Source organism: Allobosea sp. (assembly GCF_017308015.1).
Classification (GTDB): Bacteria; Pseudomonadota; Alphaproteobacteria; order Rhizobiales; family Beijerinckiaceae; genus Allobosea.
Genome location: NZ_JAFKFW010000026.1, coordinates 1 through 56,414, shown reverse-complemented (window position 1 = coordinate 56,414; position 56,414 = coordinate 1). Strand labels below are relative to the sequence as shown.

Here is a 56,414-nt window from a genome sequence, read left to right as displayed (position 1 = left end):
AGTGCTGGAAGACCATGCCGACATCGCGGCGGATCTCGTCGATCTTCTTGAGATCGTTGGTCAGCTCCGTGCCGTCGACGATGATCTGGCCCTTCTGGTGCTCCTCCAGCCGATTGATGCAGCGGATCATCGTCGACTTGCCCGAGCCGGACGGGCCGCAGATCACCAGTTTCTCGCTGCGGCTGACCTTCAGGTTGATGTCGCGCAACACGTGGAATTCGCCATACCACTTGTTCACGCCGATCATCTCGACTGCCGTCGGTGTGTTCAGCGAGGTCGGCTTCAGGGCCGCGGGACGCGTATCCGTCATCTTGGTTTCTGCCATAGCCATGGTTGTCGTCCCTCTCAACGTTTTTGGCCGGCGGCGAGGCGCTTCTCGACCGCGATCGAGTAACGCGACATTCCCCAGCAGCACAGGAAATAAAAGATGGCGGCGAAAGCGTAACCTGTCGAGCGCGTCACCGGCGTCGCCCAGGTCGGATCGATCAGCGTCGCCTCGATCGTGCGCAGGAAATCGAAGATGCCGACGATCGCGACCAGAGTCGTATCCTTGAACAGTCCGATGAAGGTGTTCACGATGCCCGGAATTACGATGCGCAGCGCCTGCGGCAGGATGATCAGGCGCATCATCTGCCAGTAACCGAGGCCGAGCGACATCGCGCCCTCGTACTGTCCCTTCGGCATCGCCTGCAGGCCGCCGCGCACCACCTCCGCCATATAGGCGGCGGCGAAGAGCGCGACGCCGACCAGCGGCCGCAGCAGCCGGTCCGGCGAATATTCCTGCGGCACGAAGAGCGGTAACATGGTGTTGGCCATGAACAGCACCGTGATCAGCGGCACGCCGCGCACGAACTCGATGAAGATCACGGAAAGCAACTGGATCGCCGGCAGCCGTGAGCGGCGGCCGAGGGCCAACAGGACACCGAGCGGCAGCGAGAAGACGATACCGACCGCCGAGATCAGGAAGGTGACGGTCATGCCGCCCCAGAGGCCGGTATCGACGCGCGGCAGACCGATCTTGTCGGCCAGGACCGCCAAGAGCCCGAAGACGACGAGTGACAGGAGGATCAGGCGCTTCGGCCGGTAGAAGCGCTGCCAGGCCGGCATCGCCTCCTCGACCGCGAGCTGCCCCTCGCCGATCCAGAACTTCATCAGCCCCGGCGCGAAGGAGAGCACCAGATAGATCACCGCCAGCGCGAAGGTCGCAAGGATCAGGAAGCGCAGAAAGCTCTCGGCACGCGGGCCGCCGAGCAGCAGGATAAAGGCGCTCGCCGGCATGATGACAAAGAAGAAGAAGACGCCGACCTTCTTCAGCGGCGCCCTGTTCCAGAGCAGCCAGACAACGCCAAGTGCGAACATCGCGAAGACGATGTTGACGCGCCAGCGTTCCGCCACCGGATAGGAGCCGTAGATGAAGTACTGGGTACGATCCGCCACATAGGCCCAGCAGGCGCCGACCGGGCGACCGACCTTGTCGGCCAGGCAGGCCTCCCGGTTCGTGCCGGTCCAGACTGCATCGAGGACATAGAAGCGGACCAGTCCCGGAACCGTGTCGATCACCAGCCAGACGCAGAGAAGCGTCAGGATCGCGTTGAGCGGGCTGGAAAACAGGTTCGTCCTGATCCAGGCAAGCGGGCCGGCGACGGAGAGAGGGGCCGGCTCCTGCTGCAGCGTCTCCTTGCGGACGAAGGCATAGGGCGCGTTTTCGGTTGTTGCGTCGGTCATCGCGCAGCCCTCACCGTTCCACCAGCGCCATGCGCTTGTTGTAAATATTCATGAACAGCGACGTCACCAGCGAGATCGTCAGATAGACCGCCATCGTGATCGCCACGACCTCGACCGCCTGGCCGGTCTGGTTCAGCACCGTGCCGGTGAAGACCTGGACGAGATCGGGATAGCCGATCACCACTGCCAGCGAGGAGTTCTTGGTCAGGTTGAGGTAGTTCGAGGTCAGCGGCGGGATGATGACACGCATCGCCTGCGGGATGACGACGAGCTTCAGCGTCGGCCCGTTGCGCAGGCCGAGCGCATGGGCCGCCTCGGTCTGGCCTTTCGACACCGCCAGAATGCCGGCGCGCACGACCTCGGCGATGAAGCCCGCCGTATAGGTCGTCAGGCCGATCAGCAGCGCGACGAATTCGGGGAAGATCTGGATGCCACCGCGCAGGTTGAAGCCGGCGAGCTCGGGGTAAACGAAGGAGATCGGCCGGCCGGTGACGAAATAGACCAGCAGCGGCAGGACCACGATCAGGCCGAGCGCGATCCAGCCGATAGGATATTGCCGGCCGGTGACCGCCTGCTGCTTGTGCGCCCAGGAGCGGAAGATGAACGTGGCGACGAGACCGATCAGGAAGGCCCAGACGATCAGGTTGCCGCCCGGCCCGAGCTGCGGATCAGGAAGATAGAGGCCGCGGTTGTTTAGCAGCGTCCCGCCCGGCAGTGCGATCGACTGGCGCGGATTGGGCAACGGCTTCAGCACCGCGTTGTACCAGATGAAGAGCTGGAGCAGCAGCGGGATGTTGCGGATACCCTCGACATAGATCATCGCGAGCTTGGCAATGACCCAGTTGTTGGAGAGCCGGGCGACGCCGATGAAGAAGCCGAGAAAGGTCGCGAAGACGATGCCGAGCGCAGCGACCAGCAGCGTGTTGAGCAGGCCGACGAGGAACGCATCGCCATAGGTCGAGCCACCCGAGGCCGAGAACGGAATCAGCTTCTGGTTGATGTCGAAGCCGGCGGCGTTGTGCCAGAAGCCGAAGCCGGAGGCGATCTTCTGCGCGCGCAGGTTCTCGATCGCGTTCGATGCCGCCGACCAGACCAGGAAGGCGACGATCGCCACCAGAGCGATCTGATAGACATAGCCCCGGATCCTCGGGTCGTAGAGCAACGACGCCTTGCCGGGTGATACCTGTTCGGTGGGAATGCTCGACACCTGTCACGCCCTTTTTGTTTCGCTTGTCGTGGCCGGCGATCCTGCGGCGGTGCGGTTGCGCCGCGGTCGTCTTGTTGCCCGTGCCACTATTCTGGTCCTGCGCTGGCGCCCGGCCTTCAGGCCACGCGCCTATCCTTCAACCCTCCCTGTCCGCGCCATGCGCTGCGACAGGCATCCGGCGCCGGCACTGGCCGACGCGATGACGTTCTTCATGTCGTTCCCCTGTCCGGAGCGGGTTCGTCCCACTCTCGGCTAGCCAGCAAGTTCCGGGCCGAACGACCCGGACCATGCCTCACGGCTTCATCTCGCGCAGAGCCTTCCGGCTCCGTTTCATTTTTCCGGCCCGGTTTGACCCGGCCCTCTTCAGCCGATCCGCGCAGCGTCATGCGGACCGGTCCGAGGCCACGGCGCATTCTGGTCACGTTCGATCTTCGGAGGCGAGCCCCGACCGGGGCTTCTCTCGAAAAGATTCACCATAATTGCCGGCATGGTGCGGAATACGATAGGCCCGATTGCGATCGAGACCCAGCGCCGCACCGAAATCTCCCCCGATACCGGACGGCCGGCGGATATCCGGCCGCTCAGGGTGGCTCAGCGCCGCCGGGCCCTTCGAGATCGTCCCGGACAGAACGACAGGCTCCTGCGGCGTCGAAGACTTCATCCACCGGGTCGCGAAACCGGTGCGGCGATGGCCGCTGGCGTCGCGTCGGTGGCTGGCATCGACGGCCTTCTCGCCGGCCCTGAAGATCACGGCCTCATGGTTCAGGACGAAGTCGGCGATATCGAACTCCTTCGCAGCGCCCTGCCCCGTGCAGGCCGCTGTCTGCGACAGAAGGTCGACTTCATCCGCCTGCAGTGCGGTGAAACAGTCCTTCGACATGAACGGGATGAGCGTAACCTTCTCGGGGCGGTCGAAGACCGCGGCCGCAGCTGCCCGACAGAGATCCGGATCGAATCCGGCCCAGCGGACCGTTCTCAGAGACAGCTCGTCCACTGCCCGGCACGCAGGGCGCCATGACAGTGAAGGCCGTCGCGAAACAGGGCAGCACCTGGCTTTTTCCATCACGGAAAGGCCCTGGACAGCAACGGAAACCGCACTGCGCGATAATCTAACGGTCAGATCCGGCGCGCCATCGACGAACGACGCCTCGGTGCGACATGCAAAGCGGAAACGGGGCGCCGGTCAGACCGGCGCCCCGCAAGCCTCTCAGCGAACCGGCGGGGCGTATTGCAGGCCGCCCTTGGTCCAGAGACCGTTCTGGCCGCGAGCGATCTTGAGCAGCGAGCCCTGACCCACGTTGCGCTCGAAGGATTCGCCGTAATTGCCGACATGCTTGATGATACGGACCACCCAGTCCGGCGTCAGGCCGACCTGTTCGCCGAACTTGCCCTCGGTGCCGAGCAGGCGCTTGATCTCCGGGTTGTCGGACTTCAACTGCTGGTCGACATTCGCCTGGGTGACGCCGAGTTCTTCGGCGTTCAGCATGGCGAAATGGGTCCATTTCACCAGGTTGAACCACTGCGGGTCATTGTTGCGGACGGACGGGCCGAGCGGCTCCTTGGAGATGATCTCCGGGAGGACGAGATGGTCGTCGGGGTTCGTCAGCTTCAGGCGCTCGGCATAGAGGCCCGAGGCGTCAGTGGTGAAGGCGTCGCAGCGGCCGGCATCATAAGCTTTGACCGTCTCGTCGGAGCTGGCGAAGGCGACGACCTCGTATTTGAGGTTGTTGGCGCGGAAGTAGTCGGCGAGATTGAGCTCGGTCGTCGTGCCCTGCTGGGTGCAGACCGAGGCGCCGTTGAGCTGCAGCGCAGAATTCACGCCGAGCTTCTTGCGGACCAGGAAGCCCTGACCGTCATAATAGTTCACGCCGGTGAAGAGCAGGCCGAGCGAGGCGTCGCGCGTCATCGTCCAGGTCGAGTTGCGGACGAGGACGTCGACTTCACCCGACTGGAGCGCGGTGAAGCGATCCTTCGCCGAAAGCGGGATGAACTTCACCTTGTTGGGATCGTTGAAGATTGTCGCCGAGATAGCCCGGCAGAGGTCAACGTCGAGCCCCTTCCAGTTGCCCTGCGCATCCGGCACGCCGAAGCCGGCAAGGCCGGTATTCGAGCCGCAATTGAGGATGCCGCGCTGCTTGACCTGCGCCAGCGTCGCCTGGGCCGAGGCCCCGGTCGCGGACAACGCCATACCGATCCCCGCTACGAGGGCGGCTGCTACAAACTTCTTCATCGATACTCTCCCGTTGGAACCCCTGATCCGGCTGACGCCGGAAGATACTTCTGGTCCCGCCGCCGGCGGCATTTTTTGCCGCTCGGTTCGTCCCGCTTCCGCGCGGCGTCCCCATATCCTCACGTCGATTGCCAGAGCGACTCATGAGCGTCAAGCAACCGCCATACGCATGAACAGCCCCTTGTTCCCTGCATACATCACATGCAAGTTTGTGGGGAGTGGTCAAGCCCGGCCACATTTTCTCCCCTTTTTAGCCGTGCCTTCTCATGAAAAAGCTGACTTCGCCTGAATTTGCGCGCCTCGGCGAGCGCACGCGCCTCGTGCTGGCGGGCCGCGACCCCGCCGACAGCTACGGGTTTGTCAATCCGCCTATCGTACGAGGCTCGACGGTGGTCTATCCGAACACCGAAGACTTCCTCGTGCGCAAGGCGCGCTACACTTACGGCACCGACGGCAACCCGACGATCGACGCGCTGATCGCCGCCGCCAACACGATCGAGGGCGGCGCCGGTGTCGTCGTGACGTCATCGGGATTGATGGCCTGCACGCTCGCCTTTCTTGCGATGCTCTCGGCCGGCGATCACGTTCTGGTGACGGACAGCGTCTATCGGCCGACGCGGACCTTCTGCGACACGTTCCTGAAGCGGATGGGGGTCGAGACGACCTATTACGACCCGCTGATCGGCGGCGATATCGCCACGTTGTTCAAGCCGAACACCAAGGCGGTCTGGACCGAGGCGCCGGGTTCGCAGACCTTCGAGATGCAGGACATTCCCGCGATCGTCGCCGCCGCGCACGAGCGCGACATCCTGGTCGCCATGGACAACACCTGGGCCACGCCGCTGTTCTTCGACAGCCACAAGTTCGGCGTCGACCTCTCGGTACAGGCGGGCACCAAATATTACGCCGCGCATTCGGACGTGCTGATCGGCACCGTCTCGGCCCGGACGCCGGAGCTATTCAAGGCGCTGCGCGACACCTGGAAGCAGCTCGGGCTCATCGTAGCCCCGGAGGACGCCTTCCTGACGCTGCGCGGCATGCGCACGATGGCGATCCGCCTGAAGGAGCAGATGCCGGCCGGCATCGCCATCGCCGAATGGCTGCAAGGGCGGCCCGAGGTCGCCAGCGTCCTGCACCCTGCCCTGCCGGGCGCGCCGGGGCACGAGATCTGGAAACGGGACTTCACCGGCGCTTCCTCGCTCTTCACCTTCGAATTGAAACCGGTCTCGATGAAGGCCGTCGGCGCGATGCTCGACGGCCTGACCCTGTTCGGCATCGGCGCCTCCTGGGGCGGCTACGAGAGCCTCGTCCTGCCCTTCGACTGCAAGGACTACCGGACCGCGACGACGCCGGGCTTCAAGGGGCCGACGATCCGCATCCATATCGGCCTCGAGGATATCGAAGATCTCAAGGCCGATCTCGATGCCGGTTTCGCGCGCTTGCGCGCCGTAGGGTAAATCGGCGTACCCTTTTTCATTCCGGGGCTTCGTGCAGGAACGTCCCGGAATGACAGCGGCACATTTCGATGCCGCCGCGACGGCCGCTAGAGCTTGCCGATCTCGAAGTCGCGGCCGAGCAGCTTCGCAAGCTGCTTGAGCCGGCCCTCGACACGCTCGCTCGCCAAAGCCGAGAGATCACCGGGGAAGCGCAGCAGCAGACGGTTGTCGACACAGGCGGCCGGAATGCGCGGCAGGATGCCCGCCATGCCGGCCGAGAGCAGGTAGGCGACGCGGAAGATCGCGGCGATCAGCAGCGCCCGCATCAGAACAGCCGGCGGTAGCAGCGTCTTCAGCCCTGCCGCGGCCGGCGAGTTCGCCTTCATCCCGGCATAGCGGTGGAAGATGGTCAGCGCCAGGAAGGCGCGCCCGACATGGTCGATGCCGGTGAAATAGGCATGGGCGATCACGTTCATGCTCTGCTCGCCGCGATAGTCGGGATGGGCACGCCAGCCGATATCGGACAGCAGGCAGACGGTCTCGACGAGCCGGCCGGAGGGTTCGTCCTGCGGCAGGCCGGCGGTTTCGAGAATGCCGCCGGTCCAGGCGATCAGTTCGGCCGCATGGCGCGGATCCCGCGCGCGCAAGAGGTTGTAGTCGCGGGCGGCCTGCAGGAGCGGATCCGTATTCTGCTCCTCCGGCGAGAGCTGCTCGTGCAGCAGGCCTTCGCGCACCCCCTGCGCCGAAATGACGATGCCGCGCGGCTTGCCCCGCTTGATCAGCTCGTCGAGCACGAGCGCGCCGTAGACGAGCAGCGGACGGCGAGCCGAGGATACCGAATCGATCGCGTCGAGCACCGAGGCATCGGCGCGCTCGACCAGCTTGATGAAATCGGCGACATCACGCGTCGGCACGGCATAGCCGTGCATCACGTTCAGCGGATAGGCGGCGCGATGCTGATGCAGCGTCGCGAGCGCGCGCCACGTGCCGCCGACCGCGTAGAAATCGCGCCCTTTCATGGCCGAGAGTTGCGGCAGCTTGTCGAGCTCGTCCTTGACGATCTTCTCGGCCGCCCTGAGCGACCCCTTCGAGCGGTCGAGCAAGGCAAGGCCGCCGATGGGGGCGCTGGCGCCCTGCCCCACGCCGCCATCCTTGACCGAGATCAGCTCCAGGCTGCCGCCGCCCAGGTCGCCCACGACCCCGTCCGGACGATCGAAGCCGGAGATGACGCCGAGGCCGGACAGCACGGCCTCGCGTCCGCCCGAGATCAGTTCGATCGGCTGGCCGATCGCATCTTCGGCCCGGGCGATGAAATCGGGCCCGTTGCTGGCGTAGCGCACCGCCGCGGTGGCGATGACACGGAGCTGGCCGACTTGTATCGCCTCGCAGAGGATGCGGAAGCGCACCAGCGCATTGATCGCCTTGGCGATCGCATCGTCGGCAAGACGGCCGGTCGAGGCGACCTGCCGGCCGAGGCCCGCCATCTCCTTCTCGTTGAAGACCTGTGCCGGAGCACGGGCCAGCATTTCGTAGACGACGAGACGGACAGAGTTCGAGCCGATATCGACGATGGCAATGGTATGGGAGAGCGCGAGCCGTCCGGGCGCATGCCTGAGCTCAGGCCTTGCGTCCCCCTCGGCGCGAGAGGGAGCGGGGACTCGAATTTGAGAGCGATTTTCCACGTCCGGACAGACTCGGGTTCGTCATGAAGTACTTATGCGCATTGAACGGCTCTTCGTTCGGCGCGAGGACAATGCGGCGCGAGCCGCCATCGGGCAATATCGTCCAGCTCTGCTCGTTGTCGAGCAGGTTGGCCAACATGATCTGATCCAGCAACTGCTGATGCACAGTCGTGTTCAGAATCGGCGTCAGCGCCTCGACGCGGCGATCGAGGTTGCGCGGCATCAGATCGGCCGAGGAAATGTAGACCTTGGCCTTGGGCGACGGCATGCCGTGGCCGGCGCCGAAGGCGTAGATGCGGGTATGCTCCAGAAAGCGGCCGATGATCGACTTGACGCGGATATTCTCCGAGAGGCCGGGCACGCCCGGCCTCAGGCAGCATATGCCGCGAACGACGAAATCGATCTCGACGCCGGCCTGGCTCGCGTCATAGAGCGCGTCGATGATCTCAGGGTCGACCAGCGAGTTGCACTTGCCCCAGATTGCGCCCTTGCGACCGGCCTTCACATGGGCGACCTCCTCGGCGATGTCGGCGAGCAGGCGCTGCTTCAGGCTGGTCGGCGAGACCGCCATGCGCTCCAGCCCGGCTGGCTCGGCATAACCGGTGATGAAGTTGAAGATGCGGGCGACGTCCTGCGCGATCACCGGATCGGCCGTGAAGAAGGAGACGTCGGTGTAGATGCGCGCCGTGATCGGATGATAGTTGCCGGTCGCGATGTGGCAGTAGCTGACGAGCTGACCGGCCTCGCGGCGCACGACCAGTGACAGCTTGGCGTGGGTCTTGAGCTCGATGAAGCCGTAGACGACCTGGACGCCGGCGCGTTCCATCTCCTTGGCCCAGCGGATATTCGCTTCCTCGTCGAAGCGGGCCTTGAGCTCGACCAGCGCGGTGACCGACTTGCCGGCCTCCGCCGCTTCCGTAAGCGCCTTGACGATCGGGGAGTTCGCCGAGGTGCGGTAGAGCGTCTGCTTGATCGCGACGACATTGGGGTCGCGCGCCGCCTGCTGCAGGAACTGCACGACGACGTCGAAGCTCTCATAGGGGTGATGGACGAGCAGGTCCTTCTGGCGGATCGCGGCGAAACAGTCGCCACCATGCTCGCGGATACGCTCGGGGAAGCGGGCATTGTAGGGCTTGAACTTCAGGTCCGGCCGATCGACGCCGACGAGCTGCGAGAGCTCGTTCAGGCCGATCATGCCATTGACCTCGACGACCTCGTCGCTGTCGACCTTGAGCTCGCGCACGATCATCCGGCGCAGATGGTCGGGCATGCCGGTCGAGAGTTCGAGCCGGATGACGACGCCCAGCCGGCGCTGTTTCAGCATGGTCTCGAAGACGCGGACGAGGTCCTCCGCCTCCTCCTCGATGTCGAGATCGGAGTCGCGGATGATGCGGAAGGAGCCGGCGCCCTTCACCTCGTAGCCTGGGAAGAGCTTGCTGATGAACAGCGAGACGGCGTCATCGAGCGCGATGAAGCGATGCAGGCCCTCGCGCGCCAGATCCGGCAATTCGATGAAGCGGTCGATCTTGGTGGGCACGCGGATCAGCGCGTCGAGCTGGCGCCCGTCGCTCTTGCGTTCCAGCGCGAGCGCGATGGTGAAACCGAGATTGGGGATGAAGGGGAACGGATGGGCCGGGTCGATCGCCAGCGGCGTCAGCACCGGGAAGATGTAGTTGAGGAAGTAATCCTCCAGCCAGATCCGGTCCTGCGAGCCGATATCGGCCGGCCGGAGCAGGTGGATGCGATTCTCGTGCAGGTCGTGGCGGAGTTCAGCCCAGCGCGCCTGCTGGTCGGCGGTCAGCGCCGCGACCGCCTCCCCGATGGCGACGAGTTGGCCGGCCGGCGTCAGGCCGTCCTGGCTGCGGGTGACCACACCGGCCTTGAGCTGCTCGCGCAGGCCGGAGACGCGGACCATGAAGAATTCGTCGAGGTTGTTGGCCGAGATCGAGAGGAAGCGCAGTTGCTCCAGCAGCGGGTGGCTGCGATTCGAGGCTTCCTCCATGACGCGACGGTTGAACTGGAGCCAGGAGAGCTCGCGGTTCATGAAACGCTCGGGCTGCTGGCGCAGGGGCGCCGCATCAGCCTCGCTGGAGAGCTTCTCCGACTCGTCGATCACCGTGTCGAGGGTCATGCGCTTCACTCGCGTCCTGGTCGTCTTTCCGCTCATGCTGCCGTTGAAGCCATTCTAGTGCGACGGTTCGATGACAAGCGACATGATTTGAAGCATGCGGCCTGCGCAGATTCGACCGGGTTCAAGCCGAATCCTGCGGGAACAGTTCCGCAAGCGCTTCCTGAACCAGCGGGCGCGTCACCCGGCGGCCGCGTTCGAGCGCCAGCCTGTCGAGCCGGTCGACCACCTGCCGCGCCGCGGCGAAGGAGCGCTCCATCCGCATGGCGAGCGCATCGATAACGGCGATATCGACCACGAGCTGGCGGTCGATGAAGAGCTTGACCAGCAGCGCCCGCAGCAGGCCGTCATCCGGCGGCTCGATCGTCGCAGCGGGGGCGAGCCTCAAACGCGACAACAGATCCGGCACGCTCAAGCCCCAGAGATCGGGCGCGCTTCGCGCCGTCAGCAGCAGCGAGCCGCCGCGGGCCTTGATCGCGTTCATCAGATGGAACAGGGCGCGCTCGTCGAGGACGCCGGCATCGCAGTCCTCGATCACCAGGGCGCCGCCGGAGACGAGATGCGGCACCTGAGCCTCGTTCAACTCCCTGGCGGAAATCGTCCAGGCATGGGCGGCCCGGGCCCAGATCGCGGCAAGATGGGTCTTGCCGGCGCCTTCAGGCCCGGTCAGGCGCAGCCAGGCCTCCGGCCAGGCCGGCCAGCGCTCGATCAGGCCATAGGCGGTCTCGTTGGAGGCGCCGACCAGAAAATCCTCGACGCCATGGCGGCTGTCGACGGGCAGATCGAAGGCGAGCTGGCGCGGACGCGGGGGGACATCGGACATGGACGGCTCAGGCGTCGGCGTCGATGCGCGCCTTCGCAGCCGCTGCGCGGGTGGCATCGCCGCCATGATAAAGGTTGCTGGCGAGATATTGCCGCAAGGCGAAGCGACAGAGCACGCCGATGACAGCTGCGAGCGGCACCGCCAGCAGCAGGCCGACGAAGCCGAACAGCGAACCGAAGGCGAGCAGCGCGAACATCAGCCAGACCGGATGCACGCCGATGGAATCGCCGACGAATTTCGGCTGGAAGATGTTCCCTTCGAGGAACTGCCCGGCAAAGAAGACGCCGAGAGTCGCCACCGGCCAGGTCCAGTCCGGCCAGAACTGCACTGTCGCGACGCCGACCGAGAGCACCAGCCCGGTCAAGGAGCCGACATAGGGAATGAAGGACAGGAAGCCCGAGATGATGCCGATCAGCGCGCCGAAATTGACGCCGATCAGGCTGAGCCCGATCGCGTAGAAGCCGCCGAGCAGCACGCAGACCAGCGCCTGCCCGCGCAGGAAGCCTGCGATCGCCATGTCCATCTCGTGCAGCAGGCTGCGGATGGTGTCGCGATGATCGAGCGGCAGCCAGCTATCGACCGTCGCAACCATGCGATCCCAGTCCACCAGCAGGTAGAAGGCGATGACCGGCGTCAGCACCAGCAGCGAGAACACGCCGACGATGGCGGTGCCGCCGCTCCAGAGCGACTGCAGCAGGCCGCCAACCCATTTCATGCCGTCGCCGACCAGATTGCCGAGCGAGTTCTGGGCTTCCTTGGTCAGGTCGGCGCCGCCGAAGCGTTCCAGCCAGGGCGCGCCCTTTTCCAGCAGCAGCGCCTGCAATTTGGCGGCATCGCCCGGCAGGCGGGCGACGAGCCCGGCGAGCTGCTGGCCGAGCAAGGGCGCCAGCAGCACCAGTCCCAGCACGAAGATGAGCAGGAAGATGACGAGGATGACGATCGTCGCGGCCAGCCGGTTCATGCCCATGCGCTCCAGCCTGTCGGCGAGCGGATCGAGCAGATAGGCCAGCGCCAGCGCCGCGATGAAGGGCAGGAGCACGTCCCGCAGCACCACGAGAAACAGGACGAAGACGAGAAGGGAGGCGACCCAGAAGCCGATCTGGCGCTGCAACGTCATCGATCAGCCTCTCTCGTGTCTGCTAACGGCAGGACAAGACACATGTGCATCACGGCCCGCGGTTCCAAGCCGCAATGGCGAACAAAGCCCGGTCAACCTGCCATATGGCGCAGCCAGAAGGCGAGATAGGCCGTCATCGAGGCGACCGTCAACAGAGCGACGAGGAGTTCACAGGCCTGTGCCAACACGCCGAGTTCGATGCCGAAGGCGCGCGAACCCAGGGCCAGCGCGGCGAAGCCGATCTGCGCGGCGGTGTTGAACTTGCTGATGACGATGGGCGCGATCGTCAGGGGCTTGTCGAGCAGCCAGGACAGGATCACCGCCGCCACGATCATCAGGTCGCGCGCGACGACGAGAACGACGAGCCAGACCGGGATCGCGCCGACGATCGCGAGCGTAATGTAGATCGAGACGATGAGCGCCTTGTCGGCGGCCGGATCGAGCCAGGCGCCGAGTTCGCTCGCCATGCCGCAGCTTTTGGCCAGGAAGCCGTCGACCGCATCCGAGATGCCTGCGACGACGAAGAGGATGAAGGCCACCTGCCAGTTCGCGCCGACGATCATGACGATGACCAGCGGCACCAGAAACAGGCGGCCGATGGTGATCAGGTTGGGGATCGTCATGACGGAAGCTTCGCCCAAAGCACCGCACGACGCCAGAGGAACGCCCGCCACAGCATCGCTTTTCCGCGCGCTCAACCGGACAGGCGGCAAGGCCGCGCCGACCCGGAGCCATGCCCGGGGCTCTGCCGAAGCGCCCCGGCTTGGATCCCGGGCCGCCCTCCGCCCGCCCGAGGTGCCGCAGGTTGGTCTGTGAGAAACCAACAAAGCGTCTGCATACGCCTTGCCAGCCGCGGCCCGCTTGCCTATCGCTCGCGCGAGCAGCAAGGAAGGCGAAACGCAATGAGCAAGCCCGGCGCAAACGGACTGACCTATGCGCAGGCGGGCGTCGATATCGACGCCGGCAATGCCATGGTCGACCAGATCAAGCCGCTGGTGCGCGCCACGCGCCGGCCCGGCGCCGATGCCGAGATCGGCGGCTTCGGCGGATTGTTCGACCTCAAGGCCGCGGGCTTCAGCGACCCGATCCTGGTCGCGGCCAATGACGGCGTCGGCACCAAGGTGAAGATCGCGATCGAGAGCGGGCTGCACTCGACGATCGGCATCGACCTCGTCGCGATGTGCGTCAACGACCTGATCGTCCAGGGCGCCGAGCCCCTGCTCTTCCTCGACTATTACGCCACCGGCAAGCTCGATCCGAAGGTCGGCGTCGAGATCGTGCGCGGCATCGCCGATGGCTGCCGACAGGCCGGCTGCGCCCTGATCGGCGGCGAGACCGCCGAGATGCCCGGCATGTATGCCGAAAAGGACTATGATCTCGCCGGCTTCGCCGTCGGCGCCGCCGAGCGCGGCACGCTGCTGCCGCGCGAGGACCTGAAGCCCGGCGACGTGGTGTTCGGCCTGCCGTCCTCCGGCGTGCACTCGAACGGCTACTCGCTCGTTCGCCGCATCGTCGAGGTCAGCGGCCTCGGCTGGGAGGCGCCCGCTCCCTTCGCCCCCGAGAAGAGCCTTGCCGAGGCGCTGCTGGAACCGACCCGCATCTATGTGAAGCCGCTGCTGCAGGCGCTGAAGGCGACCGACGGCATCAAGGCGCTGGCGCATATCACCGGCGGCGGCTTCCCCGACAATATCCCGCGCGTGCTGCCCGAAGGGCTCGGCGTCGCGCTCGACCTGCCCGCGATCCCGGTTCCGGCGGTATTCGGCTGGCTCGCCAGGATCGGCGGCGTCGCCGAGCGCGAGATGCTTCGCACCTTCAACTGCGGCATCGGCATGATCGTCGCGGCGCAGGCCGACAAGGCAGACGAAGTGCTCGCCGCGCTGAAAGCCGCCGGCGAAGCACCGGTGAAGCTCGGTGAGATCGTGCCGGTCGCTGCGGCTGAGGAGCAGGTCGGCTATCGCGGCAAGCTCGCGCTGTGAGCGACGCCCTTCCCCGCAAGCGCGTCGGGGTGCTGATCTCCGGGCGCGGCTCCAACATGGTCTCGCTGGCGGAAGCGGCGCAGGCACCGGACTACCCTGCCGAGATCGCGCTCGTCATCTCCAATATTCCCGATGTCGCGGGGCTCGACCGGGCACGCGGCTTCGGCATCGCCACGGCGACGGTCGATCACCGCCCCTTCGGCAAGGATCGCGAGGCGTTCGAGCGGGCGGTCGACGAAGTACTCCGCGTCAACCAGATCGAGCTGCTTGTCCTCGCCGGCTTCATGCGCATCCTGACGCCCTGGTTCGTGGCGCGCTGGGAAGGGCGGATGATCAATATCCATCCCTCGCTGCTGCCCCTGTTCAAGGGCACGCATACGCATCGGCAGGCGCTGGAAGCCGGGGTCACCGAACATGGCTGCTCGGTGCATTTCGTCGTGCCGGAACTCGATGCCGGACCGGTGATCCTGCAGGCGAAGGTGCCGGTCCAGCCCGGCGACGACGAGGAGACGCTGGCCAAACGCGTCCTCGTCGAGGAGCACAAGCTCTATCCGGCGGCGGTGGCGGAGGTTGCCTCGGGTCGAGCAAAACTCGAAGGCAGCGTGGTCATCCGTCGCTAGGCCGCTACACTGCCTTCGGCGCTCGCCGGCAGACCGCCGCCCTCGCGCTTGCAGCGCTCCCATTCCTCCTTCGCCCTCTCCTCCTCCTTCTGCCAGCGGCGGAAGAGATCGGCCCGGCGGGCGGGGTAACGCTCCTCCAGCGCGACGAGACCGGTCAGGCGGTCGGTGCGGAAATGGCGGAAGGCCTGCCTGAGCTCGCACCAGGCGATGACTATCCGCACGCGCTCGTAGAAGGTCATGCCGATCGGCCAGATCATGCGTTGCGTCGCATGGCCGCTCTCGTCGCTGTACTGGATCGAAAGCTTGCGCCCGTTACGGATAGCGGCGCGCACGGCCGCGACATCGACCTGATCGGCCGGCACATCGCCCGGATGGGACGCCGCGAACAGGGCGCCGTCGAGCAGAATCGGCCGCAAATGAGGCGGCAGAACCGCCGCGACCTTGCTGACGACATCCTCGGCGGCACGAGCCAGAACCGGATCCGCCCGCTCGCTCAGCCAACGCATGCCGACCAGCACGGCCTCGATCTCGTCGGGCGAGAGCATCAACGGCGGCAGGTCGAAGCCCGCATCGAGCACATAGCCGATGCCGGCCTCGCCGCGCACAGGCACGCCCTGACGCACCAGCGCGCCGATATCGCGATAGACCGTGCGCACGGAGACGTCGAGCTCCGAGGCCAGCGTCTCAGCCGTCACGGGGCGCCTGCGACGACGCAGGCTCTGGATCATGTCGAGCAATCGTTCAGCGCGCTGCACGGCGGCGTCTCCCCACTCGTCTCCAGTCCAGCACCCATGCCGTTCGACCGAAACGATCGAACGGGCGATGATCTGGAACTGCGGCAGAATGGCTCAGCCGCGCTGACAGTTTCTGTCAGCAGTCTGTCAGCAGCAAGGCGTGCTTGTCGAGCGCGGCCGCGCCGCTAGGCCGGCACGGCAGCCTGCTCAGAACGGGCGCTTCAACTTGCACTGGTCGATAAACTGCAGGCCCTTCTGGCGTGCCGAGTCATTGAAATAGCCGGTGTCGCGGAAAGCCTGGATTTCGTCCTTGGTCATCGCGCCGACCGTGCCCTTGGCGTAGCAGCTGCAGGGGCTGTGAACCGCCTCGCGCGTCGTACCGAGAAGCTGCGACTGCGTGATCAGGCAGGCATCGAAAGCACGCAACTGGATCATGTAAGGGGTGAGGTTCTTCGCCGTCGGGTCGGGGGGCGGCAGGGTCGTCGAGCTGCTCGCGGCATAGGCCGAGACGCTCGCCAGAATCGACAGTCCACCGGCCAGAACGACCGCACCCATCCGCCGCATCTTCATGATTCCGCCTGTCCTTCGAGAACGGAGCGCAGCGAAGACCACGATGCCGAGCCCGTATCCCGGCATGGTCATAGAGCGGCGCCGAGGTCAAGAGGCGCACCATGGCCAGACTGCCGATTTCATCGGCGGTGCGTCCACTGCGCCAGATCGACCACGCCCGTCGGCGCCCAAGCAGCGGAAAGCCAACCCGGCGCCCCGCCCCGTCCAACCATACCCATTTGGGAGTTGCCCGCCGCCTCCCGGCACCGTCAATGCGGGGAGCTCGAGAAAAAGCGGGAGCCGTACGGCTCCTCCCGCCCGAGCCGAGCCTCTTGCGAACCGCCTGGCGCGCAGCGGCGCCCTGGCACCTGATTAGTGTGGCGCGATGTGATGGACGATCTCGAACGGCAGTCCCCGGCTTCCGGCCTCCCCAAGGACGCGGAAAAGCCCGGAAGCAAGCTCATGAGCCTGCTGCTCATGAGCGCTATCACCATCACCATGGCAGCCTGGATCGTCTTCCTGGGTTGGGCGGCCTGGTTGATCCTGGGCGAGAGCTAGTCGATCTCGGGGGCGCTCTCGGCCAGTTCGAGGAACACGGCTGCGCAGAGCAGCCAGAGGATCGCCAATTCCATGATCGCCGCCCCTTCTGGAGTGCCTACGACCATCATCTCCGGCCGCGCGATCATTCTCCCCACCATCGATTAACACGCGGTAATCGAACTGCCGGGGCGCATGGCCACACGCTGCCTCCCGCCATATTCGCCCTCCGAAAGGCTGCCGGACGCGCTCCGCTCCAGGCAGCGGCGCCGCGTCGGAAGCTCCTGTAAAATCACGGGGAACGCGGGAGGGATACTGCGACGCCCCCTTCGCTCACGGGGCTCCAACCTTAATGCATTGATATCCCTCAGGATAACGAAATGGGAACCTTAACCGCGCATTAAACCTCGTCCGCCAGATTGCGGGCATCGCCTATCGGAGACGCCATAGCGTCGGAGTTCTGGATTATGCGTTGCGTTGCGTATCTGGCGGGTCTTTCGGCCTGCCTCGCCCTGTCGCTGCCGGGCCAAGCCCAGGCCCAGTCGAGCGACTACTCGACCCTGACCTCGCCCCAGTCGGCGCAGAACTGGTACATCACGCTGGGTGCCGGCGTGCGCTATCAGCCCGACTATACCGGCTCTGACGATTACGTCTTCCGGGCCCGCCCGATCATCTCGCTGGGCAAGGGCCTGAAGAGCACGTGGTGGAGCGCCGAGGACGACGCAATGCTCAGCATCGGTGTCTTCTCAGGCCAGGGCTGGCGCATCGGCTTCTCGGGCGATCTGCTCTGGAAGCGCTCGGCCAAGGTCAATCCCGCCCTGGTCGCCGTGCCCGCCACCAAATTCGGGGCCGAGCTCGGCGGCTTCGTCGAGTTCTATCCGACCTCCTGGCTGCGCGGCCGCGTCGACCTTCGCCGCGGCGTCGTCGCCCATGACGGCGTCGTCGCCGATTTCAAGCTCGACGCCTTCTCCACCGTCGGCAGCTGGACGCTCGGCGTAGGCCCGCGCATGCGGATCGCTTCGGCCGACTATATCCGGACCTATTTCGGCACCCGTGGTGCGATGCCCGGCACGGGCGGCCTCCTGCAGCGCTACAATGCCGGCGTCCATTCGGTCGGCGCCCTGGCGCAGGTGACCTATAACTGGTCCGACCAGCTCAAGACGACGGCCTATGTCGAGTACAAGCGCCTGGTCGGCGACGCGACGCGCTCCCCGATCGTCCGGCCGTTCGGCTCGCGCGATTCGTTCACCTTCGGCCTGTCGGCGAGCTATTCGTTCGACACGGGAACGAACTACTCCTTCGGGCTCTGAGGAGCCGCCGCGCCGAAACGGGGCTCAGCCCCGCCACGGCGCGCAACAGGCAAAAGAAAAGGCGGGCCGGTTTCCGGCCCGCCTTTCGCTTATTCAGCAGGTGGCTGAAATCAGCCGACGATCTCGTTGCCCGAGAAGAACTGCGCGATCTCGATCGCGGCGGTCTCCGGCGCGTCCGAGCCGTGCACGGTGTTCTCGCCGACCGAAAGAGCGAAGAGCTTGCGGACGGTGCCCTCGGCAGCGTTGGCCGGGTTGGTGGCGCCCATCACTTCGCGGTACTTGGCGATGGCATCCTCGCCTTCCAGCACCTGCACGACCACCGGGCCGGAGGTCATGAACTCGACGAGCTCGCCGAAGAACGGGCGGGCCGAGTGCACGGCATAGAAGGTCTCGGCCTGGGCCTTGGTCATCTGGATGCGCTTCTGCGCGACGATGCGCAGGCCAGCCTTCTCGATGACCGCGTTGACCGCGCCGGTGAGATTGCGCTTCGTCGCATCGGGCTTGAGAATGGAGAAGGTACGCTGGACAGCCATCGATCGATCCTTGGAAGAGGTACGGAAAAAGGAAATGCGGCGCGCTTATAGCTGCCGCCTTCGTACCTCACAAGGCTCGTGCGCAGGACCGTCATGCCCGAAACCGATGAGCCGGCGGATCAATTCGATGTTAGATTGAGGCGTTGACGACAAGGAGCCTGCCTATGCTGCTCATTGGTCTCGCCTTCGCCAGTTGCCTGGCGCTGCTCTGTCAGATCCTGCTCGTGACGCCCGGTTCCATCACCCGGGAGCGCAGGGGCAACCAGCCCCCGCCTTCCGGCGGTATCGCGGCATTCTGAACAGCACCGCAGGCGCCATCCGTGCGGATCCGCGCGTGGCCTCAGTGCCGCGTCAGGAAAGCGCGAGCCTCGCGCAGAGCCGAGGCGATCTGATCGCGATCCATTTCCAGCGCGAGCTCCTGGCGGTGCGTCGCCGCCCGAGCACAGCCGCGGGCAAAGGCGACATTGAACCACATCTGCGCCTTGACCAGATCGACGGCCCCTGCCCGCCCCGAAGCGTGCATCAGCCCGAGTTCGCAATAGGCTTCAGCAGACACCTCCGCCGGGATCACCAGCGAAGCGGGAACAGCGCTCATCTCCATGCGTGCCATGACAACCACCCTCTTGTCGTTGTGCCGGCCACCCGTCCAAAGGCCCCGGCTGATGAATGCGAGAGTGGGTCCGATCTTTAAAATGCGTCCTAAATTTCGCGATGAATCGAGTCTCAACGAGACGTAATCAGGCGGTTAAATCAACGAAGGATTCATCTCAGAATTCCGAAAAATATAATCATTTCAACTACCTGATCCTACGTCACGCCCGTGCCTGTTGAGAATGGATTCACCTTGCGCAGCGGAAGCAGTGGAAACCTCTTCCGTTGCTGCAACTTGGAGGCGCGCCAGTTCCCGGATATGGTTCATATCTGAACCATATAGACATCGCGGGTCGAATGCGGGAGGAACGGATGCATCACGGAACCGGATCGAAGCTTGCGGCCCTTGCGGTGCTCGGCCTGCTGGCCTGCGCCTCGGCCGCGGCGGCGCAAGAGGTGGTCGGCACCTGGGAGCGCGACACCGGCGCCTCGCGCGTGCGCTTCAGCAAATGCGGCGAGGCACTCTGCGGCTCGCTCTCCTGGCTCAAGGACACGAACGGGCCGGCCAAGGTCGGCCAGCGCATCTTCTACGACATGAAGCCGAACGGCGCGAACAAATGGAGCGGCAGCGCCTTCAACCCGGAGGACGGCAAGACCTATTCGGGCACGATGACGCTCTCGGGCAATATGCTGACCACGGCCGGCTGCGTCATGGGCGGGCTGATCTGCCGCTCGGTGAAGTGGAACCGGTCGAACTGAGGCTCGACGTCATGTTCGCCCTTGTGGCGAGCATCCACGTCTCGAACACGGGCTAGCACCAGCGAAGAACTGAATGGTCGGGACAAGCCCGACCATGACGTGGTGCCTGCGTGCGCTCAACGCGCCTTCTGGCCGAAGAGGATCGCCTTTTCCTCGGGTGTGCTGATGCCGGCGGGGTTGCGCAAGTCCTCACCGACCTTCAGCCCGCGCTGCACGGCCGGGCGCGCCTGCATCGTCTCCAGCCAGCGGGCGACGTTCGGGAACTGCTTGAGATCCTGGCCCTGCTTTTCCCAACCGCGAGCCCATCCGATGCAGGCGATGTCGGCGATCGAGTAGTCGCCGCAGATATAGTCGCGGCCTTCGAGGCGCTTGTTCAGCACGCCGTAGAGGCGGTTGGCCTCGTTCGTGTAGCGATCGATCGCGTAGGGCACAGGCTCGGGTGCATAGAGGCGGAAATGATGGGTCTGGCCGAGCATCGGGCCGAAGCCGCCCATCTGCCAGAACAGCCATTCGTCGACCTCGATGCGGGCACGCTCGTCATGCGGATAGAATTTGCCGGTCTTGCGGCCGAGATATTGCAGGATCGCGCCGGATTCGAAGACCGAGATCGGCTTGCCGTCCGGCCCGTCGGGATCGACGATCGCCGGCATGCGGTTGTTCGGGGAGATCGCGAGGAAGTCCGGCTTGAACTGGTCGCCCTTGCCGATATTCACCGGGACGATCGTGTAGGGCAGCCCGCACTCCTCGAGCATGATGGTGATCTTTGTGCCATTCGGCGTCGGCCAGTAATGGAGCTCGATCGGCTTGGCGGGGGCTGCGGACATTGCTCGCTTCCTTTCAGGCGGGAGGCCTCGCCATCGAACCTAGGAAGCTTGCGAAGGCCTCGGAAGAGGCTGCGGTGCGCTCCCCGCGCGACCGCGCCATGCCCTGACGGCGGGTGCGCTCAGGACGAGAGCGCCATCTTGAAGCCCTCGTGGCTCTGCACGAAGCCGAGGCTGTTATAGAAGCGATGCGCTTCCGGCCTGGCCTTCTGCGAAGTCAGCTCGACGAGGCCGACGCCCTTCTCCGTCGCGAAGGCGATCGCATGGCGCATCATGGTCGCGCCGATGCCGCGACCGCGGCATTCTGGAGCGACATGGACGCTCTCGATCTTGGCGCGGACACGCCCGCGCTCGGCCATGCCCGGCAGGATGGTGATCTGGTAGGTACCGACCACCGTGCCGTCCAGTTCGGCGACGAAGAGCGTATTGCAGGGGTTGGCCGCGATCACGTCGAAAGCCTCGAGATAGGCCGGGTCCTGCGCCTCGGCCGCGATCTGCTCGAGCGTGCGCTTCTGCACCGAAGCACCATGCATGATGAGCGCCGCGACACGCGCTACATCGGCTCGGACAGCCTCTCGCATGCGGATGACGGAAGCGTCGGTTTTCGTCATAGTCCTGTCTCGTTCGTTGGCGGCCCGCTCAGTCGACGAAGAGGCGCTTCGCCATCAGCAGGGTGTTGGGTGTGTCGTCGCGCCCGTCGAAGCGCGCCTGCCTTTGCAGGAAGAAGCCCATGCGCTCGTAGAAGGTGATGGCCGTCTCGTTCTGGGTCTCGACTTCGAGCCGCGCCACCGGTGCCTCCGGGAAGCAGGCGAGCGCGACCTGCAGCAAGGTACGCCCGATGCCGACGCCCTGCCGGTTCGGCAGGACATAAAGCCGTGTCAGCAACGCTGCGCCGTCGCGTTCCTGCCGGGCGGAGGCCGTGGCGACGATCTCCTCGCCGACCAGCGCGACGAGGAAGACGCCCTCGTCGCGGCCGAGCTGCGCCTTGAGGTTATCGAGGGAGTGCCAGGCATTGGTGATCTCGGCGACGCGCTGCCAGCCATAGATCCCGTCATAGGTGGCGTGCCAGGTCTCGACCAAAAGCGCCCTGACCGCCGGGAGATCGGCGGCTTCGGCATCGCGGATGACGAGATCGGCGGGCGTCACATGATCACTCGATGCCGAGCTTTGCTTTAAGGATCTCGTTGAGCGCCTGCGGGTTGGCCTTGCCGCCCGAGGCCTTCATGGCCTGCCCGACGAACCAGCCCAGCATGGTCGGCTTGGCCTTGACCTGCTCGACCTTGTCGGGGTTCGCCGCGATGATCTCGTCGACCGCCTTCTCGATGGCGCCAGTGTCGGTAACCTGCTTCATGCCACGGGCCTCGACGATCTGGCGGGGGTCGCCGCCCTCGGTCCAGACGATCTCGAACAGGTCCTTGGCGATCTTGCCGGAGATGACGCCCTCGCCGATCAGGTCGACGAGGCCACCGAGCTGCGCGGCCGAGACCGGCGAAGCCGTGACATCCTTGCCTTCCTTGTTGAGGCGGCCGAAGAGCTCGTTGATGACCCAGTTGGCGGCGGCCTTGCCGTCGCGGCCCTTGGCAACCTCTTCGAAGTAATCGGCCTGCTCGCGCTCGGCGACCAGCACCGAGGCGTCATAGGGCGAGAGGCCGTAGGTCGCTATGAAACGCGCCTTCTTGGCGTCAGGCAGCTCCGGCAGCGCGCCCTTCAGGCTCTCGACGAAGGCGTCGTCGAATTCGAGCGGCAGCAGGTCCGGATCGGGGAAGTAGCGATAGTCATGCGCCTCTTCCTTGGAGCGCATCGAGCGGGTCTCGCCCTTGCCGGGATCGTAGAGGCGGGTTTCCTGGTCGATCGTGCCGCCATCCTCGATGATGCCGATCTGGCGGCGCGCCTCTGTGTCGACCGCCTGGCCGATGAAGCGGATCGAGTTGACGTTCTTGATCTCGCAGCGCGTGCCGAGCGGATCGCCGGGCTTGCGCACGGAGACGTTCACGTCGGCGCGGAGATTGCCCTTCTCCATGTCGCCGTCGCAGGTGCCGAGATAGCGCAAGATGGTGCGCAGCTTCGAGACATAGGCCTTCGCCTCGTCCGCCGAGCGCAGGTCCGGCTTGGAGACGATCTCCATCAGCGCGACGCCCGAGCGGTTGAGGTCGACGAAGCTCATCGTCGGGTGCTGGTCATGAATCGACTTGCCGGCGTCCTGTTCCAGATGCAGCCGCTCGATGCCGACGGTGATCTGCTCCGTCGGCGAAAGATCGACAACGATCTCGCCCTCGCCGACGATCGGGCTCTTGTACTGGCTGATCTGGTAGCCCTGCGGCAGGTCCGGATAGAAGTAGTTCTTGCGGTCGAAGACCGAGCGGTTGTTGATCTGCGCGTTGAGACCGAGGCCCGTCCGCACAGCCTGCTTCACGCATTCGGCATTGATGACGGGCAGCATGCCGGGCATGGCCGCGTCGACGAGGCTGACATGGGCGTTCGGCTCGGCGCCGAAACCGGTCGAGGCGCCGGAGAACAGCTTGGCATTCGAGGTGACCTGGGCATGGATCTCCATGCCGATCACGATTTCCCAGTCGCCGGTCGCGCCCTTGATCAGCTTCTTCGGGTCGGCGGGGCGGGCATGCGCGTTCATCTGGTCTCTTCCGGCTGAATTGGTGGCCTACGCGTTACGATGTCGGCGGGCGGGCGGCAAGCTTCCGTTGCGCTTCGGCGGCCCTCGGAAGAGGCCGAAACCTCCCGCCGCGTTGCGCTCCTGCAACCAGATGGCGGGAATGTGGCCTATGTGGTGCAATATCGCGCCCATTGACGGGTGATGGTTCTTGACATTCGTCACTCGCCACCCCTTCTTGCGCACAATGCCGGAAACCCCCACTGGTTGTGCCGGCTCGTTACCCCGGAGTTCCGCCATGTCACGCAGCCGTTTCGTCGGTCTGGTGCTCACCGCCGCCCTCACGTCGACCGCCCTGACGGGCCTCGACGCGGCCGCCCAGGGAGCTCCGCCTGCCCCTCCGGTCCAGGTCGCCAATCCGCTCGCCAAGCGCATCACCAACTGGGACGAGTATACCGGCCGCTTCGAGGCCAGCGAACAGGTCGACGTGCGCGCCCGCGTCTCCGGCTTTATCGACAAGGTGCATTTCCGCGACGGCTCGCTCGTCCAGAAGGGCGACCTGCTCTTTACCATCGATCAGCGGCCCTACAAACTCGCCGTCGACGTGGCCCGTGCCGAAGTCGCCCGCGCCAAGGCTCAGGTCGAGCTCGCGCAGAACGAAGTCGAGCGCGCCGAAGGCCTGACGCAGAACCGCACGATCACCGCGCGCGACGTCGACCAGCGCCGCGCCAACCTGAACAGCGCGGTCGGTTCCCTGCAGGGCGCCGAGGCGAACCTGAAGAATGCCGAGCTCAACCTCGAATGGACCGAGGTCCGCGCCCCGCTCGCCGGGCGCATCTCGAACCGCCGCGTCGACCCGGGAAACCTCATCGCCGGCGGCCAGTCTGGCGCCTCGCTGCTGACGACCATCGTCGCGGTCGCGCCGATCTACTTCACCTTCGACGTCTCGGAGGCTGACTTCCTGCGCTATTCCCGGATGAGCAACCCGCGCGAGGAAGCCGCCAAGGACAGCGGGACAGTCGTCGAGGTTCGTCTCTCCGACGAGCCGAAATGGGGCCGCCGCGGCAAGGTCAACTTCCTCGACAACGCGCTGAATGCGCGCTCGGCAACGATCCGCGGCCGCGCCGTGTTCGAGAACAAGGACCAGTTCCTGACGCCCGGTGTCTTCGGCCGCCTGCGCTTTTTCGCCGGCGAGTCGGAGGCGCTGCTCGTGCCGGACACGGTCATCGCCTCGGACCAGGCCAACAAGATCGTGCTGACTGTCGGTCCGGAGAACAAGGTCGTGCCGAAGCCGGTCGTGCTCGGCCCCCTCAGCGACGGCCTCAGGGTGATCCGCGCCGGCCTCACGGCGCAGGACAAGGTGATCGTCGGGGGCAATGCCAATCCGATGGTCCGCCCGGGCGTTCCGGTGACGCCGCAGCCCGGCGAGATCAAGATCGCGACGACGAACTGAGCGCCTGCCGCCCCGGCTTTCCCCGAAAGCCGGGGCCCGCCTCTCGGGCCCTGTGCGGTCCGGCATTGAAACACGAGCGCCACCGGGCGCCCGCCCGCCTTATCCCGGCCAGGACATTCCCATGTTCCGCTTCGCCCATTTTTTCATCGACCGGCCGATCTTCGCCACCGTGCTCTCGGTGCTGCTGACGATTGCCGGCGCCATCGCGCAGCGCTCGCTGCCGATCGCCGAATATCCCGAAATCGCACCGCCCACGGTCTCGATCACCGCAACCTATCCCGGCGCCTCGGCCGAGACGGTCGCCGCCACGGTGGCGACGCCGATCGAGCAGGAGGTGAACGGCGTCGACGACATGCTCTACATCACCTCGCAATCGACCGGCGACGGGCGGGTGACGATCAACGTCGTTTTCAAGGCCGGCGCCGATATCGACCAGTCGCAGGTTCTGGTGCAGAATCGCGTCTCGCAGGCGGAGGCACGCCTGCCGCAGGATGTGCGCGCACTCGGCATCCAGGTGCGCAAGGCCTCGCCCGACTTCCTCATGGTCATCAACATGATCTCGCCGGACGGGTCGCGCGACGCTCAGTACATCTCCAACTACGCCTCGCTCTATGTGAAGGACGTGCTGACCCGCGTCGACGGCGTCGGCGACGTGCAGGTCTTCGGCGCGCGCGACTTCTCGATGCGGATCTGGCTCGATCCGGCCAAGGTCGCGGCGCGCAACCTGACGGCGGGCGACGTCGTCGCCGCACTCCGGGCGGCAAACGTGCAGGTCGCGGCCGGCGCACTCAACCAGCCGCCGGCCAAGTCGGACGAGGCCTTCCAGCTCTCGGTCAATACGCTCGGCCGCCTGACCGACATCTCCGAGTTCGAGAACATCGTCGTGCGCTCGGACGCCGACGGCGGCACCATCCGCGTGCGCGACATCGCGCGCGTCGAGCTCGGCTCGCAGGATTACACCACCAACGCTTATCTCGATAACAAGAACACCGTCGCCATCGGCGTCTTCCAGCGGCCGGGCTCGAACGCGCTCGCGACCTCGGACAAGCTCATCGCGACGATGGGCGAGATGGCCAAGCAGTTCCCTGTGGGCCTCGAGCACCGCATCATCTACAACCCGACCGAGTTCATCGGCGAGTCCGTCGACGCGGTCGTGCGGACGCTGCTCGAAGCGGTCCTGCTGGTCGTGATCGTGGTGATCCTGTTCCTGCAGACCTGGCGCGCCGCGATCATCCCGATCGTCGCGATCCCGGTCTCGCTGGTCGGTACCTTCCTGGTGATGAGCGCGGTCGGCATCTCCTTCAACACGATCTCGCTGCTGGCGCTGGTGCTCGCCATCGGCATCGTCGTCGACGACGCGATCGTCGTGGTGGAGAATGTCGAGCGCTATCTCGCCGAGGGCATGTCGCCGAAGGAAGCCGCGCACAAGACCATGGACGAGGTCGGCGGCGCGCTGCTCGCGATCGCGCTCGTGCTCTGCGCCGTGTTCATCCCGACCGCCTTCATCAGCGGCCTGCAGGGCACGTTCTATCAGCAGTTCGCGGTGACCATCGCGGCCTCGACGGCGATCTCCTGTTTCGTCTCGCTGACGCTCTCGCCGGCGATGTCGGCGGTGCTCCTCAAGCCGCACAAGAAGCATGACGAGCACGAGCAGCACGGGTTCCTCTACAAGCTGGGGGCGCCGGTCCGCTGGTTCTTCCACTATTTCAACGCCGCCTTCGACTGGCTGTCGCGCACCTATGGGCGTGTCACCTCGCGGCTGATCCGCATCGCCGTCATCCTGCTGATCGTCTATTCCGGCCTGATCGCGGCGACCGTCTGGGATATCCGCAGGACACCGACGGGCCTCGTGCCCCAGCTCGACCGCGGCTATTTCATCATCGCGATGCAGTTGCCGCCAGGCGCCTCGCTGCAGCGCACGGACGCGGTGTTGCGCAAGGCCAACGACCTTCTGCTGTCGCGGCCGGGCGTGGCCCATACGGTCGCCTTCGCCGGCCTCGACGGCGCGACCTTCACGATCGCGCCGAATGCCGGGGTCGCCTTCGTGACGCTGTCGCCGTTCAAGGACCGCGAGAAGGCCGGCCTGACCACGACCGGCATCCTCAACGACCTGCGCCAGCAGATGTTCACGATACCCGAGGCCTTCACGCTCGTCATCGAGCCCCCGGCCATTCCGGGTATCGGCACCGGCGGCGGCCTGAAGGGCTATGTCCAGGATCGCGGCGGACGGGGCCTCGCGGCGCTCGAGGGCGCGGCCTGGATCGTCGCCGGCTCGGCCGGTCAGGTCCAGGGCATCCAGCAGCCCTTCACGCTGTTCTCGACCAAGACGCCACAGATCTATGCCGATATCGACCGCACCAAGGCGGAGATGCTCGGCGTGCCGGTGACGCGGATCTTCGAAACGCTGTCGGTCTATATGGGCTCGGCCTATATCAACGACTTCAACCTGCTGGGCCGGACCTACCGCGTGACCGCGCAGGCCGACAACCCCTTCCGCCTGACCACGCGCGACGTCGCCAACCTCAAGACCCGCAACGCGGATGGCGAGATGGTGCCGATCGGTTCGATCGCGTCCTTCCACGACACGACCGGCGCCTATCGCGTGCCGCGCTACAACCTCTACCCGGCAGCGGAAGTGCAGCTCTCGATGGCACATGGCTATTCGACCGGACAGGGCATCGCGGCGGTCGAGAAGATCGCCGCTGAGCGGCTGCCGGCGGGATTCGGCTTCGAATGGACAGAGATCGCGCTGCAGGAGAAGCTCGCCGGCAATACCGCAGTCATCGCCTTCGGGCTCGCGGTGGTCTTCGTCTTCCTGCTGCTGGCAGCCCTCTACGAGAGCTGGCTCCTGCCGCTCTCGGTCATCCTGATCGTGCCGATGTGTATCCTCGCCGCGATGTTCGGGGTGAACTATGCCGGGCTCGACCGCAACATCCTGGTCGATATCGGCTTGGTGGTGCTCGTCGGCCTCGCAGCCAAGAACGCCATCCTGATCGTCGAGTTCGCCAAGCAGGCGGAGGACGAGGGCATGAACCGCCGCGACGCGGCAGTCGCCGCCGCCCGGACCCGCCTGCGGCCGATCCTGATGACCTCGATGGCCTTCATCCTCGGCGTTCTGCCGCTGACGATCTCGGTCGGCGCCGGCGCGGAAATGCGCCAGGCCATGGGCATCGCCGTGTTCGCCGGCATGCTGGGCGTGACCTTCTTCGGCCTGATCTTCACGCCTGTGTTCTACGTAATGGTGCGTTGGCTCGCGGACCTGCGCGGGACGAAGCGGAAGGCCGCGCCCCGTCCGACCGAAGCGCATTGAGATGGCTGCGCTCCCGATCCGGGAGCGCCTGCCTTCCCCGGAAACCGGGCAAACCACCAATGTAAAAAGGGCCGCATCGCTGCGGCCCTTTTTGTTCGCAGATCATCGGCAGGCGTTTCGAACCCGCCCCGACAGACCAGGAGCCTCCGGCGAACCCCGGTATCGAAACCTCTCCGGGTCTTGCCGGAGGCTCTTAGACCAGACGCCGCGCAAGTGCCCGGCAGAGCGGAGCAAGGCCGGCGGCGATCACCGTGCCGATCGCTCGGGCCCCCAAATCCGGAATCGTCTCGCCACGCGCCATCTGGACGATCGTGAGCAGGATCATCAACACGGCGATGAGGACAAGAATGCCGGCGAACACCATCAGGCAGGCATAGGCCATCGCGCGGCTGACGATCATCACCCTCTCCTCGACAGCTACGGCCAGCCTAACGACCAGGCGCGGCAGACGTCATCCCGAGTGGAGCGAGGCGCAGCCCTCCGGATGACGAGGCATTTGTGTAAAGCAGCCCGGGAAGGCCGAACCCGGCTCAGCCCCACCAGCGCTCCGACACCGCGAAGCGGCCGGCCGCCTGCTCGATCACCTCGCCGAGCGAGAACAGCGTCTCCTCGTCGAACGGGCGGCCGATGAGCTGCAGGCCCAGCGGGAGGCCCTGAGCGTCGAGGCCGGCGGGAACGGCGATGCCCGGCAACCCGGCCATGTTCACCGTCACCGTGAAGACGTCGTTGAGATACATCTCGACCGGATCGGCCGAGCCCTTCTCGCCGATGCCGAAAGCGGCGGACGGCGTCGCGGGCGTCAGCACGGCGTCGATACCCTGGGCATAGACCGTCTCGAAATCGCGCTTGATCAGCGTGCGGATCTTCTGTGCCCGGACGTAATAGGCGTCGTAATAGCCGGCCGAGAGCACATAGGTGCCGATCATGATGCGTCGCTTGACCTCGGCGCCGAATCCGGCGGCGCGGGTCTTCTCGTACATCTCGACGATGTCCTTGCCCTGCTCGCGCAGGCCGAAGCGGACGCCGTCATAACGGGCGAGGTTCGAGGAGGCCTCGGCCGGCGCGACGATGTAATAGGCCGGCAGGGCGTATTTCGTATGCGGCAGCGAGATCTCGACGATCTCGGCGCCGGCCGCCTTGAGCCAGGCAATGCCCTGCTGCCAGAGCGCATCGATCTCGGCATTGAGGCCGTCGAGACGGTATTCGCGGGGAATGCCGATCTTCATGCCCTTCACCGAGCGGCCGACCGCGGCCTCGTAATCCGGCACGGCCATATCGACAGACGTCGTATCCTTCGGATCATGGCCGGACATCGAGCGCAGCATCACCGCCGCGTCGCGCACGGTCTTGGCGATCGGCCCGGCCTGGTCGAGCGAGGAGGCGAAGGCGACCGTGCCCCAGCGCGAGCAGCGGCCATAGGTCGGCTTGATGCCGACCGTGCCGGTGAACGCAGCCGGCTGGCGGATCGAGCCGCCGGTATCGGTCGCGGTCGCGGCAAGGCAGAGATCGGCGGCAACGGCCGAGGCCGAACCGCCCGACGAGCCGCCCGGCACGAGATGGTTGCCCTCGATGGAACCGCCCTGCCCTGCGCTCACATTGGAGCCCTTGCGGCGCCAGGGGTTCACGACATTTCCGAAAGCGCTGGTCTCGTTCGACGAGCCCATGGCGAACTCGTCGTTGTTGAGCTTGCCGAGCATCACGGCGCCGTCTCGCCAGAGCTGGCTCGTCACGGTCGATTCATAGGCCGGCACGAAATTGCCGAGGATGTTCGAGCAGGCGGTGGTGCGCACGCCGTTGGTGGCGAACAGGTCCTTGATGCCGAGCGGGAGGCCTTCGAGCGGGCCCGCCTTGCCGCTAGCGAGCTTCTCGTCGGAGGCAGCCGCCTGCTTCAGGGCGTGCTCGGGAGTTTCCAGCACATAGGCGTTGAGGGCGCGAGCCTTCTCGACGGCGGCGATATGCGCCTTCGTCAGCTCGGTCGCGGAGAAGGTCTTGGCTTTCAGGCCGTCGCGGGCCTCGGTGAGGGTCAGGCGGGTGAGATCGGTCACGGGAGAGTTCCGGAATTTATCTGGTCGCAAGGCCCCGGACCGCGCATCGCGTCTCCGGGAAGATCGAATAAGGCGCTTCGCGCTTACTCGATCACCTTCGGCACCATGAAATAATTGTCCTCGGAGGCCGGGGCGTTGGCAACGATCGCATCGGCGATCTCACCGTCGTTCACGACATCCTCGCGCTGCTTCATCGCCATGGGCATTACCGAGGTCATCGGCTCGACGCCGTCGACATCAACCTCGTTGAGCTGCTCGACGAAGCCGAGGATGGCATTGAGCTCGCCTTGCAGCTTGGGCAGATCAGCCTCCGGCACGGCGATGCGCGCGAGATGCGCGACGCGTTTGACGGTGGCGAGATCGACCGACATGGCGGACTCCTGGATAGGGCGCGGATCGCGCGCCGGAAACGGTTCGCCGCGCTATAGCGCGGCGAACGGGCAAACGTAAATCAGCATTGACAGATCGAGCGGATTTCCCGGCTCAGATCGCGAAAGCCTCGCCCTTCTTCGGCAGGACGACTTCGATGCCGCTGCCCTGCATGCCGGCGACGAAGGTGTCGGCGTTCTGGTCGATGATCGGGAAGGTGCCGTAATGGCTGGGGATCGCCACCTTCGGCTTGACGAAACGGGTCATGGCGAGCGCGGCAACCTTGCCGCCCATGGTGAAGCGGTCGCCGATCGGGCAGATGCAGGCTTCGACGCCATGAATCTCGCTGATCAACGCCATGTCGGAGAAGATATCGGTATCGCCCATGTGCCAGAGCGTCTTCTCGTCCCTGGCCTTGATGATCGCGCCATTGGCGTTGCCGACGGGGACGTTGACCCCGCCCTCGCCCATGCCGGCCGAATGGTCGGCGCGGGTGAGCGTAACGCTGAACGGTCCGAGATCGACAGTGCCACCGGTGTTCATCGGGCTGAAGTTCTTCAGCCCCTGCGAAGCCAGATGCATGGCGAGGTCGTAGTTGGTGATGACGGTCGCGCCGGTCTTGGCGGCGATGTCGAGCGTGTCGCCGACATGGTCGCCATGGCCGTGGGTAACAACGATATGGCTGACGCCCTTGGAGATCGCGGCGACATCCCCCTCGAAGGCCGGGTTCCCGGTGAAGAACGGGTCGATCAGGATGGCGGCGCCGTCGAGATCGACGCGGAAGGCGGAATGGCCGTACCAGGTGAGTTTCATGCGAAGGCTCCGGAAACGCACGGGTCAATCGAGATGCGTCGTCGGATATAGATCATTCCAGTCGGGATTGGCACGTTCGATGAGGGCGACCTTCCAGTTTCGCGACCAGTGCTTGATGCGCTTTTCCTGCGCTATGGCTTCCGCCGGATCGTCGTGATGCTCTGCATAGACGGGGCGCGTCACACTATATCGACTTGCGAATTGCGAGCCACGGCCGTCGCGGTGCTCCTCAACACGCCGAGACAAGCGATTGGTCACACCGACATAGAGCGTGCCGTTCTTCTGGCTTGCGAGAATGTATAACCACATCCCGAACCTATACGTGGGTCATCCCGGGCGGAGCGAAGCGGAGACCCGGGATGACCCGCGTCGGGGGCGTATCGACAAGCTGGAACAGCCCGTGCAGGTTCGTGTGATGATGTCAGACGGAAATCGCCCCATGACCGACGCAGCAACGCTCGCCCGCCGGATCGCCCAGGGGCATGGCGACGAGCCGGCTGATCTCGTCATCAAGGGCGCGAAGCTCTTCGACCTCGTCACCGGCGCGCTGGTCGAGAGCGATATCGCGATCTGCGGCGATACCATCGTCGGGACCTACGGCACCTATGAAGGCAAGCGCGTCATCGACGCCAAGGGCCTGATCGCCGTGCCCGGCTTCATCGACACGCATCTGCACATCGAATCCTCGCTGGTAACCCCGCTCGAATTCGAGCGCTGCGTGCTGCCGCATGGCGTCACTACCGCGATCTGCGACCCGCACGAGATCGCGAACGTGCTGGGCGCTGAGGGCATTCGCTATTTCCTCGCCTGCGCCGAGGCGATGCGGATGGATCTGCGCGTCAACCTGTCGAGCTGCGTGCCGGCGACGCATCTGGAGACCGCGGGGGCAGCGCTGGAGGCCGCAGACCTGACACCGATGATGGATCATCCCAAGGTGATCGGGCTCGCCGAGTTCATGAATTTTCCCGGCGTGATCCATCGCGATCCCGGCTGCCTCGCCAAGCTGGAAGCCTTCTCGCATCGCCATATCGACGGACACGCACCGCTGGTACGCGGGATGGACCTCAACGCCTATCTCGCTGCCGGCATCCGCACCGACCACGAGACGACGACGGCCGACGAGGCCCGCGAAAAGCTCGCCAAGGGCATGGCGATCCTGATCCGCGAGGGCTCGGTCTCGAAGGACCTGCATCAACTGATCCCGCTGATCTCGCGGGACGCCTCGCCCTTCCTCGCTTTCTGCACCGACGACCGCAACCCGCTCGACATCAGCGAGGAAGGTCATCTCGACTACATGATCCGGACCGCGATCGCCGAGGGCGCGGATATGCTCGCAACCTATCGCATCGCCTCGCTCTCGGCGGCGCGGAATTTCGGGCTGTTCGACCGCGGCTTCATCGGGCCAGGCAAGCGCGCCGATATCGTGCTGGTAGAAGACCTCGCCGCCTGTTCGGTGAAGCAGGTTCTGACCGGCGGCCGACTGGTCGAAGAGGCGCTGTTCGCGGGTCGGAAAACGATCGCCTCGGTCGGGCTCGGCAGCGTGAAGAGCCGCAAGCTCGCACCCGCCGATTTCGCCGTGAAGGCCCGCGACGGCGAGACGCCGGTGATCGGCGTGGTGCCGGGGCGGATCATCACCGAACGATTGTCGATGGCCCTGCCCTCGCGCGATGGCGAGGCTCTGCCCGACCTGGCGCAGGATGCGATCAAGGTCACGGTGATCGAGCGGCACGGCAAGAATGGCGGCATCGCCACCGGCTTCGTCCATGGCTTCGGCATGACGCACGGCGCCATCGCCTCATCCGTCGGGCACGACAGCCACAATCTCTGCGTGGTCGGCGTCGACGAGGCCTCAATGGCTGCGGCGGCCAATCGCCTGATCGCGATCGGCGGCGGCTTCGCCGTGGCCGATAACGGTGCCGTCACGGCGGAGCTGGCGCTGCCGGTCGCCGGGCTGATGAGCGAGCAGCCCTTCGAGGCGGTGCGGCATGATCTGGAGCATCTGCGTGCTGCCGCGAAAGCGCTCGGCGTCGTGCTGGCCGAGCCCTTCCTGCAGGTCGCCTTCCTGACGCTGCCGGTGATCCCGCATCTCAAGATCACCGACAAGGGGCTGGTCGATGTAGACCGGTTCGACTTCGTATGAGTTTCCGATTTGGTCGAGCTTTGAAGCGATTGCTGCCAAAAGCTCGGAATCTGATTCAATGCCGGAGTATCAGATCCGCTCCTCCAGCGCCGCCATGACCTTCTCCGCGACCAGCCCCGATACCCGCGCGTTCGACTCGACCGTGTTGCCGGCGATATGGGGGGTCAGGATCAGGTTCGGCGCCCCGGCGAACACCTTGGCCGCGTCCTTGCCGAGCGGCTCCTGCTCGTAGGCGTCGATCGCGGCACCCCCGAGCTTGCCGGCCTTGAGAGCCTTGACCAAGGCAGCCTCGTCAAGAATGCCGCCGCGGGCGGTATTGATCAGGATCGCGTCCGGCTTCATCCGGGCGAAGGCCTTCACGTCGATCATCCCGCGCGTTTCCGAGGTCAGCGGAACATGCAGGCTGATCACGTCGGCCTCGGCCAGCAATTCGTCCAGCTCCAGCCGGCGCACGCCGCTCCAGGCAGGATCGTCGGCCGCCAGGCGCGGATGACAGGCAGCGACCTCCATGCCGATGGCGCGGGCATGGCGGGCCACGTCGCGGGCGATGGCTCCGTAGCCGACGAGGCCCATCAGCTTGCCGGCGATCTCGCGACCGATCAGCTTCGTCTTGGGGAATTCGCCGGCGAGCATCGCCGCATTGGCGAAATAGGCGCCGCGCAGCAGCGTCATCGTCGTGCCGATGACGTATTCGACGACGGAGAGGCTGTTGGCGCCCGTCGCGGGGAAGACGCGGATTCCGCGGGCAGCGCAAACCTCCATGTCGAGATTGTCGAGCCCGACGCCGAGGCGGCCGATGATCCTGAGCCGCTTCGCCGCCTCCAGAACCTTGCCGCGCACCTGCGTCTGGTTGCGCACGATTACGGCGGGGACATCGGCGAAGAGCCGGGCCATCTCGTCGGGATGGCCGTAAAGTTCGGGATCGTAATGGACCGTGAAACGTGCCTTGAGGTTGGCGAGAGCTGTGTCGTCGATGAATTCGGTAATGACGATGTCGGTCATGAGGCGGTGCTGACGATAAAGCGCAGGCGCTGACAGGGGCTGTAGAGCGGCGCGACGAAGGTCTCGATCAGCCGCCCGCCATTCTTCTCGATGATGCGGCGCGAGGCATGGTTGGTCGCGTCGCAGGTGATGGTGATCTCGGGCAGCCCCGCCTCGCGCGCCACGGCCAGCATCGCAGCCAGCGCCGCTGTGGCGTAGCCCTGGCCGGCGAAAGCCGGGAGGATGGTGTAGCCGACATGGCCGAGCACATGCTCCGGCAAGGCCAGGATGGGCCTGCCGTCCTTCTCCTGCCAGCGCAGATTGATCGAGCCGATGAAGGGCCGTTCGGCGCGGTCCTCGGCGAAGATCCAGCGCGTCGGGCCGGGAATGCGGTCGACTTCGCGGCCGTCCGGCAGGCGGATACGGCCGGGGCCGCCACGGATCTCGGCGAGGAAGGCATCGGGATCGGCTGCGATGGCGGCAAGCTGCTGCGGCGCGACGTTGCGCGTCGTATTCGGCGACCAGCCGCTGCGCAAAGCCGCCTGATAGGCATCGAGCAGGGACTTGTCGGGAACTTGCAGCGAAATCCGCGCCGGCACGGGAGGCATCCTTCTCAAGCGGTCGCGCCACTTACCAAGCCGGCGCATATAGCGTGGCGGACGGCAATGCGCGATGACTTCCGCGCTACAGCAGCCGGAAACCCGCCATGCCAAGCAGGTATCGCTCGCGAGACGGGCCGGTGCGTGATACCGCCATGCCATGACCAGCGCCGTCGTCCCGCTCGAAGCCTTCGTCGACCTGCCGGCGCATGCCCGTCTGCTCGGGCTCGATCTCGGCACCAAGACGATCGGCCTCGCCCTCTCGGACCTCGAGCGGCAGATCGCGTCGCCACTGGAGACGATCCAGCGGATCAAGTTCGGGCTCGATGCCGCAGCACTGCTGAAGATCGCGGCGAAGCATCAGGTCGCCGGCCTGGTCATCGGCCTGCCGCTCAACATGGACGGCACGGAGGGGCCGCGGGTGCAGTCCACCCGCGCTTTCGTTCGCAACCTGCTGCCCCTCACCGACCTCCCGATCGTGTTCTGGGACGAGCGCATGTCGACGCTGGCCGTGACCCGCACCCTGCTCGACGCCGATGCCTCGCGCGCCAAGCGCGCCGCCGTCGTCGACAAGATGGCGGCTGCCTACATCCTGCAGGGCGCGCTCGACCGGCTCGGCCGGATCGGCCCGCAGGATGCCGAGGAAGACGACGGCCAATACGACTGAAGGCCGCCCCGCGCGATGGCGAAGCGGCCTTCCGTAAAAACCCTTCGGCAAGATGGCCTAGCGGAACAGCTGACCGCGCTTGAAAGCCCGCTTCTGCGCCTCGCGCTCGTTCTTGATCGCGCGCTTGCGCTCATCGAGAGTCATGCCGGCCATCGGATCCGGAGCGCGTCGACCATAGCCGCCGCCCCGGCCGTAACCGTCCCCACCGCCGAAACGGGGGCCGCGACCGTCGTCGCGCCGGAAATCACGGCGATCGTAGCCGTCGCGGTAACGACGATCATAGCCGTAGCCTTGGCCACCATAATACTGGGCCACTGCAGGCTGGGCGGAAACCCAGGCCGCAACGACCAGACCGAAACCGGCCACCACCGCGCGTCCAAGCAACTTCATTGCGACGATACTCCCATAGGCAAACACATGGCGCCCATCCATGGCGCCGAAACCTCAAGAATATCCTGACAGGAACAGGGTATCCGGACATAAGAAGGCCCGCACAGATTGCGCGGGCCTTGCAAGGCGGAGCATCCAACGCCCGTCAGCGATCGTAGCGCCAGTCATAGGGCTGCTGATAATAATAGCGCCGCGGATAGGCGTAGACCGGCGCCGGCGCCGCGTAATACCCGTCATCGTAATAGTAGCTCGGCGCCGCATAGGCGCGGTTCTGAGCCGCAATGGCCGCCGCCCCGAGGATGCCGAGGCCGATGGCGCCCGCAACCGCCGCGCCCCGCGACGGACCGCGCCAATGGCCACGATAACCGTGGCGGTAGCGATACTGCGTATATTCGGCCTGGGCCTTGTCGAGGCGCGCCGCGTCGAAGCCACGCGTTTCGGCCGCCATGGCGGGAACCGCGAAGCTGCCTGCGGCAACGCTGGCCACCATCAGAGCAACAGCGGCCTTTTTCTTCAGAGACATCATGACGGCATCTCCTTTCACGAGATCACACCAAACCTTGGAGGAAGGATGATGGAATCCGGTTGAATGGGACCTGAACCAATCGCGGCAGCATTGCGGCAGAGGCAGAGGCATCCTTCTCCCGCGCCCTTGCCGGCCATGAACGGGCATGACAGGGACAGGTCGGTTCGACAATGGAAACGGGTACCCGTCTGCATTGTTCCCGACGGCCCTCGCCACGCCCTCCTGCCCCGCCCTCATTTCCGGCCCTTCCATGCTCGACAGCCTGATCGCCGTCTTTCTCGTCATCGCGACGGGCTGGTTCCTGAAGGCGCGGGGGATCGTCTCGCCCGCCCATTGGGTCGGAGTGGAACGCCTGACCTACCAGGTTCTCTTTCCGGCGGTGGTGATCCATACCCTCGCCATGGCCGACCTGCGCAGCATGCCGGTCCTCGGCATGGGTTCCAGCCTTGTCCTCGCGATCCTCAGCGTCGCGGCGCTGCTCCTGCTCGCCCGCCCGCTGCTGGCGCGCGCCGGAATCGGCGGACCGGCCTTCACCTCGATCTTCCAGGGCTCGGTGCGCTGGAACACCTTCGTCGGCCTCGCGCTGGCGGCCGGGCTGCAAGGGCGCACCGGCACGACACTCATGGCGATCGCCGTCGCCTCGATGATCCCGCTGCTCAACGTCATGTGCGTCTTCGTGCTCGCCCGCTTCGCCGGCGGCAAGCCGATGAGCCTCGGCGCGACGACCCGCTCGATCCTCTACAACCCGTTCATCTGGTCCTCTGCGGTCGGCCTGGTGCTCAACCAGCTCCAGTGGCTGCTGCCCACCGCCTTCACGGGCTATCTCGACGTGCTCGGGCGCGCCTCGCTCGGCATCGGCCTGCTGGTGGTCGGCTCGGCGCTCGACCTCGACAAGCTCGCCCGGCCGCGGCTGGCCCATGCCGTGGCGGTCTGCCTGAAGCTCGCGGTGCTCCCGGTACTCGCCTGGCTCTATGCCGGCTGGTTCGGCGTCACCGGTCCGGCCCTCGCGATGACAGTGGTCGCAGGCGCCGTTCCGACTGCAACCGCCGCCTATTTCCTGGCGCGCGACCTGGGCGGCGATGCGCCGCTGATGGCCGAGATCATCACTCTGCAGACGCTGCTTGCGCTGGCCACGCTCCCGGCCGCCGTCTTTCTTCTGACCTAATATACTATCACTTGAAATTGATCCATAATTGCAATTTAAGGTTGCATGTCCGCTTGACATCGTCTGCGGACGAGTTGGTCCCCCGTTTGTGGGAGGGAATCCATCCGCCATGGACAATAAAGTATCCAAGCCGATTTCGCTTGAACCCATCGGGAGCGATGGAGACGAAGTCCCCACCCGGCCGATGTCGCCGCTGGAAGCGGCCTCCTTCATCGAAGGCATGGCAGCCGAACTCGGCGTCATGGCCCGCAAGACCAGACTCAGCACTCTCTGCTATTTTCTCGAGATGGCCCGGATAGAGGCCTCCGCCGAAATCGAGCGACTGGCATCGCCGAGCCGCGAAGGCGTCTGAAAAAACCTGATCTGCTCAGGGCGCGAGGCGCGACAGGCTTCCGCCGGGATGGCGCCGTATCGCGCCGGTGAGTTCCAGCTCGACAAGGACATGGCCGAGCGCTCCGGCGGCGAGGCCGCTGGCACGCACCAGATCGTCCAGTGCGATCGGAGTCGGCCCGAGGAGATCGAGCACGAGACGGCCGAGATCGCCGGCGACGGTCGGCCGCGATGATGAGGCAGGTTCCAGCTCGAATCCGTCGTCGAGCCGTGCATAACCGGGCGCCGGCGTGATGTCTGGGAGGTCGAGCTCGTCCCACATGGCCTCGGGAGCCGGCTCTCCGCCGGCTTCACTCATGAGACCCGGTCGCGGCGACAGGTCGAGCCCGCGCCCGCGCAAGGGTTGCAGCGCTTCGATGACATGTGCCGCTTCGGCGCAGAGTGTCGCGCCCTCGCGGATGAGGTGATTGCCCCCCTCCGCCCGCGGATCGAGCGGCGAGCCCGGCACGGCGAAGACCAGTCTGCCCTGCTCGTTGGCGAAGCGCGCGGTAATGAGCGAGCCCGAGCGGCGCGCCGCCTCGACCACGACCGTGCCCAGCGACAGCCCCGAGACCAGCCGGTTGCGCCGCGGGAAGTCGCGCGCCCGGGCAACCCAGCCGAGCGGCATCTCGCTGACGACCGCGCCGCGTTCCGTGATACGGCGCGCGAGCGGGATGTTCTGCGGTGGATAAACCTCGTCGAGCCCTCCGGCGAGAACCGCGACCGTACCGGTTTCGAGGCTGGCCTCATGGGCGGCGGTGTCGATGCCGCGTGCCAAACCCGAGATCACCGTGAAATCGGCCTCGCCGAGATCACGGGCGAGCCTTGCCGTGAACTTCATCCCGGCGGCAGAGGCATTGCGCGATCCCACGAGCGCAACGGCGGGCCGTTGCAGAATCGCGGCATACCCGAGCACGGCGAGCAAGGGCGGGGCCGAATCGATCGCCTGCAGCGGAATGGGATAGTCGGCTTCGCCGAGCGCGATGAAGCGGCCACCGATGCGCGAGAGCCCCTCGAACTCGCGCTCCGCCTCATCCGCCGAGCAGATCCGGATACGGCGGCCGGCCTGCCGGGCAAGGTCCGGCAGCGCTTCGAGGACCGCCGCTGCGCCGCCCAAGCGGTTCATCAGAGAGCGGAAACTGCGCGGGCCGATGCTCTCGCTGCGGATCAACCGCAACCAATCGAGACGCTGGTGATCGGAGAGGACGATCCCAGCCATGTCCCGGTCAGCCCTTCGGGCCGATCTTGCCTTCGCGCCCGGCCAGCAACCGGGCGATGTTCTCCCGGTGCATGATCCAGAGCAGGACGGTGAGCCCGGCCATAACGAGCGCGGCCTTGGGCATCCCGGCCCAGAACCAGAGCAGGAGAGGTGTCAGGACGCTGGAGACCAGCGCCGCGAGCGAGGAATAGCGGAACAGATAGGCCAGACTCAACCAGATCGCGGCGAAGACCAGCGCGATCGAGGCTTTCACGCCGATCAGCACGCCGAGATAAGTCGCGACGCCCTTGCCGCCCTTGAAGCCCAGCCAGACCGGAAAGAGATGGCCGAGAAAAGCACCGATACCCGCCGCCAGCGCTGCCTCCGGGCCGCCGAGGAAGTGTGCCCCGACGAGGACCGCCACCGTGCCCTTCAGCATGTCGCCGACGAGCGTCGCCGCCGCGAGCTTCTTGTTGCCGGTGCGCAGGACGTTGGTCGCGCCGATATTGCCGGATCCGATGCTGCGCAGGTCGGGCCCACCGGCGAGCTTCGTCAGGATGATGCCAAAGGGAATCGAGCCGAAAAGATAACCGACGACGAGAGCGATCAGCGTGGCGGGACCGGAGAGGCCCCAGTTCAACGTCTCAGCCATTCAGCCCCTCGCCCGGTTCAGCGCAGCCACGATAGAACTCGTCGTCGCGAATAGAAAGTGTGCCGTTGTTCCGGAAAAGCGGCGAAGCCGTGCCAATCCGGGATGTCTCGCGGGAAATATCAGGGCCGCGGCGTTCAGCCTGCCTCGGCCTCGTAGACCATCCGGCCGCCGACGAAGGTCGCCGCCACGATGCCTTCCAGTCGCGCCTCGTCGAAAGGCGAGTTCTTGGCACGGGACTTGAGCTTGCGCTTGTCGACGACGAAGGGCGCCTCGGGGTCGAACAGGACCAGGTCGGCGGGCGTACCGACAGCGAGCCGGCCTGCGGAAAGGCCGATCAGCGCGGCAGGTTGCGCCGAGAGCGCGGCAAGGAGCTGGGGCAGGCCGATCTGCCCCGCCTGGACCAGACGCTGGGCGGCAGAGAGCATGGTCTCGATGCCCAGCGCGCCATCCGCGCATTCGGCGAAGGGCTGGCGCTTGGTCTCGACGTCCTGCGGATCATGGTCGGAGACGACGACGTCGATCACGCCTTCGGCCAGCGCCGCGACCATTGCGAGGCGGTCGTCCTCGTGACGCAGCGGCGGCGAGACCTTGCAGAAGGTGCGGTACTCACCGACATCGTTCTCGTTGAGGGTGAGATTATTGATGGAGACGCCGCAGGTAATGCGCACACCGTCCTGCTTGGCACGGCGCACGAGCTCGACCGATTCCGCGCAGGAAATCATGGCCGCGTGGTAGCGCACACCACTGGCGCGCGCGAGACGGATGTCGCGCTCCAGCATCACCGTCTCGGCTTCCAAGGGAATGCCCGGAAGACCCTTGCGGCTGGCGAATTCGCCTTCGTTCATCACGCCCGGGCCGCGCAGATCGGGATCCTCGACATGATTCATGATCAGCGCATCGAAATTGCGGGCGTAGATCATGGCACGGCGCATCACCTGCGGGTTGCGCAGGCCTGTCGCGCCGTCGCAGAAGGCGACCGCCCCGGCCTCCAGCAACAGGCCGAACTCGGTGATCTCCCTGCCCTCCAGCCCCTTGGTCAGGGCGGCGCAGGAGAGGACGTTGACGACGGCCTTGTCGCGGGCGCGGCGCTTGACGAAATCGATGATCGCGGGATCGTCGATGACCGGATTGGTATCCGGGCGGCAGACGACCGTGGTGACGCCGCCGGCGGCAGCGGCCTGCGAACCGGTGCCGAGCGTCTCGCGGAACTCGGCGCCCGGTTCGCCAAGGAAGGCACGCAGGTCGACGAGGCCGGGCGTCAGCACCTGGCCCTTCGCATCGATGCGGCGAACGCCTTCGCCGGTGGCGGGAGCGCCCTGCCATTCGACCGCGGCGATCGCGCCATCGCGGAGCAGGACGGAGCCTGCACCTTCGCGACCTGTGGCGGGATCGATCAGGCGTGCGTTGACGATTGCCAAGTCCCGCGTTGCGGTGTCCTGCGTTTCAGCCATGTTCGGTCTCTTTACGCTCAGACATTCGGCAGATGCTGGGCCAGCGCGTCGAGCACTGCCATGCGGACGGCGACGCCCATCTCGACCTGCTCGCGGATCAGCGACTGGGCGCCGTCGGCGACGGCCGAGGAAATCTCGACGCCGCGATTCATCGGACCGGGGTGCATCACCAGGGCATCCGGCTGGGCGCGCTCCAGCTTCTCGTGATCGAGTCCGTAATAGCGGAAGTACTCCTTCGACGAAGGTACGAAGGCGCCATGCATGCGCTCGAGCTGGAGGCGCAGCATCATGACGATATCGACACCCTCCAGGCCCTTGTTCATGTTGGTGAAGATTTCGACGCCCATGCGCTCGATGCCGGGCGGCAGCAGCGTCGTCGGCGCGATCAGCCGGACTTTTGCGCCGAGCGCGTTCAGCAGGATGATGTTGGAGCGGGCGACGCGCGAATGCAGGATGTCGCCGCAGATCGCGACCGTCAGTCCCTGGATGCGGCCCTTGTTGCGGCGGATCGTCAGCGCGTCGAGCAGCGCCTGGGTCGGGTGCTCATGGGCGCCGTCGCCGGCATTGACCACCGAACAGCCGACCTTGCGGGCGAGCAGGTTGACCGCGCCTGCCGCGTGATGGCGCACGACGATGATGTCCGGCCGCATGGCGTTCAGGGTCGCCGCGGTATCGATCAGCGTCTCGCCCTTCTTCACCGAGGAGGAGGCGACCGACATGTTCATCACGTCGGCGCCCAGGCGCTTGCCGGCAAGCTCGAAGGAGGCCTGCGTTCGGGTCGAGGGCTCGAAGAACAGATTGATCTGGGTACGACCGCGCAGCGTCGCCGTCTTCTTCTCGACCTGGCGGGAAAGCGCGACGTAGGTTTCGGCCCTGTCCAACAGCGCCTCGATGTCCAGATGGGACAACCCCTCGATCCCGAGGAGATGGCGGTGCGGATAGAGCGGTGCTGGCGATGTCATTTGAAGCAGGCTGTTTAGGCGCGAGTCGGGCGCGGCGCAAGCGGCCCCGGACCGGGAGGGTGCATGTCCTGTGGGTCGTGGAATTTTGGACCGGACGGCGCTACCAATCGGGTTTTCCGCCGATCGTTGAGGATGCCGCCTTGTCCAGCTCGACCGATGCCTTCGTCCCCGCCGCCGACGGCGCCCTCTGGCAGACGATCGCGCCCGCCGAGGCCGGCTTCGACCCCGACAGGCTGAAGGCCGCGGTCGATTTCGCCCGCGAGCAGGAGAGCCCCTGGCCGCGCAGCCTCTACTATCCGGACGGCAGCTATGTCGGGAATGTCGAGTGGAACGAGCGTGGCCCCTGGACCGAGATCGTCGGCCCGGTGCGCGAGCGCGGCGGTCCGGCAGGGCTGATCCTGAAAGGCGGGCGCATCGTCGCCGAATGGGGCGACACCGCCCGCACCGACATGACCTTCTCGATCGCCAAAAGCTATCTCTCGGTGCTCGCCGGCATCGCCTTCGACGACGGGTTGATCAAGGACGTCGAGGAGCCCGTCGGCAAGACGGTGTCCGGCCCCGTCTTTGCCGGCGCGCATAACGGCCAGATCACCTGGCGCCACCTGCTGCAGCAGTCGAGCGAATGGCAGGGCGAGATCTTCGGAAAGTCCGACCAGGTCGACCACAACCGCCAGATCGGCCCCGGCGCCGATAACAGCCGCAAGGGCCAGCGCCGCGAGCTCAGGACGCCCGGCAGCTTCTATGAATATAACGACGTGCGGGTGAACGTGCTGAGCTACGCGCTGCTCGAACGCTTCCGCCGGCCGCTGCCGGAGGTGCTGCGCGAACGGGTGATGGGCCCGATCGGCGCCTCGCCTGACTGGCGCTGGGAGGGCTACAGCACCTCCTTCACGGAGATCGACGGGCGCTCGATCCAGTCGGTGCCGGGCGGCGGCCATTGGGGCGGCGGCTTGTTCATCGGCGCGCGCGACCATGCCCGCTTCGGCCTGCTGATCGGCCGGCAGGGCGACTGGGGCGGTCGGCAGATCCTGTCGCGCGACTGGGTGAAGCGGATGCTGACTCCCTCGCCCACCCTCGTGAACTACGGCTATCTCTGGTGGCTGGCCGCGCGTCCGGGCGTGCCGGCCGCGTCCTTCTCGGCTCTCGGCGCCGGCAGCAACGTGATCTGGGTCGACCCCGAACAGGATGTCGTCGCCGTGCTGCGCTGGATCAACGGCGCCCAGACCGAAAGCTTCATCGACAGGCTGGTGGCGGCGCGAAGCTGAGGCCCCGCCCTCGCCGTCATGCTCGGCCCCGTGGCACGCATCCGCGTCTTGAGCACGGTTCTCGATGAAGGAAGACGTGGATGGTCGGGTCAAGCCCGATCATGACAAGAGCGGACAGCCCCGGAAAGACGGAGAGTGCTTCTCCGGCCTCGCTCTTGCAAAGCCGGCGAGCGCCCCCATGTCTCACCGCTGCATCAGCGGGCAAGCGATCGTCGTCAGCGCCCATTCGGGGTTTGACACGGCGGGCGCGCTGAACCACTTTCGCGCGCATCTTCCGAACCGCAGCGGTCTTGCGGGTCGCGGGACCGTCCACGAGGGCCGGCTCCGCGCTCTGATCAGGGCTGTCATCGAGACACGAACATCATGAAGCTCCTCGTCGTCGAGTCGCCGGCCAAGGCCAAGACGATCAATAAATATCTCGGCTCCGACTACGAGGTCATCGCCTCGTTCGGGCATATCCGCGACCTGCCGGCCAAGGACGGCTCGGTCGAGCCCGACAACGACTTCTCCATGAAATGGGAGATCGAGGGCCGCGGCGCCAAGCAGGTCGCCGAGATCGCGCGCGCCGTGAAGGGCGCCGAGAAGCTGATCCTCGCAACCGACCCGGATCGCGAGGGCGAGGCCATCTCCTGGCATGTGCTGGAGGCACTCAACCAGAAGAAGGTGCTGAAGGGCATTCCCGTCGAGCGCGTCACCTTCAACGCCGTCACCAAGGACGCGGTGCAGAAGGCGCTGGCGAATCCGCGGGCGATCGACCAGGCGCTGGTCGATGCCTATCTGGCCCGCCGGGCGCTCGACTATCTCGTCGGCTTCACGCTCTCGCCGGTACTGTGGCGGAAGCTGCCGGGCGCCCGCTCGGCCGGCCGCGTGCAGTCGGTGGCACTACGCCTCGTCTGCGACCGCGAGCGCGAGATCGAGGCCTTCCGGGCCCGTGAATACTGGTCGCTGGTGGCGACGCTGGCGACCACGTCCGGCCAGACGTTCGAGGCCCGCCTCGTCGGCGCCGACGGCAAGAAGATCGCCCGGCTCGATATCGGCAACGAGGAGGAGGCCAAGGCTTTCAAGGCTGCGCTGGAAACCGCCCTCTTCAAGGTAGCCGAGGTCGAGGCCAAGCCGGTCAAGCGCCATCCGCAGCCGCCCTTCCAGACCTCGACGCTGCAGCAGGAGGCCTCGCGCAAGCTCGGCCTCGCTCCGGCGCGGACGATGCAGCTCGCGCAACGGCTCTATGAAGGCGTCGATATCGGCGGCGAGACCGTCGGCCTGATCACTTATATGCGTACCGACGGCGTCGACATGGACGGCTCGGCCATCGCCGCGGCGCGCCGCGTCATCGGCAAGGAATTCGGCGAGAAATACGTCCCGAATGCGCCGCGCAAATACATGGTCAAGGCCAAGAACGCGCAGGAGGCCCACGAAGCCATCCGCCCGACCGATCTCGGCCGCCTGCCGGCGATGGTCGCGCGCCATCTCGAACCCGAGCAGGCCAAGCTCTACGAATTGATCTGGAAGCGCACCATCGCGAGCCAGATGGAATCGGCCGAAATGGAACGCACCACGGTCGATATCGCGGCCAAGGTCGGCGCCCGCAATCTGGAACTGCGCGCCTCCGGGCAGGTCGTGCTCTTCGACGGCTTCCTGACGCTCTATCAGGAAAGCCGCGACGACGAGGAAGACGAGGACTCCAGGAAGCTCCCGGCGATGAAGGCCGGCGACACGCTGGAGAAGCGCGCGATTGCCGCCGACCAGCATTTCACCGAGCCGCCGCCGCGATTCTCCGAAGCGAGCCTGGTCAAGCGCATGGAAGAGCTCGGCATCGGCCGGCCCTCGACCTATGCCGCGACGCTGTCGACCCTGCGCGACCGCGAATATGTCCGCATCGAGAAGAAGCGCCTCGTGCCCGAGGACAAGGGCATGCTGGTGACGTCGTTCCTGGAGAGCTTCTTCAGGCGCTATGTCGAGTTCGACTTCACGGCGAACCTGGAGGAGAAGCTCGACCGCGTCTCCAACGCCGAGATCGACTGGAAGGCGCTGCTGCGTGAGTTCTGGGAGGAATTCCAGGCCTCGATCGGCGAGACCAAGGACCTGCGCGTCGGCGATGTGCTGGAAGCACTGAACGGCATCCTCGGCGAGTATATCTTCCCGCAGAAGGCCGATGGTTCCGACCCGCGCGTCTGCCCGACCTGCGGCAACGGCCAGCTTTCGCTCAAGCTCGGCAAGTTCGGCGCCTTCGTCGGCTGCTCGAACTATCCGGAATGCCGCTATACGCGCCCCCTCTCCGTCCCGGCGGCGGATGGCGAGGCCTCGGCCGAGGGCGGCCAGGGTACGCCGGGCGTGCGCATCCTCGGCACCGATCCGGTGACGAACCTGGAAGTCACGCTGCGCGACGGCCGGTTCGGCCCCTATATCCAGCTCGGCGAGGGCGAGAAGCCGAAGCGCTCCAGCCTGCCCAAGGGCATGAGCCCGGCCGGCGTCACGCTGGAAAAGGCACTCGCCCTGCTCTCGCTGCCGCGTGAGGTCGCCCGGCATCCCGAGAGCGGCGAGCCGATCCTCGTCGGGATCGGGCGCTTCGGACCTTACGTCCAGCACGGCAAGGTCTACGCCAATATCGACAAGGACGACGACGTGCTCGAACTCGGCGCCAACCGCGCCATCGACCTGATCGTCGCCAAGGAAAGCGGCGGCGGGCGCGGTGGCCGGGCGGCCGCGACGCCAGGCCGGGCGCTGGGAGACCATCCCGACGGCGGCGCTCTGGAGGTCAAGGCCGGGCGCTACGGGCCATACGTGGCCTGGGGCAAGATCTTCGCGACCCTGCCGAAGACGATGGCCCCGGAGAGCATCACGCTCGAACAGGCGATCGAGCTCGTGAACGCCAAGGCGGCGACGAAGGGCAGCGCCAAGGGCAAGACCAAGACCGCCAGCGGCGCGGCCAAGGCCCCGGCGAAGAAGCCTGCGGCAAAGAAGGCGCCTGCGAAGAAGGCGGTAGCCAAGAAGGCAGCCGAGCCGGACGAAACAGAGAAGAAGGCGCCGAAGGCCGCGCGCGGCTGACGGCGTCGCGCTTCACGGAGAGGCGTGAGTGCGGCTCGCGAGCTGGCTGTTTCTGGGCAGCGGGATCGTCTTCTGCCTCGTGGCCTTCGCGGGCTGGGTCGGGCTCAACCTGTTTGCCTGCGGCCTGGCTTCGGGCGGCTGCAGCCTCTCCCGGTTCCGCTTTCGCTGGGAGGATACCGAAGCCCTCACGGTCTTCGTCCCGCCCTTCGCGTTGGGCTGCGTCCTGACTGCGTCCGGGATAGCGCTGCGGATCGCGGGTCGGCGGCGGCAGCCATAGGCCTGCGAGCGCGTGCTGGATCGCTCCTGATCGGAGCCCCGCTCCATCCCCCTCAGAGGCTCGCGACCACCCTGATCCGCTTGACCTCGCCGCGCAGGAAGGCCTGCAGGAAACGATCGTAGTCCTTGAACGAGATGCAGCCGTTCGAGTCGCCCCGCGGCCCGAGCAGGTAGGTATGCGCCAGAAGGCCCGCACGGCCATAGATCGCGCTGCTGCCGCCGACCGGGTGAAGGCGGATCGCCCGTACGCCATGGAACAGCGCCTCGCGCTCGGTCAGGGTGTAGGTATGCGGCGGGGTGACGCCCTTCATCCGGACATGGGCGTAGCGGACATCGTCCATCATCTCGCCGAAGCCGGAATGGGCCTCCAGCCGCTCGCCATTGGGCATGTAGACCATCTTGGCGGCGATATCGTAGATCGCGGTGCCGGCCTCGGCGGTCCGCGGCGGCGTGCCGGCCGAGGGGCTCAAGCGGGTGATGCGGCCGCGGTCGATAATGTCGTCCTGCGGCGCGGCATAGGCGAGCGCGGTTCCGGCCGGCGCGGCCTGCTTCTGCACGCCGAAGAGCTTCTCGAAGAAATTGCGATTGTCCTCGGGTGTCGGCGCTACCGCAGCCGTGCGGTTGCGGCGCGGCGTCGTCGGCTGCGCGACGCGCGGCTGGGTTTGCCGCGTATCGGCCTTCGGCAGCAGATCGAGGGGGCGCGGCACCGGCATGGGCGCAGCCTTCTCGGCCAGCGTGACCGGTGGCTGCGGCGGCAGCGGCAAGGCGGGCTCGGCGATAGCGGCTGCAACAAGAGAGGATGACGGCGATTGAGCAGCCGGCTGGAACGCCGAGCGGACCGGAGCGCTCTGAACGAAGGTCGCGCTTTTGCCGCCCGACAGAGAGGGGTCGAGCAGGCCGCTATAGGCCGGTGCCTGCTGCTGCGCGACGCGAGTGGCCGAAGCCTTGCGGGCGTTCGCGGAAAGAGTGTTGGCCGTATCGGGACCCGGCGCCCCCTGCCCCAGCATCCAGAAACCGGACATCGCACCGCCGCCCAGGGCGATCGCAATCAGGAGGCCCTTCAGAAAAGGCCTGCGGCGACGGCGCGGCCGCACATAAGGCGCGCCACCTTCCCGTACATAGGTCGCATAGGTCATCCGCCGCACTCTCGATACGCTTACGCCACGCCCGGCGGCAACAGACACGGCGTCGCCGCACGCGCTTCGACAAGCCGAGGCGCGATGCACGTCGCGGAGTGACAGAGCATGCCGGGAGAACCCAAACTTCGTTCCGTATCGATAAGGCGCTGCCTTGGTTAATCGCCGGTGAACCGCATCGATAAATTTTCGTGGCTCGCGCGCGGTGGAGCAGACTTCGGCGCCGGGATGCATGACCATCGAAAGGCGGCACGATCGAGTCCGGAGGATGGAAGAAGAAAGACGAGGATTTTTCGGGGGCTGCCCCGATTGGCCCATCTTTTCCGGCAAGGCTGCAATTCCAGCCCATTTTTCCCAAACCGGCCTTCGAATCGGATATGTCGCAAGCATCGCAACCGCAGGAGTTGCAGCCGCCGGAATCGCAGGATTCCGGCGTGCCTGCGCCGGAGGCCGGGACCGCCGTGAGCCAGCCAGCCGAGCCGAAAACGAGTTCCGTCGCAGCGCTCGGCGCGATCGTCAGCGGGGCGCTGATCCTTCAGATCGCCTCGACCATCGTGAACACCGTCGTGCCGCTGAAGATGGCGCTGGAGCAAAAGGCGCCGTTGCTCATCGGCCTCGTCGGTTCGGCCTATTCGGTCGGCTTCCTCGCCGGCTGCTTCGTGGTCCCCACGTTCATCCGCCGCGTGGGCCATATCCGCGCCTTCGCGGTCTTCGCCGCCCTGCAGGCGGTCTTCACCATCAGCTTCGCACTGACGCCGCTCGATATCTGGGGCATCTCGCGTCTCGGGATGGGCTTTGCCGGCGCCGGCCACGCGATCTGCATCGAGAGCTGGATCAGCGGCCAGGCCAAGGCCGGCCAGCGCGGACGCCTGTTCGGCTTCTACCAGATCCTCAACCGCCTGGCGCTGATCGGCTCGCAGATCGGCGTCGGCTATGTCTCGCTGCAGTCACACGACATCTTCCTGCTGGCGAGCGCGACATTCTCGATCGCGCTGATCCCGGTCGGCATGACCCGCGCCAAGGGACCGGAATCGGGCGAGGTCGTCTCGGTCCGGCTCAACACGATGTGGCAATACGCGCCGGCCTCGGTGATCGGCTGCCTCTATGTCGGCCTGATGGGTGGCGCGCTGACCAATATCGCCCCGGCCTATGGCATCCTGATCGGGCTCGACCAGGCATGGGCGATCCTGCTGACGGCCGGCATCCAGATCGGCGCTCTGGTGCTGCAATGGCCGCTCGGCCTGCTGGCGGACCGGGTCGAGAGCCGCAAGATCATGCTGAGCGCCACCGGTTCGGTCGTGCTCTGCACGCTGGCGCTGGGAGCCGTGCTCTGGTTTTCCGTTCCCCATACGCGCTTCTGGCTGTTCGGACTGTTCGCCCTGATCGGCGCGGGCGCGATGCCGATCTATACGGTCGCGGTGGCGCATGCCTATTTCCGGCTCGGCCGCGAACGGGCGCTCGGCCTTTCCGCGCAATTGCTCTTCCTCTGGGCGGTGGGCTCCGCGATCGGCCCGCTGGTTGCCGCCGCCTTCATGCAGGCGGTCGGCGCGAACGGCCTCCTAGCCTATCTCGGTGTACTCTCTGCGGCAGCGGCGGCCTATCTCGCCTTCCGCCTGCGGCGCAACCCGCCCTCGGCCAATCCGTTCGGCGAGCGCAAGCCGGTGGCGCCGACCATTCCCGACGTCTCGCCCTCCGGGCGACGGAGCCACGCCGAAGGGAAGTAGGCGGGAGGCCGCCTATTTCGCCACAGCATGCCGGCTCGGCTTGGCCTTGAGCTTGAGTTCTTCCAGATCCTGCCGCTCTCGCGGGGTGTTGCGCATGAGCTGATCCTTGCCGGCCGCGTACTGAATCGGCTGGTCCGTATCGACGCCGTACCAGGCGGCGGCGCGCAGCACGAAGGACGGATCGGCCAGATGCGGGCGTCCGAGCGCGACCAGATCGGCGCGCCCGGCGGCGATGATGGTGTTGACCTGATCGGCCGTGGTGATGTTGCCGACGCACATGGTCGCAACCTCGGCCTCGTTGCGGATGCGGTCCGAGAACGGTGTCTGGAACATGCGGCCATAGACCGGGCGGGACTCCCGGGCGGTCTGGCCGGTCGAGACATCGACGAGATCGCAGCCCTCAGTGGCGAAAGCCTCGGCGATGGCGACGGAATCAGCAGGCGAGAGGCCGCCTTCGACCCAATCGGTCGCGGAGATACGCACCGACATCGGCTTCTCGCGAGGCCAGGCCTCGCGCAGCGCCCTGAAAACTTCCAGCGGATAGCGCAGGCGGTTCCCGACCGAGCCGCCGTATTCGTCGGTGCGCTTGTTGGTCAGCGGCGAGAGGAAGCTCGCCAGCAGATAGCCATGGGCGCAGTGCAGCTCCAGCATGTCAAAGCCAGCCCGCTCCCCGCGCCCGGCGGCAGCGACGAACTCGGCCGTCACCCGGTCCATGTCGATGCGCGTCATCTCGCGCGGCACCTGGCTTTCCGGGTAGTAGGGCAGCGGCGACGCCGAGACGATCGGCCAGGCGCCTTCCGGCAGCGGTTGGTCCATGCCCTCCCACATCAGCCTGGTCGCGCCCTTGCGCCCGGCGTGGCCGAGCTGGAGGCAGATCCTCGCGGCTGAATTCGCATGCACGAAGCCGACGATCCGCGTCCAGGCGGCTTCCTGCTCGTCATTCCACAAGCCGGTACAGCCGGGGGTGATGCGGGCATCGGGCGCGACGCAGGTCATCTCTGTGAAGATCAGGCCGGGGCCGCCGATGGCGCGCGAGCCGTAATGCATCAGGTGCCAGTCGCAGGGGAGTCCGTCCTCCGCCGAATATTGGCACATCGGCGAAAGCGTCATGCGGTTCTCGACCCGCATCTCGCGCAGCTTGAAGGGCTGGAAAGCCGGCGGCACGGGCGAGCCGTCCTTGCGCCGCTTCGCCAGATCGCCGAGACCATCGGCGACGAGCCTGTCGACGGCTGAAACCATCTCCGGCGCGCGCAGGGCCAGATTGTCATAGGTGATCGCCTTGGAGCGAGTCATCAGGCCGAAGGCGAAGCGCAGCGGCTCGAAATCCCAGAAACGCCCGAGCTCCTCGAACCAGACCAGCGAGACGTCGGCCGCGTGCTGGGTCTTCTCGACCTCCTCACGGCGCTGCGTCTCGAACAGCTTCAACCCGGCGGCAACGTCGAGCTTCGCCTGCCCGATCGCCCTGTGCAGCGCGATGGCATCCTCCATCGCGAGCTTGGTGCCGGAGCCGATCGAGAAATGCGCAGTCGCCTTGGCGTCGCCGATCAGCACGACATTTTCGACCACCCAGTTGCGGCAGCGGATCATCGGAAAATTGCGCCAGAGCGAACGGTTGGTGATGAGCTTGTGGCCCTGCAATTCCTCGGCGAAGACGCCCTCCAGAAAGGCAGCCGACTGCGCTTCGTCCATCGCGCCGAGGCCCGCCTTTGCAAAGGTCTCGGGGTCGGTTTCCAGAACCCAGGTCGAACGGCCCGCCTCGTACTGGTAGCAATGGGCGATGAAGACCCCGTGCTCCGTCTCCTTGAAGAAGAAGGTGAAGGCGTCGAAGGGGCGGGTCGAGCCCATCCAGGTGAAATGGTTCGGGCGCAGGTCGGTCTGCGGCTGGAAGCGCTCGCGCCAGTTTTCGCGGATACGGCTGTTGATGCCGTCGGCGCCGACGACGAGGTCGTAGTCCCGCTTCAGGGTCTCGGCATCGGCGATCTCCTCGCCGAAATGCAGGTTGACGCCGAGCTCGCGCGCCCTCGCCTGCACCAGCATCAGCAGCGAGCGGCGCGAGCAGCCGCAGAAGCCGTTGCCGGGCACGCGGAAGGTATCGCGCTTGAAGTGGATCTCGATGTCGTCCCAATAGGCGAAATTGTCGCGGATCGCGGCATAGCTCTGCGCATCCGCCGTCCTGAAGGTGTCGAGCGTCTGGTCGGAGAAGACGACGCCGAAGCCGAAGGTGTCGTCGGGCTGATTGCGCTCGAAGACGTCGACCGTCAGTTCCGGCCAATCGCGCTTCATCAGGAGCGCGAAATAGAGCCCCGCCGGCCCTCCGCCCACGACCGCGATACGCATCGACGCCTCCATCCGGGAACCGGCCGGTCCGATTTCGGATATTATTTTAAGCCTAAAATGTTTTTGGCCTCAAGAGGATTTTGCGGTGAATGCGGCGAAAACCCGCCACAAAGCTCGATCAAGTTCCCATTTATCGATCATCTCGCACTGCGAGATTCCCCGAGCAGATCGCCCGCAGCCGACCGCTTGCAAATTCCTTCAGACTTAAAATATATTTACCGCCGGAGGTCGGGCGGCCATGACACTGCAAGGACAGCGTGCACTGGTAACGGGCGGCGGACGCGGCATCGGCCGGGCCATCGCGGCCGCGCTGACGGCAGCCGGAGCCAGGGTCTGCATCCTCGGACGTGACGAAACGACCCTCCGCGACGCCGTCGACGCCGGCATCGCCGCCGATTGCGCGGCGTGCGACGTGCGCGACGAAGCTGCGGTTTCCGCGACGCTCGGCCAGTTCCGACGCGAACAGGCCTTCGACATCGCCATCGCCAATGCGGGAGCGGTCGAGACCGGCCCGTTCATGCGCAGTGACGGCGAGCGCTTCCGCCGCATGCTCGAGATCAACCTGATCGGGACGGTCAACCTGTTCCATGCCGCCCTGCCTGCGATGCTGGAGCGGCACCGCGGCCGGCTGATCGCCATCGCCTCGACGGCCGGGCATCGCGGCTACCCCTATGTCAGCGCCTATTCGGCCGCGAAACATGCCGTGGTCGGGCTGGTGAAGTCTCTGGCGCTGGAGACGGCACGCTCCGGCGTCACCGTCAATGCCGTCTGTCCTGCTTACACCGATACCGACATGGCGACCGCCAGCATCGATAATGTCGCGGCCAAGACGGGCAAGAGTCGCGAGGAAGCGCTGGCGGCCATGATCAGGGACAACCCGCAGGGCCGCCTGATCGCGCCGGAAGAGGTCGCCGCGGCTGTGCTCTACCTCTGCGGACCGGGCAGCGATGCCGTCACCGGCCAGTCATTGCTCGTCAATGGCGGGGAGTTCTGAAATGGAAACGCCCTCCACTTCGCTCATCCTCGATCGCGAGACCAAGGCGAGCGAGCGCCCCGGCGACCACAAGGACGAACTGCGCCTCTGGCTCAGGATGCTGACCTGCTCGACCCTGATCGAGACGGAGATCCGCAACCGGCTGCGCGAGGAGTTCAAGACGACGCTGCCGCGCTTCGACCTGATGGCACAGCTCGACAAAAGCGTGGTCGGCATGACGGTCGGCGAAGTCTCGCAACGACTGATGGTCTCGAACGGCAACGTCACCGCCGTCGTCGCCGGACTCGTGACGGACGGACTGGTCGACAAGCGCTCCGCCCCGCAGGACCGGCGGGTGCAGATCCTCACCCTGACGGCACCGGGGCGCAAGGCGTTCCGCGCCATGGCCGAGCGCCACGAGGACTGGATCGCAGAGCTTTTTGCCGGGCTCGACCAGCCCGCCATAGCGCAGCTCTTCCGGTTGCTCGGAGAGACCAAGACCTCGCTGCACCGCGCCATCGCGGAACGGATCGGCGAAGCCGCCAGGGGAGATGCCTGATGTCCCATATCGCCAATGCCACGACCCTGCCGCTGGCGGGCTTCAACCCGGAGCATTTCGGCCTCTCGGTCTCCGGCAAGGTCGCGACGGTGACGCTGAACCGGCCTGAGAAAAAGAATCCGCTGACCTTCGCAAGCTACCGCGAACTCACGGATTTCTTCCTGGCGGCGCAGAAGGAGGAGGAGGTCAAGGCGATTGTCGTGACGGGCGCCGGCGGCAATTTCTCCTCGGGCGGCGACGTCTTGGAGATCATCGGACCGCTGGTCGCGATGGAGACCAAGGACCTGCTCAAATTCACCCGGATGACCGGCGAGCTGGTCAAGGCAATGCGAGCCTGCCCGCAGCCGATCGTCGCCGCGATCGACGGCGTCTGCGCCGGCGCCGGCGCCATCGTAGCCATGGCGTCCGACCTCAGGCTCGGCACCGCCGGCAGCAAGATCGCCTTCCTGTTCAACCGCGTCGGGCTGGCCGGCTGCGACATGGGCGCCTGCGCGATGCTGCCACGCATCATCGGCCAGGGCCGCGCCGCCGAACTGCTCTATACCGGCCGCGTGCTCAAGGGCGAGGAAGCCGAACGCTGGGGTTTCCTCAACCGGCTCTGCGCGCCCGAGACGGTGCTTTCCGAGGCCCGGACCCTTGCCGGCGAACTGGCTGACGGGCCGACCTTCGCCAATGCCATGACCAAGCGCATGCTCGAGATGGAATGGGCGATGTCGGTCGAGAGCGCGATCGAGGCCGAGGCCGTGGCGCAGGCGCTCTGCATGCAGACCGAGGACTTTTCGCGCGCCTATCACGCCTTCGCCGCGAAGCAGAAGCCGGTCTTCGAGGGCAATTGAGATGGGCAGCGCCTCTCCTCCCGGCCTCGACATCCTCGGCGACACGCTGGACTGGCCATTCTTCGGGGAGTGCCATCGCGCCTTTGCAACCGAGCTTTCCAGCTGGGCCGGTTCGCATCTCGCCGACCTGCCGCATGACGATGTCGACGAGGCCTGCCGCGCACGCGTCGCGGCGCTGGGCGCGGCCGGCTTCCTGAAGGCCGCCGTTCCAGCGGCCTATGGCGGGCTTTCCGACAAGCTCGATGTCCGCACGCTCTGCCTCGCCCGCGAGATTTTGGCGGCGCATGACGGGCTCGCCGATTTCGCCTTCGCCATGCAGGGGCTCGGCACCGGCTCGATCTCGATCGCCGGCTCCGAGACGATGAAGCAGCGTATCCTGCCGGATGTTGCGGCCGGCAAGCGCATCGCCGCCTTCGCCCTCTCCGAGAAGGAAGCCGGCTCCGACGTCGCCGCCATGGCGACCACCGCAACGCCGGACGGCCATGATCATGTCCGTATCGACGGCGAGAAGAGCTGGATCTCGAACGGCGGCATCGCCGATCATTACATCGTCTTCGCTCGCACCGGCGAGGCGCCGGGCGCGCGCGGGCTCTCCGCCTTCCTGGTCGAAGCCGATACGCCCGGCCTGACCATCGCCGAACGCATCGAGGTGATCGCGCCGCACCCGCTGGCGACCTTGCGCTTCGAGGGTTGCCGGGTGCCGCTCGACAACCGCATCGGAGGGCCGGGCGACGGCTTCAAGGTCGCGATGGCGACGCTCGACATCTTCCGCTCGACCGTCGGCGCCGCCGCGCTCGGCTTTGCGCGCCGCGCGCTGCACGAGACGCTTGCGCAGGCCAATGCCCGCAAGCTCTTCGGCGGCACGCTGGGCGATCTCCAGCTCTCGCAGGCGGCCATCGCCGAGAGTGCGGCAGAGGTCGATGCCGCCGCCCTCCTCGTCTATCGCGCCGCCTGGACCAAGGACCGTGGCGCACCCCGTGTCACCCGCGAAGCGGCGCTCGCCAAGCTCGTCGCGACGGAGAACGCCCAGCGCGTCATCGACCGGGCCGTCCAGATCCATGGCGGACTCGGCGTCACCAGGGGCGTCAAGGTGGAGGAACTCTACAGGGAGATCAGGGCGCTGCGCATCTACGAGGGTGCGAGCGAGGTCCAGAAGGTCGTGATCGCGCGCGACCTGCTGAAAGCACATGCCGAAAAGGCAGGGGAACGACATGACAGCAACCGGATTCGCGAGATCGGGGCATAAGGACAGTTTTGCGCGGGACAACCTGCCGCCGCGCGAAAGCTGGCCCGATCTGAGACTGGAAGAGGCAGGGCTGAGCTACGCTGCGCGGCTGAACTGCGTCGCCGAGCTGCTCGACAAGCATCTCGCGGAAGGGCGCGGCGGACGCACGGCCGTGGTCGCGAGCGAGCTGCACTGGAGCTACGCCGACCTCGCCGACAAGGTGAACCGCATCGCCAATGTGCTGACCCGCGATCTCGGCATCGTCGCCGGCAACCGCGTGCTGCTGCGCGCCGGCAATACACCGATGATGGTCGCGGCCTATCTCGCCGTCATCAAGGCCGGCGGCGTCGCCGTCGCGACCATGCCGATGCTGCGGGCGGGCGAACTCGCCTATCCTTTGCGCAAGGCGAAGATCGCCCTTGCGCTCTGCGACCACCGTCTCACCGTCGAATTGGAGGGAGCGAAGGCGCAGGCGCCGGACCTCGCCCGTATCGTCGCCTTCGGCAGTTCGGACAGCGAGCTCGAAGCGCTGATGGCCCAGCCGGGTTACGAGAGTTTCGAA

The 56,414-nt window shown here is 66.1% G+C and carries 55 protein-coding genes (1 of these 55 running past the window's edge); 21 read left to right on the top strand and 34 right to left on the bottom strand.

The window, feature by feature from the left end; genetic code table 11:
• From J0I42_RS19450 to J0I42_RS19430, 5 genes are all read right to left on the bottom strand, one after another.
• Positions 1-310, bottom strand: the start of a protein-coding gene (locus J0I42_RS19450; RefSeq protein WP_291657255.1) for an amino acid ABC transporter ATP-binding protein. The gene continues 470 nt to the left of window position 1, outside the view; the window shows 310 of its 780 coding nt (coding positions 1-310); its start codon is at positions 308-310; the stop codon falls past the left edge of the window.
• 35 nt (positions 311-345) lie between these two features.
• The gene (locus tag J0I42_RS19445; protein ID WP_291657237.1) at positions 346-1,725 is read right to left on the bottom strand and encodes an amino acid ABC transporter permease; all 1,380 of its coding nucleotides are present in this window, start codon (positions 1,723-1,725) and stop codon (positions 346-348) included.
• A gap of 10 nt (positions 1,726-1,735) precedes the next feature.
• Complete coding sequence (locus J0I42_RS19440) at positions 1,736-2,923, bottom strand: amino acid ABC transporter permease (RefSeq protein WP_291657253.1); 1,188 nt, start codon at positions 2,921-2,923, stop codon at positions 1,736-1,738.
• A 427-nt stretch (positions 2,924-3,350) separates the two neighbouring features.
• On the bottom strand, positions 3,351-3,812 hold the full coding sequence (locus J0I42_RS19435) for a hypothetical protein (RefSeq protein WP_291657235.1): 462 nt from the start codon (positions 3,810-3,812) through the stop codon (positions 3,351-3,353).
• Between the two features lie 327 nt (positions 3,813-4,139).
• Positions 4,140-5,162, bottom strand: a complete 1,023-nt coding sequence (locus tag J0I42_RS19430; protein WP_291657234.1) for an amino acid ABC transporter substrate-binding protein — start codon at positions 5,160-5,162, stop codon at positions 4,140-4,142.
• A gap of 266 nt (positions 5,163-5,428) precedes the next feature.
• On the opposite strand from J0I42_RS19430, the gene metC reads away from it, so the two are divergent.
• Entirely contained in the window at positions 5,429-6,619 is a 1,191-nt protein-coding gene (gene metC, locus J0I42_RS19425) for a cystathionine beta-lyase (protein WP_291657233.1), read from the top strand.
• An 86-nt stretch (positions 6,620-6,705) separates the two neighbouring features.
• Here metC and ppx read toward each other — a convergent pair whose 3' ends face one another.
• From ppx to J0I42_RS19400, 5 genes are all read right to left on the bottom strand, one after another.
• Complete coding sequence (gene ppx / locus J0I42_RS19420) at positions 6,706-8,280, bottom strand: exopolyphosphatase (protein WP_291657231.1); 1,575 nt, start codon at positions 8,278-8,280, stop codon at positions 6,706-6,708.
• Positions 8,216-10,411 carry an RNA degradosome polyphosphate kinase gene (locus J0I42_RS19415; protein ID WP_291657230.1) on the bottom strand — a complete coding sequence of 732 codons (2,196 nt, stop codon included), beginning with the start codon at positions 10,409-10,411 and terminating at the stop codon, positions 8,216-8,218. The genes ppx and J0I42_RS19415 overlap by 65 nt, the downstream gene beginning before the upstream one ends.
• Positions 10,412-10,532: 121 nt before the next feature.
• Positions 10,533-11,231: a P-loop NTPase family protein gene (locus J0I42_RS19410; protein ID WP_291657229.1), complete on the bottom strand. Its 699-nt coding sequence runs from the start codon at positions 11,229-11,231 to the stop codon at positions 10,533-10,535.
• Positions 11,232-11,238: 7 nt separating this feature from the next.
• Positions 11,239-12,348, bottom strand: a complete 1,110-nt coding sequence (locus tag J0I42_RS19405; protein ID WP_291657227.1) for an AI-2E family transporter — start codon at positions 12,346-12,348, stop codon at positions 11,239-11,241.
• Positions 12,349-12,440: 92 nt separating this feature from the next.
• Positions 12,441-12,971, bottom strand: coding sequence for a CDP-alcohol phosphatidyltransferase family protein (locus tag J0I42_RS19400; protein ID WP_291657225.1), 531 nt, complete (start codon positions 12,969-12,971; stop codon positions 12,441-12,443).
• A gap of 279 nt (positions 12,972-13,250) precedes the next feature.
• Between J0I42_RS19400 and purM the strand changes: the two genes are divergently transcribed.
• Both purM and purN read left to right on the top strand, forming a co-directional pair.
• Positions 13,251-14,324, top strand: coding sequence for a phosphoribosylformylglycinamidine cyclo-ligase (gene purM / locus J0I42_RS19395; RefSeq protein WP_291657223.1), 1,074 nt, complete (start codon positions 13,251-13,253; stop codon positions 14,322-14,324).
• Positions 14,321-14,944: a phosphoribosylglycinamide formyltransferase gene (gene purN, locus J0I42_RS19390; RefSeq protein WP_291657220.1), complete on the top strand. Its 624-nt coding sequence runs from the start codon at positions 14,321-14,323 to the stop codon at positions 14,942-14,944. The genes purM and purN overlap by 4 nt, the downstream gene beginning before the upstream one ends.
• Here the strand turns inward: purN and J0I42_RS19385 are convergent.
• From J0I42_RS19385 to J0I42_RS19375, 3 genes are all read right to left on the bottom strand, one after another.
• Positions 14,941-15,699, bottom strand: coding sequence for a helix-turn-helix transcriptional regulator (locus tag J0I42_RS19385; RefSeq protein ID WP_291657218.1), 759 nt, complete (start codon positions 15,697-15,699; stop codon positions 14,941-14,943). The two genes, purN and J0I42_RS19385, sit on opposite strands and share 4 nt — an antisense overlap.
• Before the next feature lie 186 nt (positions 15,700-15,885).
• Positions 15,886-16,248, bottom strand: coding sequence for a hypothetical protein (locus J0I42_RS19380; protein ID WP_291657216.1), 363 nt, complete (start codon positions 16,246-16,248; stop codon positions 15,886-15,888).
• A gap of 533 nt (positions 16,249-16,781) precedes the next feature.
• Positions 16,782-16,913 (bottom strand): hypothetical protein, encoded by a 132-nt coding sequence (locus tag J0I42_RS19375; RefSeq protein WP_291657214.1) that lies wholly within the window; start codon positions 16,911-16,913, stop codon positions 16,782-16,784.
• A gap of 318 nt (positions 16,914-17,231) precedes the next feature.
• On the opposite strand from J0I42_RS19375, the gene J0I42_RS19370 reads away from it, so the two are divergent.
• Entirely contained in the window at positions 17,232-18,074 is an 843-nt protein-coding gene (locus tag J0I42_RS19370; protein ID WP_291657212.1) for a MipA/OmpV family protein, read from the top strand.
• Between the two features lie 110 nt (positions 18,075-18,184).
• Here the strand turns inward: J0I42_RS19370 and ndk are convergent, their stop codons facing one another.
• Positions 18,185-18,607: a nucleoside-diphosphate kinase gene (gene ndk / locus J0I42_RS19365; RefSeq protein WP_257731749.1), complete on the bottom strand. Its 423-nt coding sequence runs from the start codon at positions 18,605-18,607 to the stop codon at positions 18,185-18,187.
• 164 nt (positions 18,608-18,771) lie between these two features.
• Here ndk and J0I42_RS19360 point away from each other — a divergent pair, with 164 nt between their 5' ends.
• A complete protein-coding gene (locus tag J0I42_RS19360) occupies positions 18,772-18,906 on the top strand; it encodes a hypothetical protein (RefSeq protein ID WP_291657206.1) in 135 nt (44 codons plus the stop codon).
• Between the two features lie 41 nt (positions 18,907-18,947).
• On the opposite strand, the gene J0I42_RS19355 is transcribed toward J0I42_RS19360, so the two are convergent.
• Positions 18,948-19,217 (bottom strand): sel1 repeat family protein, encoded by a 270-nt coding sequence (locus J0I42_RS19355; protein WP_291657204.1) that lies wholly within the window; start codon positions 19,215-19,217, stop codon positions 18,948-18,950.
• Positions 19,218-19,570: 353 nt separating this feature from the next.
• On the opposite strand from J0I42_RS19355, the gene J0I42_RS19350 reads away from it, so the two are divergent.
• Positions 19,571-19,957, top strand: coding sequence for a DUF2147 domain-containing protein (locus tag J0I42_RS19350; protein ID WP_291657202.1), 387 nt, complete (start codon positions 19,571-19,573; stop codon positions 19,955-19,957).
• 116 nt (positions 19,958-20,073) lie between these two features.
• Here the strand turns inward: J0I42_RS19350 and J0I42_RS19345 are convergent, their stop codons facing one another.
• The 4 genes from J0I42_RS19345 to gatB all read right to left on the bottom strand — a co-directional run bounded on the left by J0I42_RS19345 (position 20,074) and on the right by gatB (position 23,410).
• Complete coding sequence (locus J0I42_RS19345; RefSeq protein ID WP_291657200.1) at positions 20,074-20,781, bottom strand: glutathione S-transferase N-terminal domain-containing protein; 708 nt, start codon at positions 20,779-20,781, stop codon at positions 20,074-20,076.
• 119 nt (positions 20,782-20,900) lie between these two features.
• Complete coding sequence (locus tag J0I42_RS19340; protein ID WP_291657198.1) at positions 20,901-21,389, bottom strand: GNAT family N-acetyltransferase; 489 nt, start codon at positions 21,387-21,389, stop codon at positions 20,901-20,903.
• A gap of 28 nt (positions 21,390-21,417) precedes the next feature.
• Positions 21,418-21,924: a GNAT family N-acetyltransferase gene (locus J0I42_RS19335; protein WP_291657196.1), complete on the bottom strand. Its 507-nt coding sequence runs from the start codon at positions 21,922-21,924 to the stop codon at positions 21,418-21,420.
• Between the two features lie 4 nt (positions 21,925-21,928).
• Positions 21,929-23,410: an Asp-tRNA(Asn)/Glu-tRNA(Gln) amidotransferase subunit GatB gene (gene gatB, locus J0I42_RS19330; protein ID WP_291657194.1), complete on the bottom strand. Its 1,482-nt coding sequence runs from the start codon at positions 23,408-23,410 to the stop codon at positions 21,929-21,931.
• 274 nt (positions 23,411-23,684) lie between these two features.
• On the opposite strand from gatB, the gene J0I42_RS19325 reads away from it, so the two are divergent.
• Entirely contained in the window at positions 23,685-24,839 is a 1,155-nt protein-coding gene (locus J0I42_RS19325; RefSeq protein WP_291657192.1) for an efflux RND transporter periplasmic adaptor subunit, read from the top strand.
• A gap of 121 nt (positions 24,840-24,960) precedes the next feature.
• On the top strand, positions 24,961-28,149 hold the full coding sequence (locus J0I42_RS19320) for an efflux RND transporter permease subunit (RefSeq protein ID WP_291657190.1): 3,189 nt from the start codon (positions 24,961-24,963) through the stop codon (positions 28,147-28,149).
• Positions 28,150-28,342: 193 nt separating this feature from the next.
• Here the strand turns inward: J0I42_RS19320 and J0I42_RS19315 are convergent, their stop codons facing one another.
• From J0I42_RS19315 to J0I42_RS19295, 5 genes are all read right to left on the bottom strand, one after another.
• Positions 28,343-28,549, bottom strand: coding sequence for a hypothetical protein (locus J0I42_RS19315; protein ID WP_291657188.1), 207 nt, complete (start codon positions 28,547-28,549; stop codon positions 28,343-28,345).
• Between the two features lie 130 nt (positions 28,550-28,679).
• A complete protein-coding gene (gene gatA, locus J0I42_RS19310; RefSeq protein WP_291657186.1) occupies positions 28,680-30,194 on the bottom strand; it encodes an Asp-tRNA(Asn)/Glu-tRNA(Gln) amidotransferase subunit GatA in 1,515 nt (504 codons plus the stop codon).
• Positions 30,195-30,277: 83 nt separating this feature from the next.
• Complete coding sequence (gatC, locus tag J0I42_RS19305) at positions 30,278-30,565, bottom strand: Asp-tRNA(Asn)/Glu-tRNA(Gln) amidotransferase subunit GatC (protein ID WP_291657184.1); 288 nt, start codon at positions 30,563-30,565, stop codon at positions 30,278-30,280.
• A 112-nt stretch (positions 30,566-30,677) separates the two neighbouring features.
• Positions 30,678-31,376 (bottom strand): metal-dependent hydrolase, encoded by a 699-nt coding sequence (locus tag J0I42_RS19300; RefSeq protein WP_291657182.1) that lies wholly within the window; start codon positions 31,374-31,376, stop codon positions 30,678-30,680.
• Between the two features lie 24 nt (positions 31,377-31,400).
• Positions 31,401-31,685 carry a GIY-YIG nuclease family protein gene (locus J0I42_RS19295; protein WP_291657181.1) on the bottom strand — a complete coding sequence of 95 codons (285 nt, stop codon included), beginning with the start codon at positions 31,683-31,685 and terminating at the stop codon, positions 31,401-31,403.
• 130 nt (positions 31,686-31,815) lie between these two features.
• On the opposite strand from J0I42_RS19295, the gene ade reads away from it, so the two are divergent.
• Positions 31,816-33,516, top strand: a complete 1,701-nt coding sequence (ade, locus tag J0I42_RS19290; protein ID WP_291657180.1) for an adenine deaminase — start codon at positions 31,816-31,818, stop codon at positions 33,514-33,516.
• Between the two features lie 69 nt (positions 33,517-33,585).
• Here the strand turns inward: ade and J0I42_RS19285 are convergent, their stop codons facing one another.
• Both J0I42_RS19285 and J0I42_RS19280 read right to left on the bottom strand, forming a co-directional pair.
• Positions 33,586-34,518, bottom strand: a complete 933-nt coding sequence (locus tag J0I42_RS19285) for a hydroxyacid dehydrogenase (RefSeq protein WP_291657179.1) — start codon at positions 34,516-34,518, stop codon at positions 33,586-33,588.
• Positions 34,515-35,096 carry a GNAT family N-acetyltransferase gene (locus tag J0I42_RS19280; protein ID WP_291657177.1) on the bottom strand — a complete coding sequence of 194 codons (582 nt, stop codon included), beginning with the start codon at positions 35,094-35,096 and terminating at the stop codon, positions 34,515-34,517. Before J0I42_RS19280 ends, J0I42_RS19285 begins: the two co-directional genes overlap by 4 nt.
• A 160-nt stretch (positions 35,097-35,256) precedes the next feature.
• Between J0I42_RS19280 and ruvX the strand changes: the two genes are divergently transcribed.
• Positions 35,257-35,763: a Holliday junction resolvase RuvX gene (gene ruvX, locus J0I42_RS19275; protein WP_291657176.1), complete on the top strand. Its 507-nt coding sequence runs from the start codon at positions 35,257-35,259 to the stop codon at positions 35,761-35,763.
• Positions 35,764-35,820: 57 nt separating this feature from the next.
• On the opposite strand, the gene J0I42_RS19270 is transcribed toward ruvX, so the two are convergent.
• Both J0I42_RS19270 and J0I42_RS19265 read right to left on the bottom strand, forming a co-directional pair.
• Positions 35,821-36,195, bottom strand: coding sequence for a hypothetical protein (locus J0I42_RS19270; protein ID WP_291657175.1), 375 nt, complete (start codon positions 36,193-36,195; stop codon positions 35,821-35,823).
• A 103-nt stretch (positions 36,196-36,298) separates the two neighbouring features.
• A complete protein-coding gene (locus J0I42_RS19265; protein ID WP_291657174.1) occupies positions 36,299-36,679 on the bottom strand; it encodes a hypothetical protein in 381 nt (126 codons plus the stop codon).
• A gap of 250 nt (positions 36,680-36,929) precedes the next feature.
• Between J0I42_RS19265 and J0I42_RS19260 the strand changes: the two genes are divergently transcribed.
• Positions 36,930-37,844, top strand: coding sequence for an AEC family transporter (locus J0I42_RS19260; protein WP_291657172.1), 915 nt, complete (start codon positions 36,930-36,932; stop codon positions 37,842-37,844).
• Positions 37,845-37,953: 109 nt separating this feature from the next.
• Positions 37,954-38,196 (top strand): hypothetical protein, encoded by a 243-nt coding sequence (locus J0I42_RS19255; RefSeq protein ID WP_291657171.1) that lies wholly within the window; start codon positions 37,954-37,956, stop codon positions 38,194-38,196.
• Between the two features lie 15 nt (positions 38,197-38,211).
• Here the strand turns inward: J0I42_RS19255 and dprA are convergent, their stop codons facing one another.
• The 4 genes from dprA to J0I42_RS19235 form a co-directional block, all read right to left on the bottom strand.
• Positions 38,212-39,423 carry a DNA-processing protein DprA gene (dprA, locus tag J0I42_RS19250; RefSeq protein ID WP_291657251.1) on the bottom strand — a complete coding sequence of 404 codons (1,212 nt, stop codon included), beginning with the start codon at positions 39,421-39,423 and terminating at the stop codon, positions 38,212-38,214.
• Between the two features lie 16 nt (positions 39,424-39,439).
• A complete protein-coding gene (gene plsY, locus J0I42_RS19245) occupies positions 39,440-40,063 on the bottom strand; it encodes a glycerol-3-phosphate 1-O-acyltransferase PlsY (RefSeq protein ID WP_291657170.1) in 624 nt (207 codons plus the stop codon).
• A gap of 134 nt (positions 40,064-40,197) precedes the next feature.
• Positions 40,198-41,514 (bottom strand): dihydroorotase, encoded by a 1,317-nt coding sequence (gene pyrC / locus J0I42_RS19240; protein WP_291657168.1) that lies wholly within the window; start codon positions 41,512-41,514, stop codon positions 40,198-40,200.
• 17 nt (positions 41,515-41,531) lie between these two features.
• A complete protein-coding gene (locus tag J0I42_RS19235; RefSeq protein ID WP_291657166.1) occupies positions 41,532-42,476 on the bottom strand; it encodes an aspartate carbamoyltransferase catalytic subunit in 945 nt (314 codons plus the stop codon).
• Between the two features lie 140 nt (positions 42,477-42,616).
• Here J0I42_RS19235 and J0I42_RS19230 point away from each other — a divergent pair, with 140 nt between their 5' ends.
• From J0I42_RS19230 to J0I42_RS19220, 3 genes are all read left to right on the top strand, one after another.
• Entirely contained in the window at positions 42,617-43,741 is a 1,125-nt protein-coding gene (locus J0I42_RS19230; RefSeq protein ID WP_291657164.1) for a serine hydrolase domain-containing protein, read from the top strand.
• Between the two features lie 363 nt (positions 43,742-44,104).
• Positions 44,105-46,786: a type I DNA topoisomerase gene (topA, locus tag J0I42_RS19225; protein WP_291657163.1), complete on the top strand. Its 2,682-nt coding sequence runs from the start codon at positions 44,105-44,107 to the stop codon at positions 46,784-46,786.
• A 28-nt stretch (positions 46,787-46,814) separates the two neighbouring features.
• Positions 46,815-47,063, top strand: coding sequence for a hypothetical protein (locus tag J0I42_RS19220; protein WP_291657162.1), 249 nt, complete (start codon positions 46,815-46,817; stop codon positions 47,061-47,063).
• Positions 47,064-47,115: 52 nt separating this feature from the next.
• Here the strand turns inward: J0I42_RS19220 and J0I42_RS19215 are convergent, their stop codons facing one another.
• On the bottom strand, positions 47,116-48,198 hold the full coding sequence (locus J0I42_RS19215) for a tlde1 domain-containing protein (RefSeq protein ID WP_291657160.1): 1,083 nt from the start codon (positions 48,196-48,198) through the stop codon (positions 47,116-47,118).
• A gap of 461 nt (positions 48,199-48,659) precedes the next feature.
• On the opposite strand from J0I42_RS19215, the gene J0I42_RS19210 reads away from it, so the two are divergent.
• Complete coding sequence (locus J0I42_RS19210) at positions 48,660-49,922, top strand: MFS transporter (protein WP_291657158.1); 1,263 nt, start codon at positions 48,660-48,662, stop codon at positions 49,920-49,922.
• Positions 49,923-49,934: 12 nt separating this feature from the next.
• Here J0I42_RS19210 and J0I42_RS19205 read toward each other — a convergent pair whose 3' ends face one another.
• Positions 49,935-52,259: a bifunctional salicylyl-CoA 5-hydroxylase/oxidoreductase gene (locus J0I42_RS19205; RefSeq protein WP_291657156.1), complete on the bottom strand. Its 2,325-nt coding sequence runs from the start codon at positions 52,257-52,259 to the stop codon at positions 49,935-49,937.
• 238 nt (positions 52,260-52,497) lie between these two features.
• Between J0I42_RS19205 and J0I42_RS19200 the strand changes: the two genes are divergently transcribed.
• From J0I42_RS19200 to J0I42_RS19180, 5 genes are all read left to right on the top strand, one after another.
• Positions 52,498-53,253 carry an SDR family NAD(P)-dependent oxidoreductase gene (locus J0I42_RS19200; RefSeq protein ID WP_291657153.1) on the top strand — a complete coding sequence of 252 codons (756 nt, stop codon included), beginning with the start codon at positions 52,498-52,500 and terminating at the stop codon, positions 53,251-53,253.
• 1 nt (position 53,254) lies between these two features.
• A complete protein-coding gene (locus J0I42_RS19195) occupies positions 53,255-53,791 on the top strand; it encodes a MarR family winged helix-turn-helix transcriptional regulator (RefSeq protein ID WP_291657151.1) in 537 nt (178 codons plus the stop codon).
• A complete protein-coding gene (locus J0I42_RS19190) occupies positions 53,791-54,627 on the top strand; it encodes an enoyl-CoA hydratase family protein (protein ID WP_291657149.1) in 837 nt (278 codons plus the stop codon). Before J0I42_RS19195 ends, J0I42_RS19190 begins: the two co-directional genes overlap by 1 nt.
• 1 nt (position 54,628) lies before the next feature.
• Positions 54,629-55,873 (top strand): acyl-CoA dehydrogenase family protein, encoded by a 1,245-nt coding sequence (locus J0I42_RS19185; protein WP_291657148.1) that lies wholly within the window; start codon positions 54,629-54,631, stop codon positions 55,871-55,873.
• The coding region (locus J0I42_RS19180; protein ID WP_291657147.1) for an AMP-binding protein at positions 55,839-56,414 on the top strand (576 nt) is incomplete at its 3' end. The genes J0I42_RS19185 and J0I42_RS19180, both read left to right, overlap by 35 nt.

Coding starts and splice junctions, on each gene's coding strand:
- J0I42_RS19445 (WP_291657237.1), bottom strand. CDS start 1,725: ATGACCGACGCAACAACCGAAAACGCGCCCTATGCCTTCGTCCGCAAG.
- J0I42_RS19435 (WP_291657235.1), bottom strand. CDS start 3,812: ATGTCGAAGGACTGTTTCACCGCACTGCAGGCGGATGAAGTCGACCTT.
- J0I42_RS19430 (WP_291657234.1), bottom strand. CDS start 5,162: ATGAAGAAGTTTGTAGCAGCCGCCCTCGTAGCGGGGATCGGTATGGCG.
- metC (WP_291657233.1), top strand. CDS start 5,429: ATGAAAAAGCTGACTTCGCCTGAATTTGCGCGCCTCGGCGAGCGCACG.
- J0I42_RS19415 (WP_291657230.1), bottom strand. CDS start 10,411: ATGACCCTCGACACGGTGATCGACGAGTCGGAGAAGCTCTCCAGCGAG.
- J0I42_RS19410 (WP_291657229.1), bottom strand. CDS start 11,231: ATGTCCGATGTCCCCCCGCGTCCGCGCCAGCTCGCCTTCGATCTGCCC.
- J0I42_RS19405 (WP_291657227.1), bottom strand. CDS start 12,348: ATGACGTTGCAGCGCCAGATCGGCTTCTGGGTCGCCTCCCTTCTCGTC.
- J0I42_RS19400 (WP_291657225.1), bottom strand. CDS start 12,971: ATGACGATCCCCAACCTGATCACCATCGGCCGCCTGTTTCTGGTGCCG.
- purM (WP_291657223.1), top strand. CDS start 13,251: ATGAGCAAGCCCGGCGCAAACGGACTGACCTATGCGCAGGCGGGCGTC.
- J0I42_RS19380 (WP_291657216.1), bottom strand. CDS start 16,248: ATGAAGATGCGGCGGATGGGTGCGGTCGTTCTGGCCGGTGGACTGTCG.
- J0I42_RS19375 (WP_291657214.1), bottom strand. CDS start 16,913: ATGATCGCGCGGCCGGAGATGATGGTCGTAGGCACTCCAGAAGGGGCG.
- J0I42_RS19370 (WP_291657212.1), top strand. CDS start 17,232: ATGCGTTGCGTTGCGTATCTGGCGGGTCTTTCGGCCTGCCTCGCCCTG.
- ndk (WP_257731749.1), bottom strand. CDS start 18,607: ATGGCTGTCCAGCGTACCTTCTCCATTCTCAAGCCCGATGCGACGAAG.
- J0I42_RS19360 (WP_291657206.1), top strand. CDS start 18,772: ATGCTGCTCATTGGTCTCGCCTTCGCCAGTTGCCTGGCGCTGCTCTGT.
- J0I42_RS19355 (WP_291657204.1), bottom strand. CDS start 19,217: ATGGCACGCATGGAGATGAGCGCTGTTCCCGCTTCGCTGGTGATCCCG.
- J0I42_RS19350 (WP_291657202.1), top strand. CDS start 19,571: ATGCATCACGGAACCGGATCGAAGCTTGCGGCCCTTGCGGTGCTCGGC.
- J0I42_RS19345 (WP_291657200.1), bottom strand. CDS start 20,781: ATGTCCGCAGCCCCCGCCAAGCCGATCGAGCTCCATTACTGGCCGACG.
- J0I42_RS19340 (WP_291657198.1), bottom strand. CDS start 21,389: ATGACGAAAACCGACGCTTCCGTCATCCGCATGCGAGAGGCTGTCCGA.
- gatB (WP_291657194.1), bottom strand. CDS start 23,410: ATGAACGCGCATGCCCGCCCCGCCGACCCGAAGAAGCTGATCAAGGGC.
- J0I42_RS19325 (WP_291657192.1), top strand. CDS start 23,685: ATGTCACGCAGCCGTTTCGTCGGTCTGGTGCTCACCGCCGCCCTCACG.
- J0I42_RS19320 (WP_291657190.1), top strand. CDS start 24,961: ATGTTCCGCTTCGCCCATTTTTTCATCGACCGGCCGATCTTCGCCACC.
- J0I42_RS19315 (WP_291657188.1), bottom strand. CDS start 28,549: ATGATCGTCAGCCGCGCGATGGCCTATGCCTGCCTGATGGTGTTCGCC.
- gatC (WP_291657184.1), bottom strand. CDS start 30,565: ATGTCGGTCGATCTCGCCACCGTCAAACGCGTCGCGCATCTCGCGCGC.
- J0I42_RS19300 (WP_291657182.1), bottom strand. CDS start 31,376: ATGAAACTCACCTGGTACGGCCATTCCGCCTTCCGCGTCGATCTCGAC.
- J0I42_RS19295 (WP_291657181.1), bottom strand. CDS start 31,685: ATGTGGTTATACATTCTCGCAAGCCAGAAGAACGGCACGCTCTATGTC.
- ade (WP_291657180.1), top strand. CDS start 31,816: ATGACCGACGCAGCAACGCTCGCCCGCCGGATCGCCCAGGGGCATGGC.
- J0I42_RS19285 (WP_291657179.1), bottom strand. CDS start 34,518: ATGACCGACATCGTCATTACCGAATTCATCGACGACACAGCTCTCGCC.
- ruvX (WP_291657176.1), top strand. CDS start 35,257: ATGACCAGCGCCGTCGTCCCGCTCGAAGCCTTCGTCGACCTGCCGGCG.
- J0I42_RS19270 (WP_291657175.1), bottom strand. CDS start 36,195: ATGGATGGGCGCCATGTGTTTGCCTATGGGAGTATCGTCGCAATGAAG.
- J0I42_RS19265 (WP_291657174.1), bottom strand. CDS start 36,679: ATGATGTCTCTGAAGAAAAAGGCCGCTGTTGCTCTGATGGTGGCCAGC.
- J0I42_RS19260 (WP_291657172.1), top strand. CDS start 36,930: ATGCTCGACAGCCTGATCGCCGTCTTTCTCGTCATCGCGACGGGCTGG.
- J0I42_RS19255 (WP_291657171.1), top strand. CDS start 37,954: ATGGACAATAAAGTATCCAAGCCGATTTCGCTTGAACCCATCGGGAGC.
- plsY (WP_291657170.1), bottom strand. CDS start 40,063: ATGGCTGAGACGTTGAACTGGGGCCTCTCCGGTCCCGCCACGCTGATC.
- pyrC (WP_291657168.1), bottom strand. CDS start 41,514: ATGGCTGAAACGCAGGACACCGCAACGCGGGACTTGGCAATCGTCAAC.
- J0I42_RS19235 (WP_291657166.1), bottom strand. CDS start 42,476: ATGACATCGCCAGCACCGCTCTATCCGCACCGCCATCTCCTCGGGATC.
- topA (WP_291657163.1), top strand. CDS start 44,105: ATGAAGCTCCTCGTCGTCGAGTCGCCGGCCAAGGCCAAGACGATCAAT.
- J0I42_RS19215 (WP_291657160.1), bottom strand. CDS start 48,198: ATGACCTATGCGACCTATGTACGGGAAGGTGGCGCGCCTTATGTGCGG.
- J0I42_RS19205 (WP_291657156.1), bottom strand. CDS start 52,259: ATGCGTATCGCGGTCGTGGGCGGAGGGCCGGCGGGGCTCTATTTCGCG.
- J0I42_RS19200 (WP_291657153.1), top strand. CDS start 52,498: ATGACACTGCAAGGACAGCGTGCACTGGTAACGGGCGGCGGACGCGGC.
- J0I42_RS19195 (WP_291657151.1), top strand. CDS start 53,255: ATGGAAACGCCCTCCACTTCGCTCATCCTCGATCGCGAGACCAAGGCG.
- J0I42_RS19190 (WP_291657149.1), top strand. CDS start 53,791: ATGTCCCATATCGCCAATGCCACGACCCTGCCGCTGGCGGGCTTCAAC.
- J0I42_RS19185 (WP_291657148.1), top strand. CDS start 54,629: ATGGGCAGCGCCTCTCCTCCCGGCCTCGACATCCTCGGCGACACGCTG.